This is a genomic window from Pseudaminobacter sp. Soil_N_29 (assembly GCF_057656055.1).
In genome coordinates, this window is sequence record NZ_JBDGLC010000001.1 from 112711 (window position 1) to 169081 (window position 56371).

50 protein-coding genes and 2 tRNA genes (2 of these 52 running past the window's edge) are annotated in these 56371 nt (G+C 63.5%); 25 read left to right on the forward strand and 27 right to left on the reverse strand.

All coding sequences use genetic code 11. The features are described 5' to 3' along the window. The 3 genes from AC3A4H_RS00515 to AC3A4H_RS00525 form a co-directional block, all read right to left on the reverse strand. Positions 1 to 1386, reverse strand: the 5' portion of a protein-coding gene (locus AC3A4H_RS00515; RefSeq protein WP_487764949.1) for a M16 family metallopeptidase. 123 nt of this gene lie to the left of the window's left edge; 1386 of the gene's 1509 nt are visible here — the first part of the coding sequence; it begins with the start codon at positions 1384 to 1386; its stop codon lies off the left edge, out of view. A 219-nt stretch (positions 1387 to 1605) separates the two neighbouring features. Then, positions 1606 to 2160, reverse strand: a complete 555-nt coding sequence (rsmD, locus tag AC3A4H_RS00520) for a 16S rRNA (guanine(966)-N(2))-methyltransferase RsmD (protein ID WP_487764950.1) — start codon at positions 2158 to 2160, stop codon at positions 1606 to 1608. Then, a complete protein-coding gene (locus AC3A4H_RS00525) occupies positions 2141 to 4255 on the reverse strand; it encodes a pseudouridine synthase (protein WP_487764951.1) in 2115 nt (704 codons plus the stop codon). The genes rsmD and AC3A4H_RS00525 overlap by 20 nt, the downstream gene beginning before the upstream one ends. 65 nt (positions 4256 to 4320) lie before the next feature. Between AC3A4H_RS00525 and AC3A4H_RS00530 the strand changes: the two genes are divergently transcribed. Then, positions 4321 to 4773, forward strand: coding sequence for a nucleoside deaminase (locus tag AC3A4H_RS00530; RefSeq protein ID WP_487764952.1), 453 nt, complete (start codon positions 4321 to 4323; stop codon positions 4771 to 4773). A 19-nt stretch (positions 4774 to 4792) separates the two neighbouring features. Here the strand turns inward: AC3A4H_RS00530 and AC3A4H_RS00535 are convergent, their stop codons facing one another. From AC3A4H_RS00535 to AC3A4H_RS00545, 3 genes are all read right to left on the reverse strand, one after another. Then, positions 4793 to 5461 (reverse strand): hypothetical protein, encoded by a 669-nt coding sequence (locus AC3A4H_RS00535; protein WP_487764953.1) that lies wholly within the window; start codon positions 5459 to 5461, stop codon positions 4793 to 4795. Between the two features lie 180 nt (positions 5462 to 5641). Beyond that, positions 5642 to 8563 carry an isoleucine--tRNA ligase gene (gene ileS / locus AC3A4H_RS00540; protein WP_487764954.1) on the reverse strand — a complete coding sequence of 974 codons (2922 nt, stop codon included), beginning with the start codon at positions 8561 to 8563 and terminating at the stop codon, positions 5642 to 5644. Between the two features lie 239 nt (positions 8564 to 8802). After that, positions 8803 to 9609: a MipA/OmpV family protein gene (locus AC3A4H_RS00545; protein ID WP_487764955.1), complete on the reverse strand. Its 807-nt coding sequence runs from the start codon at positions 9607 to 9609 to the stop codon at positions 8803 to 8805. Between the two features lie 193 nt (positions 9610 to 9802). Between AC3A4H_RS00545 and AC3A4H_RS00550 the strand changes: the two genes are divergently transcribed. Beyond that, positions 9803 to 10399, forward strand: a complete 597-nt coding sequence (locus AC3A4H_RS00550; protein ID WP_487764956.1) for an HdeD family acid-resistance protein — start codon at positions 9803 to 9805, stop codon at positions 10397 to 10399. 43 nt (positions 10400 to 10442) lie between these two features. Here the strand turns inward: AC3A4H_RS00550 and AC3A4H_RS00555 are convergent, their stop codons facing one another. From AC3A4H_RS00555 to AC3A4H_RS00580, 6 genes are all read right to left on the reverse strand, one after another. Continuing rightward, positions 10443 to 11441: a bifunctional riboflavin kinase/FAD synthetase gene (locus tag AC3A4H_RS00555; RefSeq protein ID WP_487764957.1), complete on the reverse strand. Its 999-nt coding sequence runs from the start codon at positions 11439 to 11441 to the stop codon at positions 10443 to 10445. Positions 11442 to 11449: 8 nt separating this feature from the next. Further along, positions 11450 to 12310, reverse strand: coding sequence for a TIGR01459 family HAD-type hydrolase (locus tag AC3A4H_RS00560; protein WP_487764958.1), 861 nt, complete (start codon positions 12308 to 12310; stop codon positions 11450 to 11452). 178 nt (positions 12311 to 12488) lie between these two features. Beyond that, positions 12489 to 14021: a DHA2 family efflux MFS transporter permease subunit gene (locus AC3A4H_RS00565; protein ID WP_487764959.1), complete on the reverse strand. Its 1533-nt coding sequence runs from the start codon at positions 14019 to 14021 to the stop codon at positions 12489 to 12491. A gap of 56 nt (positions 14022 to 14077) precedes the next feature. Continuing rightward, entirely contained in the window at positions 14078 to 15244 is a 1167-nt protein-coding gene (locus tag AC3A4H_RS00570; RefSeq protein ID WP_487764960.1) for an HlyD family secretion protein, read from the reverse strand. Next, on the reverse strand, positions 15241 to 15717 hold the full coding sequence (locus AC3A4H_RS00575) for a MarR family winged helix-turn-helix transcriptional regulator (protein ID WP_487764961.1): 477 nt from the start codon (positions 15715 to 15717) through the stop codon (positions 15241 to 15243). Before AC3A4H_RS00575 ends, AC3A4H_RS00570 begins: the two co-directional genes overlap by 4 nt. Before the next feature lie 233 nt (positions 15718 to 15950). Further along, positions 15951 to 16244, reverse strand: coding sequence for a hypothetical protein (locus tag AC3A4H_RS00580; RefSeq protein WP_487764962.1), 294 nt, complete (start codon positions 16242 to 16244; stop codon positions 15951 to 15953). Between the two features lie 304 nt (positions 16245 to 16548). On the opposite strand from AC3A4H_RS00580, the gene groES reads away from it, so the two are divergent. The 6 genes from groES to AC3A4H_RS00610 all read left to right on the forward strand — a co-directional run bounded on the left by groES (position 16549) and on the right by AC3A4H_RS00610 (position 22014). Beyond that, on the forward strand, positions 16549 to 16845 hold the full coding sequence (groES, locus tag AC3A4H_RS00585; protein ID WP_348778455.1) for a co-chaperone GroES: 297 nt from the start codon (positions 16549 to 16551) through the stop codon (positions 16843 to 16845). Between the two features lie 68 nt (positions 16846 to 16913). Next, on the forward strand, positions 16914 to 18563 hold the full coding sequence (gene groL / locus AC3A4H_RS00590) for a chaperonin GroEL (protein ID WP_348778454.1): 1650 nt from the start codon (positions 16914 to 16916) through the stop codon (positions 18561 to 18563). Positions 18564 to 18804: 241 nt separating this feature from the next. Next, a complete protein-coding gene (locus AC3A4H_RS00595) occupies positions 18805 to 18984 on the forward strand; it encodes a CsbD family protein (RefSeq protein WP_348778453.1) in 180 nt (59 codons plus the stop codon). A gap of 212 nt (positions 18985 to 19196) precedes the next feature. Continuing rightward, positions 19197 to 19961, forward strand: a complete 765-nt coding sequence (locus tag AC3A4H_RS00600; protein ID WP_487764963.1) for an NIPSNAP family protein — start codon at positions 19197 to 19199, stop codon at positions 19959 to 19961. Positions 19962 to 20061: 100 nt separating this feature from the next. Continuing rightward, positions 20062 to 21459, forward strand: coding sequence for a class II fumarate hydratase (gene fumC / locus AC3A4H_RS00605; protein WP_487764964.1), 1398 nt, complete (start codon positions 20062 to 20064; stop codon positions 21457 to 21459). Positions 21460 to 21630: 171 nt separating this feature from the next. Next, the gene (locus tag AC3A4H_RS00610; protein ID WP_487764965.1) at positions 21631 to 22014 is read left to right on the forward strand and encodes a DoxX family protein; all 384 of its coding nucleotides are present in this window, start codon (positions 21631 to 21633) and stop codon (positions 22012 to 22014) included. A 70-nt stretch (positions 22015 to 22084) separates the two neighbouring features. Here the strand turns inward: AC3A4H_RS00610 and ppx are convergent, their stop codons facing one another. After that, positions 22085 to 23623, reverse strand: a complete 1539-nt coding sequence (gene ppx / locus AC3A4H_RS00615) for an exopolyphosphatase (protein ID WP_487764966.1) — start codon at positions 23621 to 23623, stop codon at positions 22085 to 22087. An 8-nt stretch (positions 23624 to 23631) separates the two neighbouring features. Beyond that, positions 23632 to 25839 (reverse strand): RNA degradosome polyphosphate kinase, encoded by a 2208-nt coding sequence (locus tag AC3A4H_RS00620; protein ID WP_348778448.1) that lies wholly within the window; start codon positions 25837 to 25839, stop codon positions 23632 to 23634. Positions 25840 to 25995: 156 nt separating this feature from the next. Here AC3A4H_RS00620 and AC3A4H_RS00625 point away from each other — a divergent pair, with 156 nt between their 5' ends. Beyond that, positions 25996 to 26241: a zinc-finger domain-containing protein gene (locus AC3A4H_RS00625; RefSeq protein WP_348778447.1), complete on the forward strand. Its 246-nt coding sequence runs from the start codon at positions 25996 to 25998 to the stop codon at positions 26239 to 26241. A 28-nt stretch (positions 26242 to 26269) separates the two neighbouring features. Then, positions 26270 to 27484 (forward strand): FAD-dependent monooxygenase, encoded by a 1215-nt coding sequence (locus AC3A4H_RS00630; protein WP_487764967.1) that lies wholly within the window; start codon positions 26270 to 26272, stop codon positions 27482 to 27484. A gap of 116 nt (positions 27485 to 27600) precedes the next feature. Here the strand turns inward: AC3A4H_RS00630 and AC3A4H_RS00635 are convergent, their stop codons facing one another. From AC3A4H_RS00635 to AC3A4H_RS00650, 4 genes are read right to left on the reverse strand one after another with little or no spacing between them, the layout of a single operon-like run. Next, positions 27601 to 28404, reverse strand: a complete 804-nt coding sequence (locus AC3A4H_RS00635) for an amino acid ABC transporter ATP-binding protein (RefSeq protein WP_487764968.1) — start codon at positions 28402 to 28404, stop codon at positions 27601 to 27603. Positions 28405 to 28417: 13 nt separating this feature from the next. Then, complete coding sequence (locus AC3A4H_RS00640) at positions 28418 to 29575, reverse strand: amino acid ABC transporter permease (protein WP_487764969.1); 1158 nt, start codon at positions 29573 to 29575, stop codon at positions 28418 to 28420. A 2-nt stretch (positions 29576 to 29577) separates the two neighbouring features. Next, positions 29578 to 30768 (reverse strand): amino acid ABC transporter permease, encoded by a 1191-nt coding sequence (locus AC3A4H_RS00645; protein ID WP_487764970.1) that lies wholly within the window; start codon positions 30766 to 30768, stop codon positions 29578 to 29580. 59 nt (positions 30769 to 30827) lie between these two features. Then, positions 30828 to 31865 (reverse strand): amino acid ABC transporter substrate-binding protein, encoded by a 1038-nt coding sequence (locus tag AC3A4H_RS00650; RefSeq protein WP_348778442.1) that lies wholly within the window; start codon positions 31863 to 31865, stop codon positions 30828 to 30830. 364 nt (positions 31866 to 32229) lie between these two features. On the opposite strand from AC3A4H_RS00650, the gene AC3A4H_RS00655 reads away from it, so the two are divergent. The 5 genes from AC3A4H_RS00655 to AC3A4H_RS00675 all read left to right on the forward strand — a co-directional run bounded on the left by AC3A4H_RS00655 (position 32230) and on the right by AC3A4H_RS00675 (position 35264). Next, on the forward strand, positions 32230 to 33402 hold the full coding sequence (locus AC3A4H_RS00655) for a cystathionine beta-lyase (protein ID WP_487764971.1): 1173 nt from the start codon (positions 32230 to 32232) through the stop codon (positions 33400 to 33402). Between the two features lie 203 nt (positions 33403 to 33605). Continuing rightward, on the forward strand, positions 33606 to 34652 hold the full coding sequence (locus AC3A4H_RS00660) for a transporter substrate-binding domain-containing protein (RefSeq protein WP_487764972.1): 1047 nt from the start codon (positions 33606 to 33608) through the stop codon (positions 34650 to 34652). Positions 34653 to 34748: 96 nt separating this feature from the next. Beyond that, positions 34749 to 34825: transfer RNA gene (locus AC3A4H_RS00665), tRNA-Pro, on the forward strand. A 23-nt stretch (positions 34826 to 34848) separates the two neighbouring features. Then, on the forward strand, positions 34849 to 35154 hold the full coding sequence (locus AC3A4H_RS00670; RefSeq protein WP_487764973.1) for an ETC complex I subunit: 306 nt from the start codon (positions 34849 to 34851) through the stop codon (positions 35152 to 35154). Positions 35155 to 35187: 33 nt separating this feature from the next. After that, positions 35188 to 35264: transfer RNA gene (locus AC3A4H_RS00675), tRNA-Arg, on the forward strand. Between the two features lie 140 nt (positions 35265 to 35404). Here the strand turns inward: AC3A4H_RS00675 and AC3A4H_RS00680 are convergent. Both AC3A4H_RS00680 and AC3A4H_RS00685 read right to left on the reverse strand, forming a co-directional pair. Continuing rightward, on the reverse strand, positions 35405 to 35749 hold the full coding sequence (locus AC3A4H_RS00680; RefSeq protein WP_487764974.1) for a hypothetical protein: 345 nt from the start codon (positions 35747 to 35749) through the stop codon (positions 35405 to 35407). 96 nt (positions 35750 to 35845) lie between these two features. Continuing rightward, positions 35846 to 38533: an ATP-binding protein gene (locus tag AC3A4H_RS00685; RefSeq protein ID WP_487764975.1), complete on the reverse strand. Its 2688-nt coding sequence runs from the start codon at positions 38531 to 38533 to the stop codon at positions 35846 to 35848. Positions 38534 to 38935: 402 nt separating this feature from the next. Here AC3A4H_RS00685 and AC3A4H_RS00690 point away from each other — a divergent pair, with 402 nt between their 5' ends. From AC3A4H_RS00690 to AC3A4H_RS00700, 3 genes are all read left to right on the forward strand, one after another. Further along, entirely contained in the window at positions 38936 to 40009 is a 1074-nt protein-coding gene (locus AC3A4H_RS00690) for a type III polyketide synthase (RefSeq protein ID WP_487764976.1), read from the forward strand. Then, on the forward strand, positions 39946 to 40743 hold the full coding sequence (locus AC3A4H_RS00695; RefSeq protein WP_487764977.1) for a methyltransferase domain-containing protein: 798 nt from the start codon (positions 39946 to 39948) through the stop codon (positions 40741 to 40743). The genes AC3A4H_RS00690 and AC3A4H_RS00695 overlap by 64 nt, the downstream gene beginning before the upstream one ends. A 143-nt stretch (positions 40744 to 40886) precedes the next feature. Then, on the forward strand, positions 40887 to 42440 hold the full coding sequence (locus AC3A4H_RS00700; RefSeq protein ID WP_487764978.1) for a DHA2 family efflux MFS transporter permease subunit: 1554 nt from the start codon (positions 40887 to 40889) through the stop codon (positions 42438 to 42440). 48 nt (positions 42441 to 42488) lie between these two features. Here the strand turns inward: AC3A4H_RS00700 and recQ are convergent, their stop codons facing one another. Next, the gene (gene recQ / locus AC3A4H_RS00705; RefSeq protein WP_487764979.1) at positions 42489 to 44285 is read right to left on the reverse strand and encodes a DNA helicase RecQ; all 1797 of its coding nucleotides are present in this window, start codon (positions 44283 to 44285) and stop codon (positions 42489 to 42491) included. Positions 44286 to 44523: 238 nt separating this feature from the next. Here recQ and AC3A4H_RS00710 point away from each other — a divergent pair, with 238 nt between their 5' ends. Next, positions 44524 to 45900 carry a GGDEF domain-containing protein gene (locus AC3A4H_RS00710; protein WP_487764980.1) on the forward strand — a complete coding sequence of 459 codons (1377 nt, stop codon included), beginning with the start codon at positions 44524 to 44526 and terminating at the stop codon, positions 45898 to 45900. 30 nt (positions 45901 to 45930) lie between these two features. Here AC3A4H_RS00710 and AC3A4H_RS00715 read toward each other — a convergent pair whose 3' ends face one another. From AC3A4H_RS00715 to AC3A4H_RS00730, 4 genes are all read right to left on the reverse strand, one after another. Next, on the reverse strand, positions 45931 to 46692 hold the full coding sequence (locus AC3A4H_RS00715; protein WP_348778432.1) for a bestrophin-like domain: 762 nt from the start codon (positions 46690 to 46692) through the stop codon (positions 45931 to 45933). A 118-nt stretch (positions 46693 to 46810) separates the two neighbouring features. After that, entirely contained in the window at positions 46811 to 47512 is a 702-nt protein-coding gene (gene hdaA / locus AC3A4H_RS00720) for a DnaA regulatory inactivator HdaA (protein ID WP_487764981.1), read from the reverse strand. 12 nt (positions 47513 to 47524) lie between these two features. Continuing rightward, positions 47525 to 48700 carry an AI-2E family transporter gene (locus tag AC3A4H_RS00725; protein WP_487764982.1) on the reverse strand — a complete coding sequence of 392 codons (1176 nt, stop codon included), beginning with the start codon at positions 48698 to 48700 and terminating at the stop codon, positions 47525 to 47527. Beyond that, complete coding sequence (locus tag AC3A4H_RS00730; RefSeq protein ID WP_487764983.1) at positions 48672 to 49229, reverse strand: CDP-alcohol phosphatidyltransferase family protein; 558 nt, start codon at positions 49227 to 49229, stop codon at positions 48672 to 48674. Before AC3A4H_RS00730 ends, AC3A4H_RS00725 begins: the two co-directional genes overlap by 29 nt. Before the next feature lie 225 nt (positions 49230 to 49454). On the opposite strand from AC3A4H_RS00730, the gene purM reads away from it, so the two are divergent. Genes purM through AC3A4H_RS00745 form a run of 3 tightly spaced genes read left to right on the forward strand, consistent with a single transcriptional unit; the run spans position 49455 to position 51775 of the window. After that, on the forward strand, positions 49455 to 50522 hold the full coding sequence (gene purM, locus AC3A4H_RS00735; protein WP_487764984.1) for a phosphoribosylformylglycinamidine cyclo-ligase: 1068 nt from the start codon (positions 49455 to 49457) through the stop codon (positions 50520 to 50522). After that, a complete protein-coding gene (gene purN / locus AC3A4H_RS00740; protein WP_487764985.1) occupies positions 50519 to 51226 on the forward strand; it encodes a phosphoribosylglycinamide formyltransferase in 708 nt (235 codons plus the stop codon). The genes purM and purN overlap by 4 nt, the downstream gene beginning before the upstream one ends. Before the next feature lie 33 nt (positions 51227 to 51259). Next, a complete protein-coding gene (locus AC3A4H_RS00745; RefSeq protein WP_487764986.1) occupies positions 51260 to 51775 on the forward strand; it encodes a SixA phosphatase family protein in 516 nt (171 codons plus the stop codon). A 5-nt stretch (positions 51776 to 51780) separates the two neighbouring features. Here AC3A4H_RS00745 and AC3A4H_RS00750 read toward each other — a convergent pair whose 3' ends face one another. Then, on the reverse strand, positions 51781 to 53886 hold the full coding sequence (locus tag AC3A4H_RS00750; RefSeq protein WP_487764987.1) for a molybdopterin-containing oxidoreductase family protein: 2106 nt from the start codon (positions 53884 to 53886) through the stop codon (positions 51781 to 51783). Between the two features lie 107 nt (positions 53887 to 53993). Between AC3A4H_RS00750 and AC3A4H_RS00755 the strand changes: the two genes are divergently transcribed. The 3 genes from AC3A4H_RS00755 to AC3A4H_RS00765 all read left to right on the forward strand — a co-directional run bounded on the left by AC3A4H_RS00755 (position 53994) and on the right by AC3A4H_RS00765 (position 55298). Continuing rightward, positions 53994 to 54323 (forward strand): ArsR/SmtB family transcription factor, encoded by a 330-nt coding sequence (locus AC3A4H_RS00755; protein ID WP_487764988.1) that lies wholly within the window; start codon positions 53994 to 53996, stop codon positions 54321 to 54323. Then, positions 54320 to 54784: an SRPBCC family protein gene (locus AC3A4H_RS00760; RefSeq protein WP_487764989.1), complete on the forward strand. Its 465-nt coding sequence runs from the start codon at positions 54320 to 54322 to the stop codon at positions 54782 to 54784. Before AC3A4H_RS00755 ends, AC3A4H_RS00760 begins: the two co-directional genes overlap by 4 nt. A gap of 94 nt (positions 54785 to 54878) precedes the next feature. After that, on the forward strand, positions 54879 to 55298 hold the full coding sequence (locus tag AC3A4H_RS00765; RefSeq protein ID WP_487764990.1) for a GFA family protein: 420 nt from the start codon (positions 54879 to 54881) through the stop codon (positions 55296 to 55298). A gap of 5 nt (positions 55299 to 55303) precedes the next feature. Here the strand turns inward: AC3A4H_RS00765 and AC3A4H_RS00770 are convergent, their stop codons facing one another. Then, positions 55304 to 56371: the 3' portion of an ABC-F family ATP-binding cassette domain-containing protein gene (locus AC3A4H_RS00770; protein ID WP_487764991.1), read on the reverse strand. Its footprint extends 810 nt past the window's final position; 1068 of the gene's 1878 nt are visible here — the last part of the coding sequence; its start codon lies off the right edge, out of view; its stop codon occupies positions 55304 to 55306.

Below are 56371 nucleotides of genomic sequence, written 5' to 3' on the forward strand. Positions count from 1 at the left end.
CGTAGCGGGCTCGGCCTCTTCGCCGGAAGGCAGAAGATAGCTCGTCACCCCGATTTCGGGCCTCAGATACCTGGCCGCGACGGCCTGCACCTGCTCAGCCGTGACTGCACGGACCCTCTCGGGCCACTCCTGCACGTCCTTGACCGTCTTTCCCGTTGCAAGTGCTGCGCCGTAGATATTGGCCATGTTGGACTGCTTGTCGCGCGCAAAGATCATGCCACGCACATACCGGTCCTTGGCCTTCTGCAGCTCCTGCTCGCTCACACCTTCCTTGATGATGCGGGCGAGTTCGGCGTCGACCGCGCCTTCCACGGCTTGCAGGCCGCTCTCGTCGCGCGGCGAGCCGTAGAGCGTGAAGGACGTGTCGTCGAGCGAAGAGCCGTCGTAGAAAGCGCCAGCGTCAGAAGCGATGCCGCTCTTGACGATCAGCTGCTGGTAGAGACGGCTGCGCTGGCCGCCGCCCAGGATCTCTGACAGCAGGTCGAGCGCTTCTGCTTCACCGGGCTTGGCACGGGTATAGGACGGAACCACCCAGGCCCTGGAAAAACTCGGGACGGCGACACGCGCGTCGGTCAGCGTCACGGTGCGCTTGGTGTGCGGGGTCGGCTCGGTCGGGCGGATGCGCGGCGGCAGGTCCGGCCCGCGCGCCACCTTGCCGTAGGTCTTCTCGGCAAGCTCGCGCACCTTCTGCGGCTCGACGTCGCCAGCTACCACCAGCACCGCATTGTTGGGCGCGTAGTAGCGGTTGTAGAACTCGATCGCCTCGGGGCGGTTCAGCTGTTCCATCTCGTGCATCCAGCCGATAACCGGGATGCGGTAGGGATGGTTCTGGAACAGCGTAGCCTGGACCTCCTCGCCGAGCAGAGCCTCGGGGCTGCCCTCGATGCGCGAGCGGCGCTCCTCGAGGATGACGTCGCGCTCCGGCCCGATCACGTCGTCGGTGAGGATCAGGTTGCGCATGCGATCGGCCTCGAAACTCATCATGGTTTCGAGCGCATCCGGCGACACGGTCTGGTGGTAGGCGGTGTAGTCGTACGAGGTGAAGGCGTTCTCGCTGCCGCCGATCTCCGCGATCTTGGCCCCGAATTCGCCCGCCTTGTGGTTGGTCGTGCCCTTGAACATCAGGTGTTCGAAGAAATGTGCGATACCGGACTTGCCGGCCGGTTCGTCGGCGCTACCTATCTTGTACCAGACCATGTGGGTCACCACGGGTGCGCGGTGGTCTGGAATGACGACGACCTCCATGCCGTTGTCGAGCGTAAAGTTGGCGACGTCGGCGGAGGGTTCGGCGACGGCCGGAAGTGCAACTGCGGTGGCGACCAGCAGCGCAAGCGACGCGGCCCATGCCCGGCTGCGCGGCATCAGCCGCCCGGTTTCAAAAAACATCAACTGGGGCTCCTTGGCTTCTCGTTATTTTCGGCTTCTCGTTATTTTCACGAGCTTGCCGAGATATAGGTGCAAACACCCTATCCCGAAAAGTTAACAGATTGTCATCTGTCGTGAGAAAGAGGCCGATTCTAGACCAGAATCGGAAAAAACAGAGGCTGGTGAAAAAAGTTGAGCTTTTTGAGCCAGAAATTTCACATTTCTGTCCCTGAACAGGTTTCAGGCCCGCTCGATCAGGCGAATGATCGTTTCGCCGTAGCTACGTTCGTCGACGATCGAGAAGCCGGGGCCGGGATCGAAGGCGGCCGCTGCGCTTTCCTCCACGACGCATAGCGCATCCGCCGCAAGCCAGTCGCCCGCTAGGGCGGAGTGCAGCGCAGCCTCGCCGAGGCCCTTGCCATAAGGCGGATCGGCAAAAACCAGGTCGAAGGGCTGGACGGTGCCAGCCGCTCCCAGCTTGGCAGCATCTCGACGGAAGATCTTGGTGCGGCCGGTGAGGCCGAACGCCTCCACATTGGCGCGGATCAGCCCGCGCCCTTCCGCCGACTCCTCCACGAACATGCAGAATGAGGCTCCGCGCGACAAAGCCTCCAGCCCGAGCGCGCCGGTGCCGGCGAACAGGTCGAGCACCCGCGCGCCCTGCAGCCGGTCGGCGTAGCGATGCGCCAGCACGTTGAACAGCGCCTCGCGGGTGCGGTCCGTGGTCGGCCGAATTGAGTTGGTTCGCGGCGTGGCCAAAGGCCGGCCGCGAAACTCACCGCCGACGACCCGCATCGCCCTTGCCCCCGCGCGGCCCCGATGGACGGTCGTCGCCGCCGCGTGGTCCCCGGCCCTCGTCGCCTTCGCGGCGGGGCTTGCCGAAGCCCGACTTGCCGCCGCCGGCCTTGTCGAAGAAGGGCTTGCCGTGGTGCGGCTTGCCCGGTTTGCGGGCCGGCCCTTCCGACGTTTCGGCGCTCGACTTGCCCTTGCCGATGGGGCGAGCGCCCGGCGCCATCCACACATTGGCCTTCCGCACGCCCGGCGTCTCGAACGGCCGGCTTGCACGATCGCCACCCGGCTTTTCGCCGTGCTTGGACTTGAAACGCGGCTTGTCGCCATGGTCCGGCTTGAAGCCGCGTTCCGGCTTCGTTTGCAGCCGATCGCGCATGTCCCCGCGGTGGCGCAGTTCGTCGCGCCTGCGATTACGCTTGATCAGGCCGCCTTCGCCCACCTCAAGCGACCGCGGCTCACGCGGCGCCCGTGCCGGCGCGCCTGCATCGGCATCCCTGCCGAAATCACGGCTCACAGGCTTGTTGGAGAAGGGCTTGAGGATATCGGCGTCGAAATTCGCGCCTGCTTCCTCGATCAGCCTTTCGCCGAGCTGCTCGCGCAGCAGGCGCCCCTTTAGCTCCTGGATATGGCCCTCCGGCAGCTCTCCGAGCTGGAACGGCCCGAAGGAGATGCGGATCAGCCGCGCGACCTCAAGGCCGAGCGCGCCGAGGATGTTCTTGACCTCGCGGTTCTTGCCCTCGCGCAGTCCGACGGTGAGCCAGGCATTGGTGCCCTGCGTGCGCTCGAGCGAAGCCTCCACCGCGCCGTAGAAGACGCCGTCCACGGCAATGCCTTCCTTCAGCGCCTCAAGCTGCTTTTCGTCAACCTTGCCGTGCACGCGCACGCGGTAGCGCCGGAGCCAGCCTGTGGTCGGCAGTTCCAGCACGCGCGCGAGGCCGCCATCATTGGTCAGCAGCAGCAGGCCCTCGGTGTTGATGTCGAGGCGGCCGACCGTCATCAGGCGCGGCAGGTCGGCGGGCAGAATGTCGAAAACCGTCTTGCGGCCCTCAGGGTCGCGGTTGGTGGTCACCACCCCGGCGGGCTTGTGAAACAGGAACAGCCGCGTCCGCTCGGCCGGCGGGATGACCTCACCGTCCAGCTCGATCCGGTCCTGCGGCATGACGTTGAAGGCAGGCGAGGTCAGCACCTGGCCGTTTACCCGCACGCGCCCTGCCGCGATCAGTTCCTCGGCATCGCGGCGCGAGGCGATGCCCACGCGCGCCAGCCGCTTGGCGATACGCTCGCCCGGCGCTTCTTCCGCCGCGCCGCGGGCGCGATCGAACGGCCTGTGGCCGGCACCTGCCGGCTTGGGCCTCGGTTTTCCGCCTTCGGGTCTCGGACGTCCCTCGAAGCCGCCTTCGCGCGGGGCGCGCGGACGGTCGAACTGCCGCGCCGGCCGTTCGCCACTCTCAGCCTCGTTGCGATTCTCACGCGAAAAACCCTCGCCCCTTTCAGCTGCGCGCTCAAAGCGACCGGGCCGTGGGCCCTCGCGCTTCTCGAAGGGCCGCCCTTCAGGACGCGGCCGTTTCTGAAAGCCGGAACCACCTTCCTCGCGCGGCCTGTCGTCACGCCGAAACTCACGCCTCGGCCGCTCGGCATCGCCTTCGCGCGGCCGGTCGTCACGGCGAAAATCGCGCTTGGGGCGCTCGCCACCGGCAAAGGCATCGTCACGCCGCTTGGCAAAGGGACGGTCGGCGCCATCGCGCTCGCGCTTTACGAAAGGCTTGGCCCCTTCCTCGCGCGGCCTGTCGTCGCGCCGGAACTCGCGCCTCGGCCGCTCGGCATCGCCCTCGCGCGGCCTGTCGTCGCGGCGAAAATCGCGCTTGGGGCGCTCGCCACCGGCCGAGGCGTCGTCACGCCGCTTGGCGAAGGGACGGTCGGCGCCATCGCGCTCGCGCTTTACGAAAGGCTTCGAACCTTCAGCGCGCGGCTTGCCGCCAAAGCCTTGCTTGCCAGCGAATCCAGGTTTTCCGTCCTTGCGCGGCGCGCCATCGCGGCCTCGCGGACCACCCGGCTTGGGCCCGCCCTTGCGCGGGAATTTCTTTCGATCGTCGTCCATGTGGAATATGCCTTTCAGGGGCGGTAGATAACAGGAACACTTCACAGTTGCGAGGGGAATAAGGTTTGAAACGCCCTGATTTCATGGCGCTGGCACTTGCCGAGGCAAGGGCAGCAGCAGCACGCGGCGAAGTACCGGTGGGCGCGGTTCTGGCCGACGGCAACACAGTCGTCGCCACCGCCGGCAACCGCACCCGCGAGTTCAACGACCCGACTGCGCATGCCGAGATGCTGGCGATCCGCGAAGCCTCGCAAAAACTATCGGCGGAGCGCCTCACCGAACTTGATCTCTATGTGACGCTCGAGCCCTGCACCATGTGCGCCGGGGCCATATCCTTCGCGCGCATCCGGCGCCTTTATTTCGGCGCGGCGGACGAAAAGGGCGGCGCCGTGGTCAGTGGCGTACGCTTTTTTTCCTCTCCGACGTGTCATCATGTGCCGGAAGTCTATTCCGGCATCGCCGAATGCGACGCCGCATCGCTGCTCAAGAATTTCTTCCAGTCGCGCCGCGAGATTTGAACGCTAAACGCGCTCAGGCTTACCAGGGCAGAATGTTGCGCCAGCTGCCCTTGTTGGCTGCGGCCTTAAGGCGCCGCTCCTTCTTGTACTCGTCCTCGCCGATGTCCTCGGTCGGCGCGGTTTCGGCCGGCTTCCGATAGTCCAGCGGCGGCTCGCTGAGATATTTGCGCGACGTGGGGCTGCCCTGACGGTTTTCGGCCAAGCGCTTGTTGAACGCCTCGCGCTTGCTCTTTTCATCTTCGGCTTTGCCGATGCCCGACTCGAAGCTGCGCTGCGAGGCGCCGAGCGGCAAGGAGGGAGCAGAAGAAGGCGCGTTGACGTCGCCCTGGATCTCCGGACGCCAGCCGGGATTGTCACGGTTCTGCGTCGCTTCCGCGCGCAGCCGGGCCCGCTGCTGCTCCGGCGACTCCGGCCAGACGCTGTTTTCGGCCGTCACGATGCTGTTCTGCGGCGCCGGCAGGCTCAGCTTTTCGCCCGCCTTGGGCCGCACCAGTTCCGGGCGCGGCTTGTAATCTATGACAGCGCGCTTCTTCGGCGCGACAGAAAGAATACCCGTAACATCGCCGACAAGCTGTTCGCCGGCCGTCTTGTCCGTACCGTAGGTGGGAGAGCCGACGCAGCCAGAAACTGCCAGTCCGGAAACCAGCAACGCCAAAACAGACAGGCGCGCGTGCGTCTTTTCAGTCATGCCGGAAAATTTCACTGCAGTCCGCCTCTCGCTCTCGCCGGTTTCCGGGCGGGCGCCCGGACGTTCCCCATCGACCCTCTTCCGACGGGAATCCGGCGACAATTTGTCGACCGGTGTCCCGCGCTTTTAGCGCAAGCGGAAAGGAAGGGCAACGACCGTGCCGCCGCCCTTCCCGCACCTTCAAATGCGTCCGAGCGCTTCCAGTTCGCGCAGCGCCGCCGCATCCCGCGCCGAAACGTCCGGGAAGCGCGGGTCAGCGCCGATATCTGCGGTATAGCGCCAGGAGCGCGCGCATTTGCGCAGGCCCCTGCCCTCCGCCTTCTCCACCACCACGGCCACGCCCGGCACCTCGCGCAGCGTGAAGGCATCAGCCGGTGCTTCACCGCGCGTGACGACGAGGTCGCTGGTGATGCTGATCTCGGCCATGTCGACGTCGGCGAGAGCCGCCTCCAGAGCGGCATCGGCGATGTAGACGACCGGCACCGCCTCCAGCGAGGAGCCGATGGTCTTCCTTGCCCTTTCCAGCTCGAGAGCGCCGGTGACCACACTGCGCACATGGCGGATCTTGCGCCATTTTTCAGCCAGCGCATCGTTCTTCCATTCGGAAGGAACGGCGCGGAACTGCTCCAGATGCACCGACTCGGACGAGGGATAGCGATCGTTCCAGGCTTCCTCGGTGGTGAAGGGCAGCATGGGCGCCAGCCACGTCACCAGATAGTCGAACAGGTGGCGCACCACCTGCACGGCCGCCTTGCGCTTCACGCTGGAGGGCGCCTCGCAGTAGAGCGCGTCCTTGCGGATGTCGAAATAGAAGGCCGACAGCTCCACAACCATGAAGTCGAGCAGCGCACGGGTGATGCGCTTGAACTCGAAGGCGTCGTAGCCGGTGCGCACCACCTCGTCGAGCTCGGCCAGGCGGTGCAGCATCAACCGCTCCAGTTCCGGCATTTCGGCCAGCGGCACCACTTCGCCGTCGTCGTGGGCGAGCGTGCCGAGCATCCAGCGGATGGTGTTCCTGAGCTTGCGGTAGGCGTCGATATTAGTCTGCAGCACGTTCTTGCCGAGGCGCTGGTCTTCCCAATAGTCGGTCGTCACCACCCACAGGCGCAGGATGTCGGCACCCGACTGCTTGATGACGTCCTGCGGCACCACCGTGTTGCCGAGCGACTTCGACATCTTGCGGCCTTCCTCATCCATGGTGAAGCCATGGGTGACGACGGCGTTGTAGGGCGCGCGGCCGCGCGTGCCGCAGCTTTCCAGCAGCGAGGAATGGAACCAGCCGCGATGCTGGTCGGAGCCTTCCAGATAGACGTCGGCCGGCCATTTGAGATCGGGGCGATCCTCCAGCGTGAAGGTATGCGTCGAGCCCGAATCGAACCAGACGTCCAGGATGTCCATCACCTGCGTCCACGGCTCGTTGGCACGGCTGCCCAGGAAGCGCTCGCGCGCGCCCTCGGCGAACCAGGCGTCCGCGCCTTCCTTCTCGAAGGCTTCGAGGATGCGGGCGTTGACCTCTTCGTCCAGCAGCACATTGCCGTCGGCATCCACGAACACGGTGATCGGCACGCCCCAGGCGCGCTGGCGCGAAAGCACCCAGTCCGGGCGCTCCTCGATCATTGAGCGCAGGCGCGTCTGGCCGGCCGCCGGCACGAAGCGGGTGTCGTCGATGGCCTTCAGCGCGCGCGAGCGCAGCGTGGTGCCGTCGCCCAGTTCCTTGTCCATGTGGACGAACCACTGCGGCGTGTTGCGGAAGATGACCGGCTTCTTGGAACGCCAGCTATGCGGGTAGCTGTGCTTCAGCCGGCCGCGCGCGAACAGCATGTTGCGCTTGATGAGTTCGTCGATGACGGCCTTGTTGGCGTCGCCCTTCTTGCCGTTGTCGTCGATGACGCGCGCCGGCCCGCCCTCGCGATCCGGGCCGAAGCCCGGCGCGTCCTTGGTGAAGAAGCCTGCGTCATCGACGGTGAACGGCAGGCGCGTCTCGATGCCGCGCTTTTCGAGCGCGGCCGCCGCGTCCATCCAGGCGTCAAAGTCCTCGCGGCCATGGCCGGGCGCGGTGTGCACGAAGCCGGTGCCGGCGTCATCGGTTACATGATCGCCGGCGAGCATGGGCACCGGAAACTCGTAACCGCCGCCAAGGCCTTCCAGAGGATGGGAAAGGGTAAGGCTTTCAAGTGCTTCGGCTGAAACATTGCGAAGCCGATTCATAGTGATCTTGGCCTTGGCCGAGGCCTCCTCCGCCAGCGCATCGGCAAAGATCAGCTTTTCGCCGGGTCGCGGACCGAAATCGTTCTCGGCAGCCGTCACCTCGTAGAGGCCATAGCTGATGCGCGACGAATAGTTGACGGCACGGTTGCCGGGGATGGTCCAGGGCGTGGTCGTCCAGATGACGACATGGGTGCCCTCCAGCGCGGGCACGCCCTTCTCGACAGGGAATTTCACCCAGATGGTATCGGATTCGTAGTCCTGGTATTCGACCTCGGCCTCGGCCAGCGCGGTGCGCTCGACCACCGACCACATCACCGGCTTGGAGCCGCGATAGAGCTGGCCGGACTTGGCGAACTTCAGCAGCTCGCCGGCGATCCGGGCTTCGGCGTGGAAGGCCATGGTGGTGTAAGGGTTCTTGAAGTCGCCGATCACGCCGAGCCGCAGGAACTCCTCGGTCTGCACACCGATCCAGTGCGAGGCGAAATCGCGGCATTCCTGGCGGAACTCGTTGACTGGCACCTCGTCCTTGTTCTTGCCGGCGGCGCGGTACTTTTCCTCGATCTTCCACTCGATCGGCAGACCGTGACAGTCCCAGCCCGGCACATAGTTGCTATCGAAGCCGCGCATCTGGAACGAGCGGGTGATGACGTCCTTCAGCACCTTGTTCAGCGCGTGCCCGATATGGATGTTGCCGTTGGCATAGGGCGGGCCGTCGTGCAGCACGAATTTTTCGCGGCCGGCAGCACTTTCACGCAGGCGCTTGTAGAGGTCCATCTTCTGCCAGCGCGCCACGGTGTGCGGCTCCTTCTCCGGCAGGCCCGCGCGCATCGGAAAATCGGTCTGCGGCAGATAGAGGGTCTTGGAGTAATCGAGCTTTTCGGACGTATCGGTCATTGTCTTGCCATCGGATTGCCCGGCGAAAGCTGCCTCGGGCGTTCAATTGTCAAAATATCGGGGAACGGCCAGTCAGGCGCGTAGACAAAACTCCCGGACTTTCGGGCGGCATCAAGCCGTCCGGAAGGCCGGGCCCATAATTCGTATAGCAATCGCCAAGACGGGCACGAGGCATCTCATGGCCGCGCTTTTAAAGGACGCAAGCCGTGGAATAAAGCCCATAATGGAAAAGTGACCGCCTACATGCTGAAATCGAAGCGGTAGGTTGCCGAAATGCCGATCTGGAGCTGGTTGGGCGAGCCACGCTCCCGCACAAGGCTGGAGTCGCGCGCCGAGCCCATGAGCCGCGCGTATTCGCTAAAGAGGCTCGTGGTGATCTTGTCGGTCGTCCTCCAGGTCACGGCACCGCCGAAGCCCAGCGCACGCATGCCGCTTTCCGACTTGAACGGGCTCAGACCCGATGCAGCGGATTCCCTCGGGCTGACGCCGTAATAGGCATCGAGAAACCTGGCGGACGCAACCGACACCCTCGGACCACCGGAGACACGCACGGTCGGCGTGACATCCTCGAATGCGTCGACATGCACGTCGGCCACCACGCCGGTATGCGACCGGAGTCCGTGCCGCACCTCGCCGCGCACGCGCAGCCAGTCGGTCGGGTACACCTCGGCAAACACGCCGGCCTCGGCACCCCAGCGAACCGGATCGAGGCCCTTGAGTTCATCGGCATCGTCGCCATCGCGACCCCAGACGATCTTGCCCACCGGGCCGGCGCGCACCGCACCGGCATCGAACAGCGCAAACGATATGTTGTCATTGCGGGAGGTGAAGCGCGCCTGCGTGCCTGCCCTGCCGAGCGAAACCAGCGGCGAGGCGCCCATGAGCATGTATTTGGCACCTTCGTAATTGGGAGCCACGAAGCCGCTGGCACCCACAGTCAGATACCAGTCGCCGCTGAACCACCCCTCGGCTGCCGCATCGGCCGTGCCGGCCAGCAAGATTGCAGCCGCGCAGGCCACCGAAACCCGATCAAAAGACAATGTCATTTCCGCGTACTCTTTACACAAACGCTTGTGACAGCCGCTTTCGCCGGTGGTCGGTAAAATTTGAATTAACTGCGCCTGGCCGGAGCGCTCTTTCGCATATCGAACAAGCTGTTACTTCACTGGACGGGCCGCCCCAGCGCACTAGCTTCCTGCATGTAAGATCGGGCAGCGCCAACAGCCAATGGAGGCGGCGATGACTTTGCACTCTGAAATGCCTGATGCACTGAGGGAAGCGGTCAGCGAGACCAGGACCAAATGGGGCTGGTTTGTCGCCCTTGGTATACTTCTGCTGATCTTCGGCGGAATTGCGCTTGGAAACCTGTTTATCGCCACCGTCGCTTCAGTGTATTTGGTCGGAACCCTGATGCTCGTCGGCGGCATCGTGGAGATCATCCACTCCTTCGGTGTAAAGACCTGGGGCGGCTTCTTCTGGTGGCTGCTGAGCGGCCTGCTCTACGCCATCGCCGGGTTCCTGGCCTTCTACAACCCGCTGCTGGCTTCGGCGGTCCTGACCTTCCTGCTGGCGGTGAGCCTGATCGCCTCGGGCCTGTTGCGGCTGTGGATCGGCATCAGGAACCGCAGGGAGCGCGGCTGGGGCTGGATCGTTGCCGGCGGCGTTGTGTCGATCATCGCTGGCCTGATCATTGCCAGCGGCTGGCCGGTCAACAGCCTGTGGGTGCTGGGCCTGTTCCTGTCCATCGACCTGATCTTCCAGGGCTGGACATTCATCGCTTTCGGCCTTGCACTTCGCAGCATGATGCCCAGCCACATGCCCCCGGCGAGGGCATGACTGACAGCATCCGGCGAGGTGAGAACGCGAGCGTAGCGGCTTCCTACGCCGCGTCGTTCGCGAAGGTCAGCCGCCGGTCGAGCTCGGAAAGCGGCCTGACCCCGGCAAGCAATGCGCGGGCTTCCTGCTCGTCGCGCTTCATCTGCGCGACGAGCGCGTCAAGCCCGTCAAACTTCTCCTCGCCGCGCAGATAGCCGAACAGCGAGACCCGGCAGGTCTGGCCGTAGAGATCGCCCGAGTAGTCGAAGAGGAAAGTTTCCAGCAGGGGCGCTCCATTGTCGTCCACGGTCGGACGACGGCCGAAGCTGGCAACACCGTCATGCAGAGTGCCGTCGCCTCCGCGGAAGCGCACGGCATAGATACCGTGCTTCAGCGCGGTGCTTTCCGGCAGCGCCATGTTGGCAGTGGGAAACCCGAGTGTGCGGCCAAGCTGCTTGCCGCCGGTCACCTTTGCCTCGACGGTGAAGCGATAGCCCAGCAGGCCGGCCGCTTCCGCCACTTCGCCATCACATAGGAGTTCGCGTATGCGGCTTGAGGACACGATCTCCGCCCCCTCGTCGCGAAATGCGTCCACCAGCGTGACGCCAAAGCCAAGGCGCTCGCCGGCATCCATCAGGTAGGCCGGGCCGCCCTGGCGGTTCTTGCCGAAGTGGAAGTCGAAGCCGGTCACCGCGTGGCAGATGCCGAGCTTGTCGTGAAGTGTCTCGGCTACGAAGCGCTCGGCATCGAGGCTCGCGAATTCGCGTGTGAAGGGCTGCTCGACCACGGCGGCAAAGCCGAGCTCGGCCAGAATCTGAGCCTTCAACGGCGGCGGGGTCAAAAGAAACAGCGGCGTCTCGGGGCGGAACACCATGCGCGGATGCGGATCGAAAGTCAGCACCAGTGCCGGCACTCCGCGCCGCTGCGCCTCCTCCAGCGCCCGGTCCAGAACGGCCTGATGGCCGCGATGCACACCGTCGAAATTGCCAATAGCCACCACGCCGCCGCGCAGCGGCTCTGGCAATCTCTGGGTATCGCAAATGCGCTGGAAGGACTGGCTCATATGCTCTTCTACCGAAGCCTGGGAATGACCGCCAGCGGACGATGGCCGTGCTTTTCGAGGAAATCCGAAAGCCGCTCCAGATCGGGGTTGAGCGCATCGCCATAATCGCCGGCGTGGATGCCGCCGGACACATAGAGCACGTCCAGGCCATTGTCGGCCGCGCCCTTCACGTCAGTCATCATGCCGTCGCCGATGCCGAGCGCCTCTTCGGGGGCAACCTGGCGCCCCAGAACTTCACCGGCTGCGTCAAGCGCGGCGGCATAGATCGGGCGGTGCGGCTTGCCCGAAACAAGAGTTCGCCCGCCAAGCAGCGTATAATCACGTGCCAAGGCGCCGGCGCACCAGATCAGCCTGTCGCCGCGCTCGACCACGATGTCGGGATTGGCGCAGATGAAAGGCAGGTTGCGCGAACGCAGCCGCTGCAGCATCTCGGTATAGTCCTCGGGCGTCTCGACTTCGTCGTCGAACAAGCCGGTGCAAACCACGGCATCCGCCTCGAACTCCTCGACCAGTTCGCAATCGATGCCGTCATAGATGGTCTGATCGCGCTCGGGGCCGAGGTGGAAGATCTTGCGCGGCGCCGTGCGGATCAGGTCACGGGTGACATCGCCGGAGGTGACGATGCGATCCCATGCGTCCTCCGGCACCCCTATCGACGCCAGTTGCTCCACCACCCCGTCGCGCGGGCGCGGCGAATTGGTGATCAGCACAACGGCCAGCCCGTTCTCCCGAGCACGGCGCAAGGCCTCTCCAGCTTCGGGGAAAGGATCGATCCCGTTGTGCAGCACGCCCCAGACATCGCACAGCAGGGCGGCGTAGCGGTCGGTCAGGGCGTCCAGCGTTCCGATCGTTTCGGGCGACCCCGTCATGGCATTTCCTTCACTGTCGTCTTTCGTGGGATTGCTTGGGGCGAATGGCCCGGCGGCCCGGGATTAGCCCAAGCGCCGCAGCGTGTCACCACCTTTCGGTCGGGCCAGGCCCGGCCTGAGCCCCCGGCGAAAGGGAACACGGAACCGGCCGCCGCTGTTCAGGCGGCCCGTCGCGGCATCAATCCATATGGGCGGCGGGCGCGGCTGCCCCGACCGGCGCCACCCTCGGCTTTCGCAGAAGCAGGGCCAGAGGAATGGCGCAGAGCGAGACGATCATCATCAACTTGAAGTCGTTGACGTAAGAAATCATCATCGCCTGCTGCGTGACCAGCCGGTCGATCTGGGCCAGAGCAGCCAGGTTTCCAGACGCCGCGTCCGGCGACAGCGCCTGCAGGCTTTGATTGTAGGGAGTGATGTTGGCGATCAGCTCGGAATGGTTGATCTGCGTGTTCTGGGTCAGCATCACCGTCACCACCGAGATGCCGATGGAAGACCCGATATTGCGCACAAGGCTGAACAGGCTGGTGGCATCGGTGCGGTAGCGCGGGTCGAGCGTTGCGAAGGCAACCGTCGACAGCGGCACGAAAACCAGCCCCAGACCGAGCCCCTGCACAACGCCGGTAACGATGATCAGGTGGGAGTCCATCTGCGGCGAGAAGCCGGACATCGTGTAGAGCGACTGCGCCGTCAGCAACAGGCCGGTGACGACCAGAAGCCGAGCGTCGATGATACGCACAAGCCGCCCGACCATGAGCATCGAGATCATGGTGCCCACACCGCGCGGCGCCATGATCAGGCCAGTGGTGATGGTCGGATAGTTGAACAGCGTCGACAGCATCGGCGGCAGCAGCGCCAGGCTTGCCAGCAGGATGACGCCGATGACGAAGATGAACACCAGGCCGGTCGCGAAATTGCGGTCCTTGAAGATTTTCGGGTCGATGAAGGTGTTCTGCCCCGTCAGCAGATGCACGATGAAGACCCAGAAGCCGATGATCGCGAGGCCCAGTTCGATCCAGATCTCGACCGAGGAGAACCAGTCCACCTCGGCGCCGCGGTCGAGCATGAGCTGCAGCGCGCCAACGCCCAGGCTGAGCATGGCGAAGCCGAAGAAGTCGAAACCGCGCAGACGCTTGGCCACGGCCGGCAGATAGGCGGCGCATCCGAGGAAGGCGATGATGCCGACCGGCAGGTTGATGAAGAAAACCCAGCGCCAGTTGAAGCTTTCAGTCAGCCAGCCGCCCAGCGTCGGGCCGATGATGGGGCCGACCATGATGCCCGCGCCCCACAGCGCCATTGCCTGGCCGTGACGTTCCTTCGGGTTGATGTCGAGCAGAAAGGTCTGCGACAGCGGCACGATCGCGGCGCCGAACACACCCTGGAGCAGGCGGAAGGTCACCATGCTCTCCAGGCTCCATGCAACGCCACAAGCCATGGAGGTGATGGTGAAGCCCACGACAGAGGTGAGGAAAAGTTCCTTGCGCCCGAAACGGTCAGACAGCCAGCCGGTCACCGGCGTCATGATGGCGGCTGCAACGATGTAGGAGGTCAGCACCCAATTGATGGTGTCGGCCGACGCACCGAGGTCGCCCACCATCGAAGGCAGCGCGACGTTCGCGATCGTGGTGTCGAGCACCTGCATGACCGTCGCAAGCATGATCGACACCGTTATCAGTCCCCGGTGTGGGACCTCGGCGTGGGTTGTCGGGCTCATGGGTTAGGACCTGAAATGCGGACGCCATCTCGGAAGGCGCCCGCTGGATTTTCCTGTTACTTCACGTTGTCGGCTGCGACCGCGCTGGACAGCAGCCCCGGCAAGCCGCGGGCGACGCCGGTATCCACCGTCACGGTGGCGCTCATGCCGGTGCGCAGGGCGACATCCAGATGATCGGTGTCGACCTTCAGCCGCACCGGGATGCGCTGGGTAACCTTCACCCAGTTGCCGGTCGCGTTCTGCGCCGGCAGCAGCGAAAACTCCGCGCCCGTGCCTGCGCCGATCGCCTCGACCGTGGCCTTCAGCGGATGGTTGGGATAGGTGTCGAGCGTGACTTCAGCCTTCTGCCCCGGCTTCACATTGGTGAGCTGGGTCTCCTTGAAATTGGCGTCCACCCACAATTCGTCCGTCTCGACCAAGCTGAACAGCGGCGTGCCCACTCCGACGAACTGGCCCACCTTGAACGAAGAGGCCTGGGCAATCATGCCGTCGGCCGGGGCGCGCACGGTCGTCTGCTCCAGCGCGTAGGCTGCGTTGTCGCGCGTCGCCTGCGCGGCGAGCACGGTCGGGTGCTTGTCGGTTTCTATGTCGGGATTGCCACCGAGGGCGGCACGCGCGCTGGCGATACCCTGAACCGCGGCGGCATGCTGCTCTTGCGCCTTGGCCAGGTCGCGGCGCGCCTGATCCAGGTTCGATTTCGAGCTGAAGCCGCGGCTTTCGAGCTCCATGCTGCGATTGAACTGCGACTGGAGATAGGTCACGTCACCGGCGGTCACGCGCTCCTGCGCCACCGCTTGGCTGTAGGCGGCCCGCAGCTGCTCGACATTCAGCTTTGCCGCTGCCAACGCGGCGTCCGCCTGCGCCAGAGCGATGCGATACGGCTCCGGGTCGACGACGAAGAGAACGTCTCCCGCCTTGACCATCTGGTTGTCGGCCACGTTCACGCTAATCACGCGGCCAGCCTCCTGCGAGGCAATCGAAACCTTGGCCTGGCGCAGGTTGGCGTTGTCCGTTTCCTGGTAGCGTCCCCCGGTCACCCAGACGTAGCCGCCGCCAACGACCAGCGCCAAGGGCAGCGCGAGCATGAGGAACATGCGGCCTGCACGGCGCTTTCGCACCGGCTTTGCGGCCTGTTGATCAGCTTGGGCAACGGTCACCTTCGGCGAGAGCTTTTCCGCTTCGACCTCGGTGACATGGTCGTTGAGTTTCGAAACGGCATTCATCCTGTTGCACCCTTTAACAATGTCTGCTTGTGGTCCGGCGCTTCGGCGTCGGAAAGATTTTCAATGATCTTCGCAAGCCCACGGAGAACCCCCTGGCGCTCGCTGGGCGAAAGGCCGGTCAGTGCCTGCTCGAACACGTCCCCGGCCACTGCCCTGATCGCTCCAAATGCTTCGCGGCTTTTTTCGCTCGGAAAGATCATCCGCACGCGCCGATCGGCAGCATCCTGCCGCCGCTCAATCCAGCCGCCTTCCTCCATTCGGTCGAGCAGCCGCGACACGCTGATCGGCTCGACTTCGAGCAATTCAGCCAGGCGAGCCTGCGCGACCCCTTCATCCTTCACCACGCGCACCAGCAGCCGCCATTGCGCCGAGGAAAGTCCATATTCGCGACCCAGCTTCTCAAAGCGCCTGCGCATCAAACGCCCCGCGTCATGAATGAGAAAGCCGAGCCTTTCCGTACCTTCGAATTCCATGAGCGCGATATATTATAAGCATGCTTAGCATTCAACAGCCGTCTTGCGGGGATCGCAAAGATTTGACTCGCCAGCTCAAAGGGTAACGCCTCGATCCGCCGCCCTCTTTCCAGAGGCCCAACAGCAGCGCACATCAGCAGGCAACAGTTGCTCCGGCAGCACACGAGGCGCTGGCCCGGCGTTCCTCTCGAATCCTTGGTTTGCAAGCGTGGAACAGGTCCCGCCCTGGCAACTCAGCCTCCAGCTGGACGGAGCAGACTGATGCGCTCCCTCAAAGCACGCGACCGGACTGCACGCACCGGCAACTTGAAACGGCGCGCTATTTCGGACGGCCGCAGTTGCTCGGCCGCCAGCCGCCGCAGCTTGTTGATGTCCCTTTTGGTCCAGTACTTGTACTTGCCCCACCGCTTCATCTTGCTGGTGGGCACGCCGGCGCGCTCAGGGCAACGTCGCGACGACCCACTTTCCACAGCGAGAGAGATCGCAGCCTGCGCGGCAGGCAATTCGGTTTCGGTGTCCAGCGACATCGTTCAATCCAGCCCGAGAGGGCGCGCGCGAGGACCGCGCAACGCGAACTCAGGCCGGATGAACTGCCAACCGACCGTTACGGTCATAAAGGCCCACGTACATCTGAGTGGGATATTTATGCTGCAATTCACAGGTGTTAGCAATCGCCGCGTTTGGCCTTCGCCCGACCTGCGGCTTCTTGACTCCGAAACGGCCCCGGCTTATTTGATCCTCGCGTTAGCACTCCATCCCAACGAGTGCTAACGCTGGTCCGGGAAGCCCGGACGGAGGAATCGTTCAACATCCGCACCAAGGATAACCAAAATGGCAAAGTCGAATTTCCGCCCGCTTCATGACCGCGTGGTCGTTCGCCGGGTCGAGTCTGAAGAGAAGACTGCTGGCGGCATCATCATTCCGGACACCGCGAAGGAAAAGCCGCAGGAAGGCGAAATCGTTGCCGTCGGCTCGGGTGCTCGCGACGACTCCGGCAAGGTGGTTCCGCTGGAAGTCAAGGCCGGCGACCGCGTTCTGTTCGGCAAGTGGTCGGGCACCGAAGTCAAGCTCAATGGCGAAGACCTTCTGATCATGAAGGAATCCGACATCATGGGCATCATCGGCTGAATTCAGCAACCGCACCCATAGAATTTTGAATTTCGGGTCCGGAAACGGCCCGCTCCAGGAGCTTAGAAATGGCTGCTAAAGAAGTAAAGTTTTCCCGCGATGCCCGTGAGCGCATGCTGCGCGGCGTCAACATCCTTGCCGACGCGGTGAAGGTGACGCTTGGCCCGAAGGGCCGTAACGTTGTCATCGACAAGTCGTTCGGTGCCCCGCGCATCACCAAGGACGGCGTGTCGGTCGCCAAGGAAATCGAACTTGAGGACAAGTTCGAGAACATGGGCGCCCAGATGGTGCGCGAGGTCGCTTCGAAGACCAACGACATCGCCGGCGACGGCACCACGACCGCGACCGTTCTGGCCCAGTCCATCGTCCAGGAAGGCCACAAGGCGGTTGCCGCCGGCATGAACCCGATGGATCTGAAGCGCGGCATCGATCTGGCCGTTTCGGAAGTCGTGGCTCACCTCGTCAAGAGCTCGACCAAGATCAAGACCTCGGAAGAAGTCGCCCAGGTCGGCACCATCTCGGCCAACGGCGAGAAGGAAATCGGCGAGATGATCGCCGAGGCCATGCAGAAGGTCGGCAACGAGGGCGTCATCACGGTCGAGGAAGCCAAGACCGCCGAGACCGAACTCGAGGTCGTCGAAGGCATGCAGTTCGACCGCGGCTACCTGTCGCCTTACTTCGTGACCAATCCGGAAAAGATGGTCGCCGATCTGGAAGACGCCTACATCCTGCTGCACGAGAAGAAGCTCTCCAACCTGCAGGCCATGCTGCCGGTTCTGGAAGCTGTAGTGCAGACCTCCAAGCCGCTGCTCATCATCTCGGAAGACGTCGAAGGCGAGGCTCTGGCCACGCTGGTCGTCAACAAGCTGCGTGGCGGCCTGAAGATCGCCGCCGTCAAGGCTCCGGGCTTCGGCGACCGCCGCAAGGCCATGCTGGAAGACATCGCCATCCTCACCGGTGGCCAGGTCATCTCCGAAGACCTCGGCATCAAGCTCGAGAACGTCACGCTCAACATGCTGGGCCGTGCCAAGAAGGTGTCGATCTCCAAGGAGAACACCACCATCGTCGACGGCGCCGGCCAGAAGGCCGAGATCCAGGGCCGCGTTGCCCAGATCAAGCAGCAGATCGAAGAGACCACTTCGGACTACGACAAGGAGAAGCTGCAGGAACGCCTCGCCAAGCTGGCCGGCGGCGTTGCCGTGATCCGCGTCGGCGGTGCGACCGAGGTCGAGGTCAAGGAGCGCAAGGACCGCGTCGACGACGCCCTCAACGCGACCCGCGCGGCCGTCGAGGAAGGCATCGTTCCGGGTGGTGGCGTTGCGCTGCTGCGCTCCTCGCTCGCCATCAAGGCGGAAGGCGAGAATGCCGACCAGGCCGCTGGCATCAACATCGTGCGTCGCGCTCTGCAGGCTCCGGCCCGCCAGATCGCCTCGAACGCTGGTGACGAAGCCTCGATCGTGGCTGGCAAGATCCTCGAGAACAAGTCGGCTACCTTCGGCTACAACGCCCAGACCGGCGAATATGGCGACATGATCGCGTTCGGCATCGTCGACCCGGTCAAGGTTGTCCGCACCGCTCTGCAGGACGCCGCTTCGGTCGCTGGCCTGCTGGTCACCACCGAGGCCATGATCGCCGAAGCCCCGAAGAAGGACTCCGGCGCCGGCATGCCCGGCATGCCCGGCGGCGGCATGGGCGGCATGGGCGGCATGGATTTCTAAGGAAATCCATAAAGCACGCCCATTGCATCCAAAGATGCTCAAGCCCGCAAGCGGGCTTGAGTGGCGGCATGGATTTCTAAGGAAATCCATAAAGCATCAGGCTTACGGAAAGGGCGCCCTTGCGGCGCCCTTTTTGTTTGCGCAGCGCCGATTCGCCCCTGCCCCACGCGAAGCAATCTCGCAACTTTTTGCGTTGAAGGCCGTTAGCCGACGCCAACGAAAAAACTCGGGAGATACGGACATGGTGAACAAGGACCAGATCAAAGGCGTCGCAAAGCAGGCCAAGGGCGCTGTCGAGGAAGCCGCCGGGAAGCTCACCGGCAACAAGCGCACCGAGGCTGAGGGCAAGGTCGACAAGGTGGCCGGCAAGATCCAGAAGGGCTATGGCGACGCCAAGGAAAAGGTCAAGCGCACGCATTGAGCGTCTTGTTCTGGTAGCGGCGGGAGAAAGGCGGGCTTCAAGGCGCGCCTTTCTTCCTTTGGTCGCCTGGTCCTCACACGCCGCGATGGTCCGCCCAGGCTGGCGAGGCGCACTTCGGTGCTGATGCCGGCGGGGCAAGCTCCTGACAACACCGGATTGACAGAACCGGGCAACGGTTCCGTTATGAAACAGGAAAGCCTGCCGAGAGGGTCATGACCGAGAAACTTGTGATACGGAGACCCCCGGAGCGATCTAGGTCGTTCTCGCCCGTGGTCGAGCTAAGGCGATACACGCTCCACAACGGTCGCCGCGAGGACCTTATCCGCATCTTCGACGGCTATTTCATCGAAAGCCAGGAAGAGGCCGGCATGGATGTGATCGGCCAGTTCCGCGACCTCGACTGGCCGGACTGCTTCGTCTGGCTGCGCGGGTTCGATGACATGGTCTCGCGCAAGGCGGCGCTGGAGGCTTTCTACGGCGGTCCGGTTTGGGCGGCGCACAAGGATGCCGCCAATGCTACCATGATCGACTACAGCGACGTGCTGCTGCTGAAGCCGGCATGGGCGGGGTCCGCGTTCGATCTTGCCGGAAGCGTGCGCGACGAATTGGGCAAACTTGCTTCCTTCACGGTCTTGTCAGCCGTGATCTTCCACATCGCGCCGGAAACCGAGTCAGAGTTCGTGGCACTCATGGCGGAAGAAGCCGCACCGCTTCTCACCCAGCATGGCGGCCCGCCGATAGCTGCCTTCGTGACCGAACACGCCGAAAACACCTTCCCTCGCCTGCCGGTGCGGGACGAAGAGAACGTATTCGTCTTCTTTCAGCGCTTTGCCGACGCCCTGGCCCATGCCCGCCACGAAGCCGCCCTCGAAGCCGACCCCGTCTGGACGCAAGACCTCCTTCCGCGGCTGAAAAGGCATTTCACCCGGCCTTCGGAACGGCTTCGGCTGGCGCCCACGGCCCGTTCCCTGCTTTGAACCGATTAGGTTCGGCGTGCTTCCCACTCTGCACTTGAAGCCTATTGTGCAAAGCGGTAGGCCGTTGCCAGCGTTATAAAAATTTCCCGGAGGCGGCCTCATGAGCGCTCAAACAACCAGAACTGAAACCGATACTTTCGGGCCCATCGAAGTCGCGACCGACCGCTATTGGGGCGCGCAGGCGCAGCGTTCGCTTGGCAACTTCAAGATCGGCTGGGAGAAGCAGCCGCTGTCGATCGTGCGGGCGCTGGGCATCGTCAAGCGGGCAGCCGCCGAAGCCAACATGGCGCTCGGCAGGCTTGACCCTGCCATCGGCGACGCCGTCGTCAAGGCTGCGCAGGAAGTCATCGACGGCAAGCTCAACGATCACTTCCCGCTGGTTGTCTGGCAGACCGGCTCCGGCACCCAGTCCAACATGAATACCAACGAGGTGATCTCGAACCGCGCCATCGAGATGCTGGGCGGGGTTATGGGCTCGAAGAAGCCGGTCCACCCCAACGACCACGTCAATATGAGCCAGTCGTCGAACGACACCTATCCGACGGCCATGCACATTGCCTGCGCGGAACGGATCATCCATGACCTGCTGCCGGCGCTGAAGCACCTGCACGCGTCGCTGGATGCAAAGGCCAAAGCCTTCGACCACATCGTCAAGATCGGCCGCACCCACACGCAGGATGCCACCCCGCTGACGCTTGGGCAGGAATTCTCCGGCTATGCCGCGCAGGTCGCCTCCTCCATCAAGCGCATCGAGATGACGCTGCCCGGCCTGTGCGAGCTGGCGCAGGGCGGTACCGCGGTGGGCACCGGCCTCAACGCGCCGGTCGGCTTCGCCGAGAAGGTCGCCGAGCGCATCGCCGACATCACCGGCATCGACTTTGTGACGGCGCCGAACAAGTTCGAGGCGCTGGCGGCCCATGATTCCATGGTGTTCAGCCACGGCGCCATCAACGCCGCCGCCGCTGCGCTGTTCAAGATCGCCAACGACATCCGCTTCCTCGGCTCGGGCCCGCGCTCGGGGCTGGGCGAACTGTCGCTGCCGGAAAACGAGCCCGGCTCTTCGATCATGCCCGGCAAGGTCAACCCGACCCAGTGCGAGGCGCTGACGCAGGTCTGCGTGCAGGTGTTCGGCAACCATGCCTCGATCACCTTCGCCGGCAGCCAGGGCCATTTCGAGCTCAACGTCTACAACCCGTTGATGGCCTACAATTTCCTGCAGTCGGTCCAGCTGCTGGCCGACGCGGCGATCTCGTTTACCGACAACTGCGTGGTCGGCATCGAGGCGCGCGAGGACAACATCAAGGCCGCGCTCGAGCGCTCGCTGATGCTGGTCACGGCTCTTGCGCCGACCATTGGCTATGACAATGCCGCCAAGATCGCCAAGACCGCGCACAAGAACGGCACGACGCTGCGCGAGGAAGCGGTGGGTGGCGGCTATATCAGCGAAGCGGACTTCGACCGCCTGGTGCGGCCGGAGGACATGACCCGTCCGGGCTGACCGCTCGCCTGATCCCTCGGGACGACCAATCCGCACTCCGGCGGGCAGCTGTGCACGCCGGAGTGCGATTAGGTGTGAATCGGTATACAATGCGTTCGGAAGTTTCGATCTCGTCTTGAAACCAGTTCCGCGTTACTCCGCGTCATCGAACATCGTCTCAGGGGAAGAAACATGCCCAACAGTGCCATCGTACTCCTCGGCCGCATTTTGCTGTCGATCATCTTTATCCTCGCCGGCTACGGCAAGCTGACCGGCATCGCCGGTACCGCACAGTATTTCGCCAGCTACGGCCTGCCCGTGCCGACTGCCACGGCCGTGATCGTCGGCCTGATCGAGCTCCTCGGCGGCCTTGCCGTTCTCATTGGCGTTCAGACCCGCATTGCTGCCTATGTGCTGGCACTGTTCTGCGTTGCCTCGGCCTTGGTCGCGCACATGAACTGGGCCGACGCCGGGCAGCTCATCAATTTCCAGAAGAACCTGGCCATGGCCGGCGGCCTCCTGGTCCTTGCCGCGTTTGGCCCGGGTGCCTATTCGGTCGATGGCCGGCGCGCCTAACCGAAAGCAAGCACACGCTTCAGCAAAAAGGCCCGGTTCGACCGGGCCTTTTTCGTTGGACGACCTGGCGTCACTTCCCAGCCACGAAGGCCGGCTCGCCTTCCACGGCCATAACGAGCTTGCGCCCTATCAGCTTGCCAAGTTGCCCGAGCCGCCCTGCCGGGCGCTCTCCGAGCAAGTCGCCGAACTCCGTCGGGATCACCAGCGCCAGCACCCCATCGTCGCGTTCTTCCCAACGCAGTTTGGGGATAACCCCCGGCATCGAGGCCGAGAGGAGATAGACGACCCGGAACAGCGCGCCCAGCAGCCGGGCCCGCTCCAGATAACGAGGCGTGGCCAGCGACCTGAGTTCGGCGGCGCCGGCATCGTTGGAAATGCCTTCATGGCGATAGAGGCTGGCCAGCGCCAGATAGGCACGGCCAGGATGGTCGACGCCGATGAATGAGGCATGCGCGATGATGTTGAGCGACTGCGTGCCCCGATACTCCGGGTGCGCGCGCCAGCCGATGTCTGCCAGCAGGCAGGCCGCCTGGCGATAGCGGGCTTCGTCCTCAGTCTCGTCGACGCCGAAAGCAGCGAAGGACTGGCCGGTCCAGCGCGCCAGCTCATGCGCATGGGTGACCGAACGGGCGCGCAGCACCGCCAGTTCCTCCGACGCGGAAATGAGGGGGTCGAGCTTCTGTTCGCGCGGCGACAGCAGCGAGTAGAGGAAGCCCTCGCGCACGCCATGGGCCGAAACCACGACCTTGGACGGCTTCATCTTGGCGATGATCTCGAGCAGAACGGCCGCGCCGTATGGCAGGAGCGCGCGCCGGTTCTTGGACACGCCTTCGATGCCCTTCATCTTGTCGACATCGCCCTTGGCGACCTGGCGCAGGAAGGGCAGGCAGCTTTCGATGCTCATTTCATAATGATGCATGACGCTGAGCGGATAGTTCGTCATGTTCATATGCAGCCGGGCAAGGTTACGCCACGTGCCCCCCACTGCGTAGAACACCCTGCCCTGCCCCCGCCTCAAGAGCCTGGCCCGGGTCATCTCCTCGCGGGCAATACGTGCCGCAGCGGCAAGCGAGTTCCTGGCCATGTCCTGCAGGCGGAGGCCACCCAGTGGCAGCGTTATGCCGTCGCCGATATTTTCGCCTTCGACCTCGACCAATTCGAGACTGCCACCGCCAAGGTCGCCCACAATGCCGTCGGCCGGGTGGAAGCTCGACAATACGCCGAGGGCCGAATAGTGGGCTTCCTCGCGGCCGCTCAGAACGCGGATCTCAGTGCGCAGGATCTTCTCGGCGCGGTGGATGAAGTCCAGGCCGTTTTCCGCCTCTCGCGCCGCGGCAGTGGCAATCACATAAAGGTCGCCGGCGCCGGCCTGGTCCGAGAGTGCGCGAAATCGCCCGAATTCCTCTATGGCGCGGGTAACCGCCTCGGGGTCGAGCTTTCCTGTCGCAACAATGCCGCGCCCCAGCCCGGCGAGCATCTTCTCGTTGAACAGGATGGTGGGCGAGCGGGCGATGCCCTCATAGACCACCAGGCGAATCGAGTTCGATCCGATATCTATGACGGAAATCGGTCGGCGATCCTGCAATCGCCCCTGGGATCGTGCGATCATCAGGAGGGTTAGCCCTGGATAGCTAGGGTTTTCTTGCGGCGCTTGAACTGCGCGATGCGCTTGGGCGCATGCGACTTCAAGGCGTCGCCCCGTCCTGACAGGCTAGGATTGGTCATGAAGTATTCCTGCGCGTTGAACGGTTCTTCGCCCTCGTCCGGCACGATGCGCCGCGAGGTACCGTCTGCCAATACTTCGAAACTTTGCTGGTTGTCCATGATATTTCCCAGCATGATCTGGCCCAGCACCTGCTCGTGCACGGTCGGATTCAGGATGGGAACGATCGTTTCGACACGGCGATCGAGGTTGCGCGGCATCAGATCGGCCGAGCCGATATAGACGATGGCATCGTCGGATGGCAGGCCGTGGCCATTGCCGAAGCAATAGATGCGGCTGTGCTCGAGGAAGCGGCCGACGATCGATTTCACCCGGATGTTCTCCGACAGGCCGGGCACCTGCGGTCTCAGGCAGCAGATGCCGCGCACCACGAGGTCGATTTCCACGCCGGCAAGGCTGGCATCGTAGAGCGCGTCGATGATGATGGGGTCGACCAGCGAGTTCATCTTCATCCAGATCTGCGCCGGGCGGCCAGCCTTGGCATGCGCGACCTCGTCGGTAATGTGCTTGAGAATGCGGCTCCTGAGCGTCAGCGGCGACATCGCCAGCAGCATCTCTTCGGTCGGCTGCGCGTAGCCGGTGATGAAGTTGAAAAGCTGCGCCACATCCCGGGCGATATGCGGGTCGGTGGTGAAGAAGGAAAGGTCGGTGTAGATGCGCGCCGTGACCGGGTGGTAATTGCCGGTACCCAGATGCACGTAGTTGCGCAGCCGGCCCTCCTCCCGGCGGACCACCAGCGACATTTTCGCATGTGTTTTCAATTCGATGAAGCCGAACACCACCTGCACGCCGGCGCGCTCCAGGTCGCGCGACCAGCGGATGTTCGCCTCCTCGTCGAAACGCGCCTTCAACTCCACCAGCGCCGTGACAGACTTGCCCGCTTCCGCGGCGTCGATCAGCGCGCGAACGATGGGGCTGTCGTTTGAGGTCCTGTACAGCGTCTGCTTGATCGCCACCACATCGGGATCGGCCGCTGCCTGGCGCAGGAACTGCACCACCACGTCGAACGATTCGTAAGGATGGTGGACGATGAAATCCTTCTCTCGGATTGCGGCGAAGCAGTCGCCGCCATGGTCGCGCACGCGCTCGGGGAAGCGCGGGTTGAAGGGCGGGAACTTCAAGTCGTCGCGCGGAAGCGCCACGATCTCCGATATCTGGCTGAGTGCCAGCGGCCCCGTCAGCACGCTGATGCGCGAGGGCGACACACCAAGCTCGGTGGCCACGAACTCGCGCAGTTCGTCCGGCATCTGGTTGTCGAATTCGATGCGGATCACCTGGCCGCGCCGGCGCCGCTTCAGGGCCGTCTCAAAGAGCTGGACCAGGTCCTCCGCTTCCTCCTCCACCTCGATATCGCTGTCGCGAATGATGCGGAACGTGCCCGCGCCCTTGACCTCATAGCCGGGGAACAGCTTTCCGATGAACAGGTTGACGGTGGCTTCCAGAGGAATGAAGCGCACGCAGCTCTTGCGTGACGGCAGCCGGATATAGCGCTTCAGCGCCGGAGGAAGCCGCAGCAATGCCGTCATTTCCTCGCCGCTGTCGCGCTGGCGAAGCTGCAAGGCGATGGAGAAGCCAAGATTGGGGATGAAAGGGAACGGATGCGCCGGGTCGATCGACAGGGGCGTCAGAACCGGGAAAATCTGCTCCAGGAAGTGTTCTTCCAGCCAGGCCTTCTCGTCCTTGTTCAACGCGTTGCCCGCGACGCTTTCGATACCCTCCTTTTTCAGGAGCTCCGCCAGGCTGGACAAGCTCTTCTGCTGATCCTCCTGCAGGCGCTCCACCTCCACCAATATCTGTTCGAGCTGCTGCTCGGGCGTGCGGCCGTCGGGGCTGCGGACAGCTATCCCCTGCCGGACCTGACCGGCGAGGCCCGCCACACGCACCATGAAGAACTCGTCGAGATTGGCGGCGGAAATCGACAGGAAGCGCACTCGCTCCAGCAGCGGATGCCGCTGGTTCTGCGATTCTTCCAGCACTCGGCGATTGAACTGAAGCCAGGAGAACTCACGATTGACAAATCGGTCCGGGTTGCCGGAAGAAACGTCGCCGTCGGCAGTGCTTACGGTAGTGAATTCGGTCTGGACCGGCCTGAGTTCGTTCATTTCCCTCTTTATCCTTTTACGGCGCTTCGCCGCTTGTTGCGCCTAGCTTACCTCCTGACAGGGATTTGCGACAGTTTGATTTCGCACGGCTTGCAAAGCGATTGGCGAAGCACCAAACCCCTGCTATGAGCAGGCTGCAAGTGACAGGAGAAAGCCATGGCCGGCGGTTCCATTCCCCATTTCCAGAATGACGCGGGTCACGCCGTGATCGAGATCGGCGTGAAGGAATTCATGTGCGTGGGCGCCACCCCGCCCTTCGACCATCCGCACGTGTTCCTCGACATGGGCGCCGATTCGGAGAAGGTCTGCCCCTATTGCTCGACGCTCTATCGTTTTAACGCCAGCCTGAAGGCCAACGAGACGCGCCCGGAAAACTGCCTCTATAAGATCCAGGCCGCCTGACAGGCGTTTTCGCGCGGCGGCCGGTCCAATGGACATCTCGCGCTCCCGTCAGATTATCGTCGCAGGAGCCGGCATAGCCGGCCTCGCAGCGGCCCTCGCATTTGCCCGGCGCGGCTTTTCGGTCGAGATCTTCGAGCGCTCCGAAAGCCTCGTAGAGGTCGGCGCGGGCCTGCAGCTATCCCCTAACGCCACCCGTATTCTGGATCGATTGGGCGTTCTGGAGTTGCTCCTGCCGAAAGCGGTGCACCCTCAGAGCGTGATTCTGCGCGACGCAAGGACGCTTACCGAACTCGCCCGTGTGCCTTTGGGTGCCAGCGCCGAACAGCGTTGGCGTGCGCCCTATCTGGTCCTCCACCGGGCGGATCTGCAGGCCGCACTGCTGGAGGCCGTATCGCGTCTGCCTGCGATCAGGCTGACCAAGGGCGCCGAACTGTGCGGGTTTAGCGGCGATGGCTCTGGTATCTCCGCCAGTTTCCAAGCGCCTGGCGGCACTACCGCAGACACTAACGGCCTGCTTCTTGTCGGCGCAGACGGCGTCTGGTCCTCGGTGCGAGGCCTGGTCGGTGGAGGCGGCAGCCAGTTCCATGGCGAACTGGCCTGGCGCACGGTGATCCAAAGCGACAGCGAGGCGGGGCGCGCATTCGCCTCATTCGCTTCCGACGACGCGGTCAATGCGTTCCTGCATTCGGGCTTTCACCTCATTGCCTATCCGGTGCGCGGCGGCGCAGCGTTCAATCTCGTCGCCTTCACGCCCGGCAAGGAGCTTGCCGAGGGCTGGGCGGACAGGGCCGATGTCGCCATGCTGAGGCGGGCGATGCGCCACACCGCCCCTGCCCTGGCGCGACTGGCCGAAGATGCGGGCCCGTGGACCGCATGGCCGATCCACACCGTGCCGGCGAAAACCCGCTGGATCGCGTCGGGCGTCGCGCTCATCGGCGACGCCGCGCATGCAATGACGCCCTTTGCGGCACAGGGCGCGGCCATGGCCATCGAGGACGCCGATACGCTTGCCGCCTTCGTGGCGGACAGGTCGGGTGAGCTCGATCCCGCCCTCGCGGCATGGGAAGCTTCGCGGCGGCCGCGCGTGGCGGCTGTGGCCCGGCGCGGCGCCTTCAACCATTTCGCCTGGCAGGCCTGGGGGCCGGTCGCGCTGGCCCGCAACCTCGTGCTGAAGACCCTGCCGCCAGAGAAGCTCGCGGCCGACCTAGACTGGCTCTACGGCTGGGAACCCACATCGGGCTGAGCCTTTCCGGTTTCCACAAGCCCGCGCCCTCTTCCATGCCTCGCTGGAGGTCAGTCGCGCTGACAAAAAAGCCCGGCTGGATTCCAGCCGGGCTCTATTCGTGCGGCACTGACGGATCAATGCAGGATCTGCGACAGGAACAGTTTTGTCCGCTCGTGCTGCGGGTGGTCGAAGAACTCGCCCGGCGTGTTCTGTTCGACGATCTGGCCCTGATCCATGAAGATGACCCGGTTGGCGACCTTGCGCGCAAAGCCCATCTCGTGCGTCACGCACAGCATGGTCATGCCTTCTTCGGCCAGGCCAACCATGGTTTCCAGCACTTCCTTGATCATTTCGGGGTCGAGCGCCGAGGTCGGCTCATCGAACAGCATGATGCGCGGGTTCATGCACAGCGAGCGCGCAATCGCCACGCGCTGCTGCTGGCCGCCCGAAAGCTGGCCCGGATATTTGTGAGCCTGTTCGGGGATCTTCACCCGCTTGAGGAAATGCATGGCCACTTCCTCGGCCTGCTTCTTCGGCATCTTGCGCACCCAGATCGGCGCGAGCGTGCAGTTCTCCAGGATCGTCAGGTGCGGGAACAGGTTGAAGTGCTGGAACACCATGCCGACCTCGCGGCGCACTTCGTCGATCTTCTTGAGATCGTTGGTAAGTTCCTTGCCATCAACGATGATCTTGCCCTTCTGGTGCTCCTCCAGCCGGTTGATGCAGCGGATCATGGTCGACTTGCCCGAGCCGGACGGCCCGCAGACGACGATACGCTCGCCGCGCATCACGCGCAGGTTGATGTCCTTCAGCACATGGAATTCGCCATACCACTTGTGCATGCCCACGATGTCGATGGCCACATCCGTTTCCGAGATGTGCATTTTGGCGGCGTCGACCCGGATCTCTTCGGCTCTGACTGCGTTTTCTGTGGCCATAGGCCGAACCCCTTTATCGTTTGTGACCGGTTGCAAGCCGGCGTTCCATATAGATCGAATAGCGTGACATGCCAAAACAGAACAGCCAGAAAATGAACCCCGCGAATACCAACCCACTGATCGGCGTTTGAGGCGAGGCCCAGTTGGCGTCCGAGAAGTTCTGGCGCACGATGCCGAGCAGATCGAACATGCCTATGATAGTCACCAGGCTCGTATCCTTGAAGAGCCCGATGAAGGTGTTGACGATACCCGGGATTACCAGCCGCAGCGACTGCGGCAGTATCACCAGGTTCATCGTCTGCCAGTAACTGAGGCCTATCGACGCCGCTCCCTCATACTGCCCCCTGGGGATCGCCTGCAGACCACCCCTGACCACTTCGGCCATATAGGCGGAGGCAAACAGCACCACGCCGATCAAGGCGCGCAGGAACTTGTCGAAGGTCATGCCGGCCGGCAGGAAAAGCGGGAACATGACGCTGGCCATGAACAGCACCGTCACCAGCGGCACGCCGCGGATCGTCTCGATGAAGATCACACTCGCAAGCTTGATGACCGGCAGCTTGGAGCGCCGCCCCAGCGCCAGCAGGATGCCGACGGGCAGCGATACCGCGATGCCTACGATCGAAAGTACCAGCGTGATCGTCAACCCGCCCCAGCGCGCGGTTTCGACGAAGGGGAGACCGAACACACCGCCCACGAGCAGGAAGAAGGCAATGAAGGGAAAGGCTGCGAAAAGAAGGATGGCGTTGAGCCGCTTGTAGGGCGCGCCCGGCACCAGCAAGGGCCCCAGCAGCCCGACGAAGATTGCGCCGGTGAGCAGCACGCGCCAGCGCTGGTCGATCGGATATTGCCCGAACATGAATTGCAGGAACTTCGCACGCACGAAGGCCCAGCACGCACCCGACCAGCCATCGGGCTGGATGCCGCCCTGCGAGACCGTGGCGCAGAAGGTGCGGTCCGTTCCGAACCATTGCGCCTCCAGAAACGCCCACCGGAACAAGGGCGGCAGTATGAGCGCCAGAAGGGCGAGGCCCAGGAAGGTGAGAATCGTATCGGGCACCGAAGCGAAGAGATTTTTGCGCAGCCAGGCCATGGCGCCCTGCTCGTTGACCGGCGGGCGCTCGTCCGCGTCCAATTGCTGGCGCACATAGACGAGATCGGATTTGTACATGGCTATCTCTCCACCAGCGCCACCCTGGCGTTGAACCAGTTCATGAAACCGGACATCAGCAGGCTGAGGCCGAGATAGACGACCATCCAGATCGCGACGATCTCGATCGAATGACCGCTCTGGTTGAGGATCGTGCCGCCGATATGCACCAGGTCGGGGTAGCCGATGGCGATTGCCAGCGACGAGTTCTTTGTAAGGTTCAGATACTGGCTGGTGAGCGGCGGAATGATGATGCGCAGCGCCTGCGGCACCACGACAAGGCGCAAGGTCTGCCCCCGGCGCAGCCCGAGCGCATAGGCCGCCTCGGTCTGCCCCTTGTTGACGCCCAATATGCCAGCCCGCACGATCTCGGCGATGAAGGCCGCGGTATAGAACGACAGCGCGAGATAGAGCGACAGGAACTCCGGCCTTATCTGCGAGCCGCCGAGCAGATTGAAGGTGGATTTCTGCGGAAACTCGAAGCTTACGGGAAAGCCCGCGGCCACGAATGCCAGGAGCGGCAGCCCGACCAACAGGATGGCCGAGGTCCAGAACACCGGAAACCGCTCTCCCGTTTCGGCCTGACGCTGCCGCGCACGACGGGCAACGAACCAGCAAAGCCCCACTGCCACCAGCAAGGCGACCGGAATGAGCCAAGCCCCTTCGCCCCAGATAGCCCCCGGAAAGAAAAAGCCGCGATTGTTGAGATAGGCGCCGAAGGGAAGCGCGATGCTCTCACGCGGCTGCGGCAGCGCCGAAAGCACGCCCAGATACCAGAAGAAGATAACCAGCAAGGGCGGGATGTTGCGGAAGATTTCGACGTAAACCGTGGATATCTTTCGGATCAGCCAATTGTCGGAAAGGCGCCCGATGCCGATTAGGAAGCCGATAGCCGAGGCGGTGACGATGCCCATGACCGCCACCACGCCCGTGTTGACCAGCCCCACGAGCAGGGCCCGCCAGTAGGTGTCGTTGGACGAATAGCGGATCAGCGTTTCGCTGATGTCGAAGCCGGCGCGGCCATTGAGGAAGTCGAAGCCCGAGGAAATATTGGCGCGCCTCAGGTTTTCGATTGTATTGCCGACGATCCAATAGGCGAAGCCTACCAGAGCCACAAACAGTAAGAGCTGGTAAATCAGCCCACGGATTTTCGGGTCGTTCAGGTAGGAAGCGCCCGAATTTCCGCTTTCGCGAATCGTGCCCTGCAAAGCCATGTAGTCTCCCTTTGCACGGAGACGGGAGGCGCCCGGCGCCCCCCGGAACCGAAGATCACTCAGCGGATGGGCATAGAGTACTGCAATCCACCCTTAGTCCACAGCGCGTTAAGACCGCGCGCGATCTTCAGCGGGCTCCCGGCACCGATGTTACGGTCGAAAATCTCGCCGTAGTTGCCGACACCCTTGATGATGTTCACGACCCAGTCGTTCTCCAGGCCGAGATCGGCGCCCAGCTTGCTGCCCTCTTCGGTACCCAGCACGCGCTGGATGTCCGGATTGGTCGAGTTCTTCATCTCGTCGACATTGGCCTGGGTGATCCCGAGCTCTTCCGAGAGCACCAACGCGTTCAGCGTCCACTTGACGACATCGAACCACTTGTCGTCGCCCTGGCGCACGGCCGGGGCCAGCGGCTCCTTGGAGATGATCTCCGGCAGGACGATGTGATCGTCCGGCGACGCCAGCGTCAGGCGGATGGCATAGAGGCCGGACTGGTCGGTAGTATAGGCGTCGCAACGCCCCGAATCATAGGCCGCGTTGGTCTCTTCCAGCTTTTCGAACACAACCGGATTGTATTCGAGGTTGTTGGCCTTGAAGAAGTCGGCAAGGTTGAGCTCGGTGGTGGTGCCGCTTTGCACGCAGACCGAAGCGCCGGAAAGCTGAAGCGCCGAATTGACGCCCGGAAGCTTCTTGGCGTTGATCATGAAGCCCTGGCCGTCATAGTAGTTCACGCCCACGAAGTTGAGGCCGAGCGCGGTGTCGCGGCTGAGCGTCCAGGTGGTGTTGCGGGCCAGAAGGTCGATTTCGCCCGACTGCAGGGCGGTAAAGCGCTCCTTGGCGTTGGTGGGGGTAAACTTCACCTTGGTGGGATCGCCGAAAACGGCTGCGGCCACGGCGCGACAGAAATCGACGTCGAAACCTTTCCATTCGCCCTTGTCGTCAGGCGCGGAGAAACCGGCGAGAGCGGTGTTGACGCCGCACTGCACGAAGCCCTTGGCCTTCACGTCACTCAGCGTGTCTGCGGATGCGGCTGAAGCTGCGAGAGCGGCAACCCCGAATGCGGCAGCGCTCAGAATGAATTTCACGGTGTTTTTCATTACCCACTGACCCCTTGTCTGTTGTTGTTCGGGAATAACCCCCGTTGTCCCGCAAAAGCGGCAGCACCGTTCCGGCCCGTTTCCGGAACGCAGATCGCAGCGATGGTTGCGTTGCTGTCCTCCCATTAGCGAAAATCATCGAAAGCGATTATCACCATCACGTCAAGGCGAAATGGTCTCCCTGCACGCAAATCGGGGGATGATGCGCAGTTCGGCAAATGTTCCGCGCCGCAGCGGCTTTCCGGGTTCCATAGGGACTGCGCTGCCGCCGCAGCCTCGCTGGAGTACAAGAAGCCCGGACCTGTGCAGTTGCGCCGGCAGAAATGCCGTCTTATGCCAAGGCGTCTGATCAGAGCAGGATGCCATGGCAAAGCGAGATTTCACCAATACGGGTATCCATACCCAACTGGCTCATACCGGAAACGACCCGCGCGACTTCTACGGCTTCGTCAATCCGCCGGTGGTGCATGCCTCCACCGTGCTGTTCCCCGACGCCGCGACAATGGCCGCGCGCGCCCAGAAATACACCTACGGCACACGCGGCACGCCGACGACGGACGCGCTGGCAGCCGCGATCGACAGCCTGGAAGGGTCCGCCGGCACCATCATCGTGCCCTCGGGACTGGCGGCCGTGACCGTTCCACTCCTCGCCTTCCTTTCCGCCGGCGACCATGCGCTGATCGTCGATTCCGTCTATATGCCCACGCGCCACTTCGCCAACACCATGCTGACGCGGCTGGGCGTGGAGATCGAATACTACGACCCGCATGTGGGTGCGGGTATTTCCGCCTTGATGAAGCCGAACACGAAAGTCGTGTTTACCGAATCCCCCGCATCCAACACCTTCGAGATCCAGGACATCCCGGCCATCGTCAAGGCCGCCCATGCCGGAGGCGCGGTGGTGATGATGGACAACACCTGGGCGACCCCGCTTTACTTCAAGCCGCTGGACCATGGCGTGGACGTGTCGATCCACGCGGCAACCAAATATCCGGCCGGCCACTCGGACATCTTGCTGGGCACCGTTTCTGCCAACGAAGCGTGCTGGGAACGGCTGCATGAAGGCTTCCTGGCACTTGGCTGCTGCCCGGCGCCCGACGACGTCTACCAGGTGCTGCGCGGCCTGCGCACCATGGGCGTCCGGCTCGAGCGGCACGAACAGAGCGCATTGGAGATCGCGCGCTGGCTGGAGACGCAGCCCGGCGTGGCGCAGGTTCTGCACCCGGGCCTGGAGAGCCACCCCGGCCACGAAATCTGGAAACGCGATTTCTCGGGCTCGAGCGGCATTTTCTCCGTCGTGCTGGCTGGCGGCGGCCAGAAGCAGGCGCACGCCTTCCTCGACGCGCTGGAGATCTTCGGCCTCGGCTATTCGTGGGGCGGCTATGAAAGCCTAGCCGTGCACGTCTTCCTCGGCGACCGTACCATCGCCAAGGGGCCCTACGAAGGCCCGCTCCTTCGGCTGCAAATCGGGCTGGAAAATATCGAGGACCTCAAGGCCGACATCCAGCGCGGGCTGGCAGCCGCAAACGCGGCTTAGCCGGCGCGCATACCTCCCCGCCGCGGGCACTGCTCCAAGCAACCCGCGGCGCCGCCGCGGCATGGGGTTCTCCGGTCAAGACAATCGTAAGATTTGTCTGCAACGGTCGCCTCACACGGATAATTATCGGCGACTTCGGCATGTGGACTCTGGCACCTCGCTCTCAATCGATGGCCGGCTTGGTCATTTTTTTGGCTTTGGCGATGCTCCTCTTCACTGGAGGGACGCGCGCCGAGGAAAACCAGGTTCAGCCTCGGACCGTAACTGTCGGGGTCTATCTCAGCCCGCCATTCGTGTTCCGCCAAGGCGAAAGCTATTCCGGCATGGCGATAGAGCTTTGGGAAAGGGTCGCCGGCAAGCTCAAGGTCGCCTCCGAATATCGACCGTTTCAGAACTACGGCGAGTTGGTTGAGGCCGTTTCGAGCGGTGCCGTCGATGTCGCGGTCACCAATCTGAGCATCACGGAAAACCGCGCCAATCTTGTCGATTTCAGCCACCCCTGGTTCGATGCCGGGCTTCGCCTGATGGTGCCATCCAACGATGGGACAAGCTTTGGGGAGGTGCTGGGCAAGCTGGGAGACGCAGGCCATCTCCGGACCTATGCCTGGATCGTGATCTGCATAATGCTGGCCACGCTGCTCATGACCCTGTTCGACAGGCGGTTCGACGCGGATTTTCCAAGGCGGTGGCGCGAAGGCCTGGCCGAGAGCTTCTACCATGTGATGTCGATCGCCACATCGGGAAAGACCACGCGCAAGAACCTGTTCGGCTGGATTGGCCGGACATGGCAGGCCGTATGGATGGTGTGTGGCATAGCGGTCATCGCCTATTTCACGTCATCGGTGGCCAGCGTGATGACGGCCGTTCAACTCACCAACGAGATCAACGGACTGACGGATCTGCGCGGCAAGATCGTCGGGGTTCGGGCCGGCAGCGTATCCGAGGCCTACATGAAGTCGTTGTTCATCGCCACGGCGGCGTACGATCACATCGAGGACGCAGCGACGGCCCTGGTCAACGCCGAGGTGGACGCAGTCGTCGCCGACAGCCCGGTGCTGGAATATTTCACCTTCACAAACCCCGAGATGAACCTCAAGGTGATCGGCAACATCTTCCAGCCAGACAAGTACGGCTTTGCATTCACCGCGGGAAGCCCGCTGAGGCGACCTGCATCGATCGCCGTGCTTGCGGCGCAGGAAAGCGGCGATCTGGAAGCGCTCCGGGCGCGTTACTTCGGCTTTGCGCCCTGATCACCGGATTTTTGCCGCGCGTGGCGTCGTTGCACCGTTTTTCCCACAATGGGGGCTTGCTTCGTAAGGCCTTGAACTCTATAGCCCCCAAGGGTCCGGAGTGTAGCGCAGCCTGGTAGCGCACCTGATTTGGGATCAGGGGGTCGCAGGTTCGAATCCTGCCACTCCGACCATCGCAAGCATGGATGAGGAAAGAATGTCCGCGCGCATTTTCAGCCCCGCCAAGACGGCGATGCAGTCGGGTAAGGCCAAGACCGGTCATTGGGTGCTCGAATTCGACCCCGCACTGCCGCGCAGGATCGATCCGCTCATGGGCTACACCAGTTCGCGCGACATGAAGAGCCAGATTCGCCTGTCCTTCGGCACCAAGGAAGAGGCGATCGCCTACGCCGAGAAGCACGGAATCGACTACCGCGTGCAGGAACCCAAGGAAACCGCGCGCCGCCAGATTTCCTATGCGGACAATTTCCGCTATGACCGCAGGACGCCCTGGACGCACTGAGCCAAACCTCAGGCGCTCTGGCCGCCAGAGTGTGGTCCCGTAGCTCAGCTGGATAGAGCACCGGCCTTCTAAGCCGATGGTCGCAGGTTCGAATCCTGCCGGGATCGCCAACTCGATTTGGCAGACTGATTCATTACCGATACTAAGGCCGGTTTGCCCCCCACGCCCCCCATGTGCGGAAGAGCGGGACATCAGGGATCGTTAGGTCTCGATTCTCACGTCCAGATACGGCCGTGGCACAGGTCCGCACTCAGTCAACCAGATCGGCCGTCCAGACTGGATCGTTTACAAGGATCGCTTCGCCGTTGCGCAGGATCTCGAAATCGACAGAGGGCTCGCCTGCGGCATGGGGCACGGATATCATCATGCGCTGGCCGGGGCCGAGCGTTGAGACGAACCGGATCGGCTGCTCCTCGTCCCCGGAAGCCAGGGTCGCGACGACCCGATAGCCGTCTTGCTCGACCGTGTAATGGACGGCACCCTTGAAACGGCCGACATGAATGCTGTGCCCGCTTTCCGGCATCAGTTCCGACGCGGCAGTGGTGCCTGTTGCTGCGAGCAGGGCGATTGCAATTGCAGGAAAACGTCCGGTCATCGCCATTTCTCCTTAGGATCAGAGCGTGCGACTATAATTACGGTACAACTTCTCGCAGCCATGGGTACGACCACCCATTTTTTGGCAGCCAGCTTCCTAGTTTTGGCTGTTGGCTTTCCTGGAGCGGCTCGACAGCAGCCACGGCTCGCCACGCAGGCGCAGCAGGACTTCCATCCGGTTGGCGGCGTTGAATTTGCCGAGCACAGCTGAAACCTGGTGTTCGATCGTGCGCGGCGAGCGCGACAGGCGCCGCGCGACCTCCTTGTTGCTCTTGCCCTCGGCGATAAGGGCGAGCACCTGTTGTTCTTGCTGGGTCAAGCCGAGCGGGTGGTGGCGGGCAGCCTTGTATGGACCCCGGCGCGCCTTCGGCAACTGATTTGCGACGCCCAGGCGCTGCGCCAGCTTTCGCGCCAGCACCGCGGCAGGACGCGCCTCGATCGTCTCGAGCGTTGTCACGGCGCGAGCCAATGCTGGCCCGGCGTCACCTCCTCGAACCTGCATCAGTGCGAGTGCCGCTTCATAAGGAAGACCGAGGCTTGTCCATTCCGCCGCGGCTGCAGACGGATCGCCGCGAAGCTCGGCGGATCGCGGCGAGGGAACTCCCGTTCCGGGCGCGGGAAGCGGCCCCGCCATGCCGCATCGCCGCCACCAGGTCGCCAGTTCGCCGATATCCGGGGGACGGAAGTTGCCGAGGTCCATGGCGGCGAGAGCCGCCAATTGCTCATGGCTGGCGCTGAGGTCTTCGGCAAGCCAGGCCGCTTCGGCCAGGGCTAGGCGGACCGGTATGATGCGCTGTGGCTCGCCGGTCGGCAACGCCTCCTGGAGCGCCTGCTGCAGGAGAGTTGAACCGCTTGGTTCGCCCAGCCGCGCACGAACTCTGCCAAGCACGGTCAGCGCCGGCAGGTGCATTACAACGGGCAAGCGCTCCAGGCTCATGACGCCCTGAGCGATCGTCTCGGCCTCGCGAAAACGGCCTTGCTCCATACGAAGCTCAGCTTGTCGGCCAAGCAGGTATTGCGCCGCCGAATCGAGGTCGTACCTGGCACAGAAGGCGATGCCTTCGGCCAGCAGGCGTTCGGCGAGGGCGAAGTCCTTCAACACCACAGCGTGCTCGGCGAAGTTGGTGTAGGCTCGCGATGCGTGGTCATGAAACCCGTGCTCGAGCGACAGCGAGAGGCTTTCTTCCAGCAGTTCGCGACCGCCCTCGCGGTTGGCGAACAGGAGCGCGGTGCCGACATTGTTCAGGGCGTGGACACGCGTTTCGACTTCGCCCAGTTGGTCGGCCAACGCGATCGCGCGCAAACCCCAGTCGATCGCTTCGTCGAATCGATAGTGCAGCATGTTGAGCTGCGAGCGCGTGCTGTAGGCCATTGCCAGTTCCGGCCCGGGGGGCAGGCTTTCCACTTCACGCACGGCTTCGTCAGCGAAATGTTCCGCTTGCTCGCCCTCGCCGCGACGCCAGTGCAGCCTCGAAAGCCAGCGCAGATTGCGACCTACCTTGTCAATGCATCCGAGTTCCCGCCAGATCGCTATGGCGCGATGCCGTGCCTCGATGATCGAGTCGTAGACGAGCAGCGCCAGTCCGGCCTCGTAGGCCCAGTCTTCATAGAGCTGCGCGGCAAGTGCCGGCGGAGCGTGGGCAACATATCCGAGCGCCGTCTCCAGATGCGAGGCGGCTTCGCGATGCGCTCCCAGACGCGAAGCTCGTGCCGCGGCTTGCGGTGCAAGTTTGAGAACACGCGCTCCGTCACCGGCGCCAGCGGCGTGGTGAACCCTGCGTGAAAGCTGCGCGTTCGCCTGCGCCGCCGGAAGCTCGGATATCGCCGCCTCCACCTTTGCATGAAGTGAACGCTGAAGGCTCGGCGACAGCCGATCAAGTGTCGCCTGTCTGGCAAGTTCATGGCGGAACGTCAGGGCGCCCTGGCTGTCTCGCCGCAGCAATCGGCGGGCCACGCACTGGTCCACCAGGATTTCGGCCTCGCTACCCAGAAGGGCGCGGATCAGCCACGGTTCCACGCTTCCGGGGGCGATGCTCATCATTTCCAGAACCTCGCGCTCGCCGGCGGTCAGGCGTGATAGCCGCGACCATACCGCGTCGCGTATGGAATCGGGAATTTGCCCCGGCTCAACCTCGCTGCTTGCCAGAAGCTCGGAGACAAAGAAGGGATTGCCCTCTGTGACGCGGTAGAGATCGGCGCTTGCGCGGCCCGCCTGCTGCGCCAGCACGGCAACTGCTTCAGGAGAAAGCGGTTCGAGCCTTATGCGGGTTAATGATGCCGATGGGAGATCGCCGAGCACGTGCGTCAGGGGATGATCGGGGCCGATTTCGTCGCTGCGCGCGGTGAGGACCAGCATTGTACGAAGTACAGAAACACGACGACCGAGGTACTTTACGAGGTCGAGCGTCGCGTTGTCGGCCCAATGCACATCCTCGAAGACGAGCACCGTCGCACCTTCGGCACGCTGAAGCGCGTTTAACAGCGCAGGAAAAAGCCGCTCAGGCGCGGCCGTCTGATCTAGCAGTGCCACTATTTGCACGTCGAGTGATCGCGCCATGTCCTGCAGGGGACCGAGCGGTCGGGGTGTGTGAAGCGCCTCGCACCAGCCCCATAACACCTGGCAGCCTTCGCCGGCACGTTCCGCGAATTCTTGCAAGAGCGAGGTCTTGCCTATGCCAGCTTCCCCCTCGAGCAGCACAGTGCCGCCGCGGCCCGCCGCAGAACTCCGCGCGGATGCCAGCAAAGCTTCAAGTGGATCCTCTCGCTCCAGCAGCATTGTCAGCATACTCCCCGAGCTCATCGAGAGTATCACAACAAATCCACCCTTGCAGTTCGCCTTTCAGGGAGTTGAGGAACATTTGGCAATATTGGCCCGATCTTGATGTTTTCCGCCAAATGGCACCGCGCGTCTTTTTGCTGCTCCCGCTTCAGGCTTCGAACCGCCGGCACCCGCCCCCTCGGCCGGCTTCGCGCCTCGAAACCTGCAACGAACGGCAGATCACAGCCTCTCGAGCCACGCTGAGTGTTTTCCGACCGGCGCGGGGCTACCACGCCGACGCGAGCCTTCACACAGTGTTGACCCCGGTCGCACCGCGCGGCCGTTGTAATTCGGGCTCGGCGAGCGTTCTCTCTGCGAGGTACCCATGCTCGCGGTGGTCAACGCCGCGCGCCGCCGGAAAGCTTGCCGATGCAAACTGCCTACATAAATCGCGTCGCCACGGCAGTGCCACCCTACGACATTCACGAACCCTTCCGCCGCTTCGCGCAGTCAATGCTTCATGATGACCGGCGCAACTCGCTGCTGTTCCAGCGCATGGCTGACAAGTGTGGGATAGAGCATCGATACTCCTGTCTTGCGCCGAGCAATCTGCCGGAAGGCGACTGCGTCGATGCCGAAGGCTTCTACCTGCGTGGTGATTTTCCCGACACCACAGCGCGAATGCTGAAGTTCGAGAAAGACGCGCCGGTCCTGGCCCAAAAGGCCGTCGACACCTTGCAGCTCGGACCGGAACGAGACCGCATCACGCATCTCGTGGTGACATGTTGTACCGGTTTCTCTGCGCCCGGCCTCGATTTCGAACTCATCGAGCGCTGCGGACTTCCAAGCACGGTCGAGCGCACCATGGTCGGATTTATGGGCTGCCATGCGGCCATAAACGCGCTCAAGCTGGCCCGTCACATCGTTCGCTCGGAAGCCTCCGCCCGAGTGCTTGTCGTCAACCTTGAACTATGCACCCTCCATCTGAAGGACACGACCGACCTTGAGCAGATGCTCCTGTTTCTTCTGTTCGGCGACGGCTGCGCAGCATGTGTCGTGAGCTCGGAACCGGCTGGCGTGGCACTCGACAGCTTCCACGCGCTGCTGGTGCCCAGCACCCGCGAGTTGATTACCTGGAGTATCCGGGATTCCGGTTTCGACATGACACTGTCGGGGCGTGTTCCTGGCGCAATCCATGATGGCTTGCAGGAGCACGGGCGCGAGGTACTTGCTGGAGCGGCCGCCACATCGATCGATCTGTGGGCCGTGCACCCCGGAGGCCGCACCGTGCTCGACGCGGTCGAGCGTGCTTTCGAACTCGGGCCAGCGGCGCTGGCGGCGTCGCGCGAGATTTTGAGACGCTATGGCAACATGTCGTCCGCGACCGTCATGTTTGTGATCGAGAGGCTGTTGGGCTCGGGCGTGCGCGGTCGCACCGGTTGCGCGATGTCGTTCGGACCGGGACTGATCGCGGAAACCCTGCTGTTCCACACTGCGCCATGATCGCAACCGAAACCACGCAAGCGGCTGGGCGCGATCTGTCTCAGCGCAGCGCCGAAACCGAATGGCTCGATCGCGCCGATACGAGCCCCGAGGAACTGGCGCTGGTGATACGCGATATCGCCAGCTTCAACAGGGCGATGCTCGGACATTGGCCGGTGATCGCCTGGTTGCGTCGCGCTACCAAAAACGCGACGGCGAAAACCCCGCTGACCCTCCTGGATGTCGGCTGCGGCGACGGCGATCTGCTGCGGACCATCCGGCGCTGGGCACGCAAGCGCGGCCTGACGATCAGGCTGATCGGGATCGATCGCAGCCGCGAAGTCATCCGCATTGCACGAGCCGCAACCGACGAGGCCGACGAGATCGACTATCGCGTGACGGACATTTTTGACTACGTGCCGACCGCACCCATCGACTTCGTCGTCAGCAGCCTGCTCACCCACCATATGTCGGACGATCTGATCGTGAGATTCCTGCGATGGACGGAGGCGACGGCACGCAAAGGCTGGCTGACCTACGATCTCCAACGTCACCCCGTGCCGTTCCACTTCATCGGCCTCATGGGCAAGCTGACGCGGCTGCATCCGATAGCGATTGATGACGGCCTCATTTCGGTGACGCGTTCGCTGACGCGAGCCGAATGGCTGGCGCGATTGGACGAAGCCAACATTGCGCGCGATGCGGTGCAGTTGCGGTGGTTCCTGTTCCGTTTTGTCATCGGACGGCGGCGATGACCTGAGACTGCCGTCATCTGCGGCGGGCCGGCCGATAGCGCAATGGCTTGCGGATGGCATCACGACGTGTCCCGAGAATTCCTCAACGTCTTCACGCCGATAGGAACGGTCGGCGTTCCCGATAGGGAGCGGAAGGCTTCGCGATGATGATGCGTACCGAATTGCCTCTCACAGACGCCAGGACATGGATCGGCTTCTGCCTGATGTGCCTTGGCATGTTCATGGCAATTCTCGACATCCAGGTCGTGGCGACGTCCTTGCCAGCGATTCAGAAGGCTCTCGCAATTGATCCCGAGTTGATGAGCTGGATCCAGACCGCATATCTGATCGCCGAGATCATCGCCATTCCACTGACCGGCTGGCTTACCCGCACGCTGACGATGCGCTGGCTATTCACCGCCGCCATTGCGCTTTTCACACTTGCGTCCATCGGCTGCGCTGCAAGCAACAGTTTCTGGACGCTTGTTTCGTTTCGCGTGGTGCAGGGATTCGCCGGCGGAACGCTGATCCCGGCAGTGTTCGCCGCGGTATTCATCTTGTTCCCATCGCGAGATCAAGGGGTTGCGACGACATTGGCCGGCATCATGGCCGTGCTCGCACCAACGGTCGGGCCCGTCGTTGGCGGCTGGATCACGCAAACCTACTCCTGGCACTGGCTTTTTCTCATCAACGTCGTTCCGGGGCTGATTGCCAGTTCGGCCACGCCCTCTCTGTTGCCTCGGCACAAGACGAAGTTCGGCGAGAGCAAGGCATTGGATGGCTTGTCGTTGGTTTTGATGGCGGTTGCGCTCGCAAGCCTCATGATCGGACTGAAACAATCGCCACACGAAGGGTGGCTTTCTCCGACCTGCATTGGCCTGTTTTCCCTTTGCGTCCTCAGTGGCGGCCTCTTTGTCTGGAGAACCTTGCGGGCCAGCCATCCGATTGTGCAGCTATCGTTCTTCAGGGACCGCTCGTTTGCAATCGGGTGCATGTTGAGTTTCTTCCTGGGTGTCGGCCTGTTCGGCTCCGTGTATCTCATGCCGGTCTTTCTCGCGTTCGTGCGGGGACACGATGCCCTGGAAATCGGCTTGACCATGTTGGTGACCGGTGCTGCGCAACTCGCCACGGCACCCCTCGCCGTCGCGCTGGAGCGACGTCTCGATCCACGATTGCTGACCGCTTTTGGCTTCGGACTGTTTGCGCTTGGACTGGGACTAAGCACATTCGAGACGCGCAACACAGACTTCAGTGAAATGTTCTGGCCGCAGATCCTGCGCGGCGTCGCAATCATGTTTTGTCTGTTGCCGCCGACCCGCCTGGCGTTGGGGCGGCTGCCCGAGCCGGACGTGCCGGATGCAAGCGGTCTCTTCAATCTGATGCGAAACCTGGGCGGCGCGATTGGCATCGCGCTCATCGACACAATCCTCTACGGACGGACCAGCGGTCACGCGGACGCCCTTCTGTCCCGGCTCCTGGCTGGGGATAGCAGCGCCGCCGAGGCAATCGGACTAGACCCCGCATTGTTGGCGGCCGCACTATCCGGTCCGATAACGCCCGACGCCGAAGCCTTCGTGCGGCCATTGATCGAAAAGGCGGCGTTCGTCTGGAGCGTCAACGATGCATGGACGATGCTGGCAGCGTTCGCATCGCTGGGCGTCTTGCTGGTGCCATTCGCCTGGAGCCAGCAATCAGCAGCGACGATGAAGCCTAACTGATGGGGCGACGCAAGCTCGGGGATAACTCGTGGGTCACCCGCCGCCTCGTCACGCGTGCTCGGCGATCACGGCGAGGAAAGCTGGGCCGTAGCGGTCGAGCTTGGCTTCGCCGACACCGGGCACGTTCGCCATCTCGGAACGGGACGTTGGTCGCGCCGCCGCCAGCTCGATCAGGGTCCTGTCGTGGAAAATCACATAGGGTGGCACGTTCTGCGCGCGCGCCATTTCCGTACGCTTGCGCCGCAGTGCCTGGAACAGGTCATGGTCCGCATCGGGGACGGGGGATTGCGCCGTGCTGCGCGCGACCTTGCCGCGTTTGGCGCGCGTGGGCGCCGGCACGCGCAGCATCAGCGTCGGCTTGTCGCGCAGGAAGTCGCGGCCGGCGGGCGCGATCGACAGGCCGCCATGGCCGGCGAGGTCGACGTCGATGAGCCGTAGGGCGATCAGCTGGCGCAGGATCGCCCGCCATGTGCGGTTGTCGTGCTCGGTGCCGATGCCGAAAGTGGAGATGCGGTCATGGCCGAACTGGGCGATGCGCTCGTTTTCCACGCCCAGCAGCACGTCGACAATATAGGCTTGCCCGAAACGCTCGCCGGTGCGGTAGATGCACGACAGTGCCTTTTGCGCCGCGATGGTGCCGTCAAACAATTTTGGCGGCTCCGCGCAGGTGTCGCAATTGCCGCACGGTTCGCAATGGTCGCCGAAATAGGACAGCAGAACCTGTCGGCGGCACCCCGCCGTCTCGGCCAGTCCCAGCAGCGCATCGAGTTTGTGCCGCTCCATGCGCTTGCGCTGGTCTGGCGCCTCCGATTCCTCGATGAAGCGGCTGCGCAGCGCGATGTCCTCGTAGCCGTAGAGCATCAGCGTATCGGACGGCAGGCCGTCGCGCCCGGCCCGACCGGTCTCCTGGTAATAGGCCTCGATGCTGCCCGGCAGGTCGAAATGGGCGACGAAGCGCACGTCCGGCTTGTCGATGCCCATGCCGAAGGCGACGGTGGCGACCATGATGACCGCCTCGCCATGCTGGAACCGCATCTGGTTAGCCTCGCGCGCCGCCTTGTCCATGCCGGCGTGATAGGCGAGCGCGTCGTAGCCGAGGCCCTGAAGCCAGGCGGCGGTTTCCTCGGTCCTGCGTTTCGACAGGCAATAGACGATACCGCTCTCGCCCTCGTAGCGCTTGAGAAACTCCTTGAGCTGCGCGCGCGGATTGTCCTTTTCCTCGATGGCGTAGCGAATGTTGGGCCGGTCGAAACCGGCGATGAAGGCGTCGGTCTCGGCAATGGCGAGATGCGACAGGATTTCTGCGCGCGTCGGCTCGTCCGCCGTGGCAGTGAGCGCCATGCGCGGGGTGCCGGCAAAGCGCGCCACGACCGCGTCGAGCTGACGATAGGAAGGACGGAAATCGTGCCCCCATTGCGACAGGCAGTGCGCCTCGTCGATGGCGATCAGCGACAGCTTCACACCATCCAGCAACTCCAGCACGTCCGGCCGCAGCAGCGTTTCGGGTGCGACATAGAGGAGGTCGAGCGCGCCGGCGCGGATATCGCGCCAGAGGATGCGGCGCTCGTCGGGCGAAAGGTCGGAGTTGAGCCCCGCCGCCCGCACCCCAGCTTGGCGCAGCGCCGTCACCTGATCGGCCATCAGCGCCAGCAACGGCGAAACGACGAGCCCCATGCCGGGACGAACGATCGCGGGAACCTGGTAGCAGAGCGACTTGCCGCCGCCCGTCGGCATCAGCACGAAGGCGTTGTTGCCGGCAATTACATGCTCGACGATGCGCGCCTGCGGTCCCCTGAACGCATCATAGCCAAAGACTGTCTTGAGGATTTCGAGGGCGGTGGTCATCGGTGGCAGCACGGAGAATCATGGAAAGCCCTTCATAGCAGCCCACTCGCTGTCACCGGGGATTTATCTCCCCATGGGCGTCGCGGGCGGCGTTCGGAGCGCTGCCGCCGCTCCTTGGGTGCGGCTGCGCGTCGAACAGAATCGTTGTTCCCAACATGCCTGTCCACGCGGCGTACTGCCCTCTTGCGCTTGGTGCTTCCGGAGCTTAGCGGAGGCGACGGATATGCAGGAGTGCATCATGACTCCCAATTGTGGGATTGGACTGACCTTTTGGAAAACGACCGATCTTGCCGCCCGGTCCGAGGCGCGCGAACTGTTGTCGCTCGTCATCGACGCGCACGCAGAGGATCTGGTGGATCTCTTCTACAGCGCCTTCCTGGAAGATAGCGAGGCGTCCGCTTTCCTCAGCCATTCCGTGGTTCAGGAGCGCCTGAGCAATTCGTTGAGGAACTGGCTGCTGGATCTGCTGAACGTCGATCCCGAAGACGGGCTGGAAGCGTTCGACGAGCGCCAGAAGCAGATCGGCGAGATTCACGCCAGGATCAAGATCCCCATCCATCTGGTCATGGCCGGGGCGAGCATGCTCAAGAGCGGCGTCAGCGAACGTCTGCTGAAGCTGAACGCGGAGCAGAGGACCGTGACCACGGCGCTGATGCTGCTCAGCGAAATCGTGGACTATGCCATCCGCCGCATGAGCCAGGCCTATGTGAGCGGCACCACCAGGCGCGCCCAGGTGGATGAGGCGTATCGACTGGCGTCGCTGGGCCAGGATGTGAGCATCGAGCGCGAAAGCCAGCGCGCCGCACTCATGGAGTGGAGCCAATCAGTTCTTTTCAGCCTGTTCGGCGCTGCCAAGGGAGCACCGTTGGAGCGGATCTCGCAGTCTGCCTTCGGGCTGTGGCTGCGGCACCGGGCCGGCATGATGTTCCAGGGCTCGCCTTCGCTGGAGAGCATAGAGGACGCTGTCCAGCAGATCGACAGCGTGCTCCTGCCCAAGATCGACGAGGCAAGGTCGAGCAACGACGAACGGCTGCAGCAGGCGGTCGGCCGGCTGCAGAAGACCATAGACGAGATCAAATATCTTCTGGGCGACATGTTCCAGAGCGTCGCGGGCATGGAGAACGCGCGCGATCCGCTGACCAAGGCGCTTAACCGGCGCTTCATGCCTTCGATCCTCAGCCGCGAAATCTCGCTCGCCAATTCATCGGCCACGCCATTGACGCTACTGATGATCGACGTCGATCACTTCAAGCAGATCAACGACAAATGGGGGCATCCCGCCGGGGACGTCGTCCTGCGCCAGATCGCAGAAGTGATCATGGACAATGTGAGGCTCAGCGACTTCGTGTTCCGCTATGGCGGCGAGGAGTTTCTGGTGGCGCTTGTCGAGACGCCCGAGACCAGAGGCGTGGAGATCGCCGAACGTATCCGCACCCAGTTCCTGGCACATCAGCTTCAGCTGCCCGACGGAAACGTGCTGACCTCGACCGTATCCATTGGCGTGGCGACGCATCGCGGGCACCCGGACTACGCCTATCTGGTCGACATCGCCGACAAGGCGCTTTATCGGGCCAAGGCCGGCGGTCGCAATCGGATCGAGGTCGGAGGCGAATAGCCGGTCGAAAGCCGTTCCGCCTCCTGCGCGTCAGCTGGGCAGCGTGAAGCTGACAGATTCGAATTCGATGCGTGTCGGCCCCGCATAGGGGTGGGCATGCACCGCCAATATCCAAAGGCTCACCACCGCCGCAATGGCAAAGATGCTCAACGCATTGCGGCCCGCCCTGGGGCGATCGGCGTGAACCGACGCTATCGTGACCATGGACAGAAAGGTCAGGAACAGCACCAGGTACCATTTGTAGTCGCTGACCGAACTGCTGCCGATGGCCAGGCGCTTGTTTCGGGCATCCTGCAGTTCGTCGAAATCCTGTGTCATCTTGGCGATCAGCGAGCCCGGCGCGCCGTTTTTGGCAATTTGGATGATGGCAACTCGAATTTTCTGCAGCGCATCGTCCACCTCGGGCGAAGGCGAGCGGTTGGATGACATCCGCCACTCATATTGCTCCACCGCAGATTTGTAGGCCTTCAGCGCCTGCATCATCGCCGGCGCGTCGAGAGCGTCGGCGCTTGCCATGCCCCCCAGCCGCCTGACGCAGGAGCGCTCCTCGCTCGCGGCCTGCTCGGCCTGTGCCTTGAACGACCAGATGTCGGCCGCTGCAAAGCCAAGCGCCAGCGCCCAGGCCGTGGCAACGGTGCTGACAAAAGTCGCGACGGGGATGGTTTCGGGGACCTTTGCCGCCCGCCTTCGGAAATATTCCAGCAGTCCGAGCGAAATGATGAAGCACAACAACCCGAAGGCGGAAAACGCACCCAGCAAAGCCGCGGCGGACCAGGAAAAAAAGTCGTGCAATAAAGTCCCTCCCGAAGATCTACGGTCCTGTTTCCTGCCCGATTCAGGGTGTGTCGTCCAGCCTGAGTTCCTTGGTGCAATCGACCGGTCGGCGGCCGCCTTGACCGGTCACATCGCCCTAGATTTCGAACTCGGCCTGCCCTTCGTCGGCGGCGTTGATCACTTCGGCCGCCAGAGCCCTGGTTATGCGGGTCTTCTGTTCGAGCGCGGCGCGGTCGAGGCGATCGACGACCTGGATTGCGGTCGAAAGCGAGCGCTCGATGCGGCGGACGAGATATTGCACCACGGCCGGATCGACCTCGATCTGGCGGTCGGCGAAAAGCTTGGTGATGACGCCGGCCAGCAGCAGGTCATCAGGTTCATAAATCTCGACGGTCGCGGCCGCCTTCAGCCGCGAGGCAAGGTCCGGCAAGGTCACGCCCCAGCCGCCGGCAAAACGCCGTGCCGTCAGAAGAAGGGTGGTGCCTGTGGCGCGTATCTGATTGATCAGATGAAACAGGCCCGTCTCATCCAGCGGCCCCTGGTCGGCATCGTCGATCAGCACAGGCCGCGAGCCATCCACTGCAGCCACATGGGGCTCGATGTCAGTCGCATCGAGTGAAATCGCGCCCGAAATTTCGCGCCACACGGTGGCCAGGTGCGACTTGCCCGAGCCCGCCGGCCCTGCCAGCACCACCACAGGTGACGGCCAGTCGGGCCATCGGTCGACAAGCGCCACCGCCTGCGCGTTGGCCTGCGACACGACAAGGTCGTCGCGCGAATAGCCCGTGGCATGGCCGAGGTCGAGGGGAAGCTGGCGCGGTTTTTCCGGTTCGCTCATGGTCTTGGCAATTTATCGATCGGTCGTGCTGTCGCCGTCCTGGGCGGGGTCGGTCGCCTTGGCTTGCGTCACCTCGGCGTGGCCCCTGTAGAGCGGCGACTCCAGATAGCGGCTAATCCCGAAACGTACCAGTACCGCGATCGCCGCAGCCGCTGGCACGGCGATCAACAGCCCGACAAAACCGAACAGCGCGCCGAAGGCGAACAGCGCAAACATAAGCCAGACCGGGTGCAGGCCCACGCTCTTGCCGACAAGACGCGGCTGCAGGATGTTACCCTCGATGAACTGGCCGACAAAGAATACACAAGCCACTGCCACCACCATGAGCCAGTCCGGCCAGAACTGGACGAAGGCAAGCCCCACGGACAGCACGAGCCCGACCAGCGATCCCACATAGGGAATGAAGCTGATGAGCCCGGAAAACAGACCGATCAGCACGCCGAACTTCAGGCCGGTCAACGTGAGCCCGACCGCGTACATGATCCCAAGCACCAGACAGAGCGTGCCCTGCCCGCGCACGAAGCCGGCTGTGGCGGTGTTGATGTCGGTGGCGAGCTGCCGCACCGTGTCGACATGATCGCGCGGAATCCAGCTGTCCACGGTTGCGATCATCCTGTCCCAGTCGAGCAGCATGTAGAACGCCACCACCGGGGTAACCACGAACAGGCTGGCGATGGAGAACAGCGCCACGCCGGAGCTCCAGATCGACTGGAAAACCGTGGTGATAAACCCGAATCCCGTGGTGAGCAGCGAATTGAGCCCCTCGCGCAGACTGTTGGGATTTACGCCGAATCGCTGCTCGATCCATTGCGGATCGAAACTGGTGATCAGCCCTTGCAGTTGGGAAAGATACTCCGGCAGCTTGGCGATGAAGTCGGCGAGCTGAGTGGCGAGGATCGGAATGAGAATGACCAGGGCCAGCGTCAGAACGATGACGAAGGCGACGAGAATAAGGATGGTCGCCATGACCCGCGAGAGGCCGAGCCGCTGGAGCCTGTCGGCCACCGGATCGAGAAAATAGGCCAGCACCATGCCCGCCACGAAGGGCAGCAGGATGCCGCTGAACAGGTAGATGAAGAGGGCCAGCACGACGGCGGCGACGATCCAGAAGCGGACCTGCCGACGGAACACTGCGGCCGCCGCTTCCTCCTGCGTCACTTCAACCGTTTGGAGTCTCGCTTTTGCCATAGCCGTTCATGTGCCTGAGCCAGCCCACGAGATAGGCTGCCGCCGAAGTGACGGTCAAGAGCCCAGAGAGCAATATGAGCACGAGCCGGACGGGGCCGTATTGGGTCTGGAACGCCAGCTCGGCAAGTGCCACTGCGGCGAGCACGATCTGCACCGCGGTGTTGGCCTTCGAGACCAGGAGCGGCTTCATCGCCACCGGGTTGCCCATTACTGTCGACAACACGACCGCGCACACGATGAGCCCATCGCGCGAGACCACCGCAATGACCAGCCAGAGCGGCAGTTCCCCCATGAGACCCAGCATGACGAAAACGCTGACCAGCAGGAGCTTGTCGGCCATAGGGTCGAGATAGGAGCCCAGGGCCGAGCGCTGGTTGAAATGTCGGGCCACGAAGCCATCGATAGCGTCCGATGCGCCAGCGACGATAAAGCCGGCGAATGCCCAATCCGTACGGCGCAAGAGCAAGGCGTAGATCACGCCCGGCACCAGCAAGAGCCGCAGAATCGTGATCACGTTCGGAACCGTCACGACGCCATAGTCTCCCTCACTTCGATCCCGATACATGGTCGAGAGCATCGCCGGCTGCAAGATGCCACACGCGGACAGGATTCCCGCCACGTTTTTCCGCCGCAAATGTGTGGCTGTGTGGCCGCTGTCCTTGCGAGGCCGGATGGTTCATGCGAAGAGCCCGGCCATGTCATGTTATGCTAGTCGCGGCACGCGGCCCCATCAGCATTGTCCAGAGGAACGGCCATGAGCGAGCAGAAGAACGGGCTCACATATGCACAGGCGGGCGTCGACATCGATGCCGGAAACCTGATGGTCGAGAAGATAAAGCCGCTGGTGCGCTCCACCCGCAGGCCAGGCGCGGACGGCGAGATCGGCGGCTTCGGCGGACTGTTCGACCTGAAGGCAGCCGGTTTCACCGATCCCGTGCTGGTCGCCGCCAATGACGGCGTCGGCACCAAGCTGAAGATCGCAATCGAGGCCGGCAAGCACGACACGATCGGCGTCGACCTGGTCGCCATGTGCGTCAACGACCTGGTCGTGCAGGGCGCGGAGCCGCTTTTCTTCCTCGACTACTTCGCCACAGGCAAGCTCGACCCCGACCAGGGCGCGGCAATCGTCAGCGGCATTGCCGAGGGCTGCCGCCAGGCCGGCTGCGCGCTGATCGGCGGCGAAACGGCAGAAATGCCCGGCATGTACCAGGACAAGGACTATGACCTTGCCGGATTTGCGGTGGGTGCGGCCGAACGCGGCCAGCTTCTGCCCACCGACGACATCGTGGAAGGCGATGTGCTGCTCGGCCTTTCCTCTTCCGGCGTCCACTCCAACGGCTTCTCACTGGTGCGGCGCATCGTAGCGGCAAGCGGGCTGGCCTGGACCGACCCCTCGCCCTTCTCCGAAGAAGGCGAGACGCTCGCCGAGGCGCTGCTGGAGCCGACCCGCATCTATGTGAAGTCGGTGCTGCGCGCCATCCGCAACACGCACGGCATCAAGGCGCTGGCGCACATCACCGGCGGCGGCTTCCCCGACAACATTCCGCGCGTGCTGCCGGCCGATTTCTCGGCCGAGCTTGACCTCGACGCCATCGACGTGCCGCCGGTATTCTCCTGGCTTGCCAGGACGGGCGGCGTCGCCCCGGACGAGATGATGCGCACCTTCAACTGCGGCATCGGCATGATCATGGTCGTGGCCTCCGGACAGGCCGCCCAGGTGGCGGCGGTGCTGCAGGAAGCCGGCGAGAAGGTCGAGCCCATCGGCCGCATCGTGCCGCGCCGCGACACCGGCGTCATCTATCGCGGGAACATCTCCCTATGACCCAGCACCGGAAGCGCACAGTCATCCTGATCTCCGGGCGCGGCTCCAACATGGCCGCGCTGATAGAGGCAGCCGAAGACAGTGCCTTTCCGGCGGAAATCGTCGGCGTGATCTCGGACAAGGCCGATGCCGGCGGTCTGCAGCTAGCGGCCGCCAAGGGCATCGCCACGCGCATCGTCTCTCGCGGTGACTTCGCGAGCCGGCAGGCGCATGACGACGCCATAGACGCGGAACTGGCAGGTTTCGGCGCCGAAATCGTCTGTCTTGCCGGCTATATGCGGATTTTGACGCCCGCCTTTGTCGAAAGGTGGCAGGGAAGGATGATCAACATCCACCCTGCGCTGCTGCCTTCCTTCAAGGGGCTCGACACCCATGCACGCGCGCTTGCCGCCGGCCAGCGCATCCATGGCTGCACGGTGCATTTCGTGACGCCCGAGATGGACGACGGCCCGATCATAGCCCAATCTGCGGTGCCGGTGCTGATCGGCGACGACGAGCAGGCGCTCTCGGCCCGCGTGCTGAAGGCCGAACACGAGCTGTATCCCATGGCGCTTCGGCTGGTGGCCGAGGAGAAGGCGCGCATGGAAGACGGCAGAACCGTATTCTCCAACTTCGAGGCAGCGGACCAGGGCGGAACGCTGACCTCCCCCGGCCCGGCAGACAAGCCGATCGATCTTGAGGCGCTGGCCCGCATCACACCATAGGACAGCCGGCGCCCACCGACGCGGAGCCATCGCATGACGAAGGAACTGCTTCTTCTGCGCCACACCAAGTCCAGTTGGGACGAACCAGGCGTTTCCGACTTCGACCGCCCGCTTGCGCCGCGAGGCCGCAAGGATGCGCCGCGCATCGGCCGCGCCCTCGCAGAGCTCAAATGGCGTCCGCAGATGGCGCTGGTTTCGCCCTCGGCCCGCACGCGAGAAACCTGGAAGCTCGTGAAGGCCGAGACCAAGCATCTACCCAAGCCGACATTTTCCGAAGCGCTCTATGAAACGCCTGCGGAGCAACTTTTGGCCAAGCTGCGCCACGTGCCGGAAAAGGTCGATTCCCTCATGCTGCTCGGACACAACCCGGGACTGCAGGACTTGGCACTGCGCCTCGCAGGCCAGGGGTCCGACGAGGCAATCCTGCAGAAGCTGCGCAAGAAACTTCCGACCGGCGGGTTGGCCAGGCTGGAATTCGATGGTTCGTGGAACGAGCTCGGACAGGGCGAGGCGCGCCTCACCCATCTGCTGCGGCCGAAGGAACTCTGACGAAGTCAGGCAGCCCGCACCCAGACCTTGTTGTCGTGCACCGCTGCGCCGCCATAGGGTGCCGGCGCGTCCGAGCCGGTCAGCACATTGATGCCCTCGCCGCGCTCGTGCGCGTGGTTCGGCCAGACGCCCTCGGCGATCACCACGCCGCGCTTGATGCCGTCGAACAGCCGGGCGTGCAGCACCACCTCGCCGCGATGGTTGCCGACCTCGACGCGGTCCCCGGTCGCCACGCCAAGCGTCGCAGCGTCGTCGGGGTGGATCAGCAGTTCCGGCCGCCCTTCCTTCTCGCGCGACACCGGCGTTTCGGCGAAGGTCGAGTTGAGGAAATTGCGCGCGGGCGAGGTCGCCAGTCGGAACGGATGCTCCGCATCCGCCACCTCGATCAGGTCGACGTGATCCGGGAACTCCGGCAACTGGTTCACCGGGCCGAATATGCCCATGCTCTTGGGCGGCTTGTTGGGCGCAATGCCGCCGTTCCATTGCGGCTTGAAGCGGAACTTGCCGTCGGAGTGCCCGAAGCCATTCAGGAAATGCGCATCCTCGAACTCGGGTTGCATGTCCACCCAGCGGCTTTCCCTCAGGCTGTCGAAATCGCCCAGCCCGCGCTTGGAGAGCATATGGTCGATATGCTGGCGCTCGGTAAGGCCGAAGCCCGGCAGATGCGCCACGCCCAGCCGCTTCGCCAGTTCCTCGATGACATAGTGGTTGGTGCGCGGCCCCACCGGCGGGTCAATGAGCTTGGGGCCGAGCGTGATGTGCTGGTTGCCGCCGCCCTTGTAGATGTCGTCATGCTCGAGGAACATGGTGGCCGGCAGCACGACATCGGCGAGCCTGGCCGTATCGGTCATGAACTGCTCGTGCACGCAGGTGAAAAGGTCCTCGCGCATAAACCCTTGCACGACCAGCCGCTGCTCGGGCGCGACGTTCGCCGGGTTGGTGTTCTGGATCAGCAGCGCCGTGACCGGCGGCCCGCCATAGAGTGCGTCCTCCGCCCCTGTCAGCACCGGCCCGATGCGGGAATGGTCGAGATAGCGGACATTCGGGTCGCGCAGCTTCGTGCCTTCCAGAAGCTCGCCATTGAGCTTGTAGATGCCCGAATTGGAGTGAAACGCGCCACCGCCCTCATATTGCCAGGCGCCGGTGACCGCCGGGATCGACAGCGCCGCATGCATGTTGACCGAGCCGTTGCGCTGGCGTGAAAAGCCGTAGCCGAGACGGAAGAAGGTTTTCTTCGTCGTGCCGACCAGTCGTGCGAAGGCCTCGATCTCCTCGACCGACAATCCGGTGATCGCGGCCGCCCATTCAGGGGTGCGCGTGGCGAGATGCGCCTCGAGCCCCTTCGGGTCGTCGGTGTATTTTTCGAGATAGTCGCGGTCGGCAAGCCCGTCGCGGAACAGCACATGCATCACCGCGCAGGCCAGCGCGCCATCGGTGCCCGGCTTCAGCACCAGGCCCATGTCGGCCTGCTTCATGGTGGCGTTTTCGTAGATGTCTATGACGACGATCTTGGCGCCGCGCTCCTTGCGGGCCTTCACCGCATGGGTCATGACATTGACCTGCGTGACGACCGCATTGGTGCCCCAGATCACCACGCAGTCCGACTTGGCGATCTCGCGCGGGTCCGAGCCGCGCAGCGCGCCGGTGCCCAGAACATAGCCGGTCCAGGCAAGGTTGGTGCAGATCGAGCCGAAGAAGCCGGAATATTTCTTGGCGTGGCGCAGGCGTTCGATGCCGTCCCGCTGCACCAAGCCCATAGTGCCGGCATAGAAGTAAGGCCAGACCGTCTCGGAACCGTATTTTTCTTCCGCCGCGATGAACTTTTCGGCGACGAGGTCGAGTGCGGCTTCCCAACTCGCTTCCTTCCACTGCCCCTGCCCCTTGGCGCCGGCGCGCACCAGCGGCTTCAGCAGCCTGTCGGGATGATGGATGCGGTCTGCATAGCGCGCCACCTTGGCGCAGATCACGCCAGCCGTATAGCTGTTGTCCTTGGCGCCGTGGATGCGCCCGATGCGATCCGGCGCCAGAAGCTCGACGTTCAGCGCGCAGGTGGACGGGCAGTCATGCGGGCAGGCCGAGTGGCCAATTCGGATCGGGGCGTGCTGGTTCATGGCGCCTGTTTATGCCTATTTGCCGGCGCGGAATAGAGCCACCAATCTGGTTTGGCTGCAACCAATTAGTGTTGACTAATCGATAAGCGTACACTAATTTGTCTTCCATGATCGAGACCGCACCCATCACGACCGTCATGCGCGCACTGGCCGATCCCACGCGCCGGGCCGTGTTCGAACGCATCGTGTCCACCGACGAGATCACCGTTGCCGAGCTCACCCGCGGCAGCGGCGTTACCCAGGGCGCAATCTCGCAGCATCTGAAGTCGCTCAAGCACGCCGGGCTGGTGGTCGAACGCCCCGAAGGCCGCAACGTCTACTATCGCGCCGAACCCGCAGGACTGGCGCCGCTGTTCGACTGGATGAGCCATTACGGCATGTTCTGGCGCGATCGCTTCGCCGACCTGAGAACCCTGCTCAAGGAAATCGACCCATGACCGATACCATGCACAAATCCGACACGCGGGACATCGTGGTGCAGGAGGTGTTTCCGCACGCGCCGGAGACGATCTGGAACACCTTGACCAGCGGCGCGCTTATCGCGCGTTGGTTGATGGAGCCGGTCGGCTTCGAGCCCGTGGTGGGCAGCCGCTTCACCTTCCACACCACGCCGGCCGGCCAATGGGACGGCACCATTCATTGCGAGGTGCTGGAGGCAGCACCGAACCGGCGTTTCGCCTATTCCTGGAAGGGCGGGCACGACAGCAATGACGGCTACGGATCGTTGCTCGACACAGTCGTGACCTGGGCTCTCGAACCCACAGAAGCCGGAACGCGCGTAACGCTCACCCATGCAGGCTTCGAGATGCCGCGCAACGAGACCGCCTTCCGCAACATGAGTGGCGGCTGGAACAAGGTGGTGCCGCGGCTGCGCGCCATCACCGACGATCTGAACTGATCAACAACGCGGGCGGAGTATTTGTCCAGCGACCGGGCGGGAACCGCTCGGCGAGGGATGTCTTACGCCCCGCCCTGACCGGAGGAGAACAGACATGACGAAAGCCTATACCGGCGGCTGCGCCTGCGGCGCGATCCGCTACGAGGTGGCGGCCGAGCCCATCATGACCAATGACTGCCACTGCCGGCAGTGCCAGAGGGACAGCGGCACTGGGCACGGCTCCTACCTTGCCTTCCCACGTAAAGCCGCCACACTGCATGGCGAAGCTCGGAGCTTCGACTTTACCGGGGACCAAGGCGTGGTGAAGAGCCGCGCCTTCTGCCAGACCTGCGGCACGCCCGTCTACATGCTGTTTCCCGACGTGCCGGACATCTTCGTGGTCAGGGCCGGCACACTGGACGAGCCGGAGCGCTATCGACCGCAGATGGTGCTCTGGACGGAGACGGCACAGGACTGGGACCGGATCGACCCGGCGCTACCGGCTTTCGCCCGCATGCCTCCGGCGGCGGGGTAAGCCCCCTACTCCGCCATCCCTTCCTCATATTCAGCCGACAACTCCAGCCATTTGTCCTCATGCATGGACAATGAGGAGGTAAGTTGTGCGCGTTCCTTGGCGAGCTGGGTGGCCGCTGTCGGGTCCTTTTCGTAGAGGGTCGGGTTGGCCAGTTGATCCTCGATCGCGTCGATGCGCTTGCGGATGCGGTCCATCAGCGCCTCGGTGGCGCGGATTTCCTTGGCCACCGGCTCCATTGCCGCGCGGCGGGCGGCCGCCTCGCGGCGACGGTCGGCCTTGGAGGTCTCTTTCGCCTCGCGCTTTTCGCGGCGATCCACGGATACCCCGGTGACCATGGTGCGATAGTCCTCGAGGTCGCCGTCATACGGCTTCACCGTGCCGTCCTTGACCAGCCACAGCCGGTCGGCGGTCGCCTCCAGCAGGTGCCGGTCGTGGCTGATGATGATCACCGCGCCGGGGAAATCGTTCAGCGCCATGATCAGCGCCTCGCGGCTATCGATGTCGAGGTGGTTGGTCGGCTCGTCGAGGATGAACAGGTTGGGCCCGTCGAAGGCTGCAAGCCCCATCAGCAGGCGCGCCTTCTCGCCGCCGGAGAGGTCCTTGGCCGGCGTGTTCATCTTCTCGGTCGAAAGGCCGAACTGGGCGACGCGCGCCCTCACCTTTGCCTCCGGCGCGTCCGGCATCAGCCGGCGCACATGCTCGTAGGCGTTTTCCTCCGGCCGCAGGTCGTCGAGCTGGTGCTGCGCGAAGATCGCAACCTTGAGGCCGGGCGCAATCGTCACCGTGCCCGTCTCGGCCTTCAGGCGGCCGGCCAGCAGCTTGGCGAAGGTCGACTTGCCGTTGCCGTTCGCACCCAGAAGCGCGATGCGATCGTCACTGTCGATGCGAAGCGTCATCTTGCGCAGGATCGGGCTGCCCGGCTGGTAGCCGACATCGATGCCGTCCAGCGCCACGATGGGCGAGGCCACGGTCTTCACCGGCTCGGGGAAGCTGAACGGCCGCACGTGGTCCTCGACCAGAGCCGCGATCGGCTTCATCCGCTCCAGCGCCTTGATGCGCGACTGCGCCTGCCG

What these genes read in the sequence shown, in the direction of transcription:
- AC3A4H_RS00645 (WP_487764970.1), bottom strand. Translation starts at nt 30,768, where the DNA reads ATGGCTTTGCAGGGCACGATTCGCGAAAGCGGAAATTCGGGCGCTTCC.
- purM (WP_487764984.1), top strand. Translation starts at nt 49,455, where the DNA reads ATGAGCGAGCAGAAGAACGGGCTCACATATGCACAGGCGGGCGTCGAC.
- AC3A4H_RS00595 (WP_348778453.1), top strand. Translation starts at nt 18,805, where the DNA reads ATGGTGAACAAGGACCAGATCAAAGGCGTCGCAAAGCAGGCCAAGGGC.
- AC3A4H_RS00760 (WP_487764989.1), top strand. Translation starts at nt 54,320, where the DNA reads ATGACCGATACCATGCACAAATCCGACACGCGGGACATCGTGGTGCAG.
- rsmD (WP_487764950.1), bottom strand. Translation starts at nt 2,160, where the DNA reads ATGCGGGTCGTCGGCGGTGAGTTTCGCGGCCGGCCTTTGGCCACGCCG.
- AC3A4H_RS00650 (WP_348778442.1), bottom strand. Translation starts at nt 31,865, where the DNA reads ATGAAAAACACCGTGAAATTCATTCTGAGCGCTGCCGCATTCGGGGTT.
- AC3A4H_RS00600 (WP_487764963.1), top strand. Translation starts at nt 19,197, where the DNA reads ATGACCGAGAAACTTGTGATACGGAGACCCCCGGAGCGATCTAGGTCG.
- ppx (WP_487764966.1), bottom strand. Translation starts at nt 23,623, where the DNA reads ATGATCGCACGATCCCAGGGGCGATTGCAGGATCGCCGACCGATTTCC.
- AC3A4H_RS00660 (WP_487764972.1), top strand. Translation starts at nt 33,606, where the DNA reads ATGCTCCTCTTCACTGGAGGGACGCGCGCCGAGGAAAACCAGGTTCAG.
- AC3A4H_RS00545 (WP_487764955.1), bottom strand. Translation starts at nt 9,609, where the DNA reads ATGACATTGTCTTTTGATCGGGTTTCGGTGGCCTGCGCGGCTGCAATC.
- AC3A4H_RS00750 (WP_487764987.1), bottom strand. Translation starts at nt 53,886, where the DNA reads ATGAACCAGCACGCCCCGATCCGAATTGGCCACTCGGCCTGCCCGCAT.
- AC3A4H_RS00565 (WP_487764959.1), bottom strand. Translation starts at nt 14,021, where the DNA reads ATGAGCCCGACAACCCACGCCGAGGTCCCACACCGGGGACTGATAACG.
- AC3A4H_RS00625 (WP_348778447.1), top strand. Translation starts at nt 25,996, where the DNA reads ATGGCCGGCGGTTCCATTCCCCATTTCCAGAATGACGCGGGTCACGCC.
- AC3A4H_RS00700 (WP_487764978.1), top strand. Translation starts at nt 40,887, where the DNA reads ATGATGATGCGTACCGAATTGCCTCTCACAGACGCCAGGACATGGATC.
- AC3A4H_RS00755 (WP_487764988.1), top strand. Translation starts at nt 53,994, where the DNA reads ATGATCGAGACCGCACCCATCACGACCGTCATGCGCGCACTGGCCGAT.
- AC3A4H_RS00725 (WP_487764982.1), bottom strand. Translation starts at nt 48,700, where the DNA reads ATGGCAAAAGCGAGACTCCAAACGGTTGAAGTGACGCAGGAGGAAGCG.
- AC3A4H_RS00670 (WP_487764973.1), top strand. Translation starts at nt 34,849, where the DNA reads ATGTCCGCGCGCATTTTCAGCCCCGCCAAGACGGCGATGCAGTCGGGT.
- AC3A4H_RS00610 (WP_487764965.1), top strand. Translation starts at nt 21,631, where the DNA reads ATGCCCAACAGTGCCATCGTACTCCTCGGCCGCATTTTGCTGTCGATC.
- AC3A4H_RS00630 (WP_487764967.1), top strand. Translation starts at nt 26,270, where the DNA reads ATGGACATCTCGCGCTCCCGTCAGATTATCGTCGCAGGAGCCGGCATA.
- AC3A4H_RS00580 (WP_487764962.1), bottom strand. Translation starts at nt 16,244, where the DNA reads ATGTCGCTGGACACCGAAACCGAATTGCCTGCCGCGCAGGCTGCGATC.
- AC3A4H_RS00745 (WP_487764986.1), top strand. Translation starts at nt 51,260, where the DNA reads ATGACGAAGGAACTGCTTCTTCTGCGCCACACCAAGTCCAGTTGGGAC.
- AC3A4H_RS00685 (WP_487764975.1), bottom strand. Translation starts at nt 38,533, where the DNA reads ATGCTGACAATGCTGCTGGAGCGAGAGGATCCACTTGAAGCTTTGCTG.
- AC3A4H_RS00640 (WP_487764969.1), bottom strand. Translation starts at nt 29,575, where the DNA reads ATGTACAAATCCGATCTCGTCTATGTGCGCCAGCAATTGGACGCGGAC.
- AC3A4H_RS00555 (WP_487764957.1), bottom strand. Translation starts at nt 11,441, where the DNA reads ATGAGCCAGTCCTTCCAGCGCATTTGCGATACCCAGAGATTGCCAGAG.
- groES (WP_348778455.1), top strand. Translation starts at nt 16,549, where the DNA reads ATGGCAAAGTCGAATTTCCGCCCGCTTCATGACCGCGTGGTCGTTCGC.
- ileS (WP_487764954.1), bottom strand. Translation starts at nt 8,563, where the DNA reads ATGACCGATACGTCCGAAAAGCTCGATTACTCCAAGACCCTCTATCTG.
- AC3A4H_RS00570 (WP_487764960.1), bottom strand. Translation starts at nt 15,244, where the DNA reads ATGAATGCCGTTTCGAAACTCAACGACCATGTCACCGAGGTCGAAGCG.
- AC3A4H_RS00620 (WP_348778448.1), bottom strand. Translation starts at nt 25,839, where the DNA reads ATGAACGAACTCAGGCCGGTCCAGACCGAATTCACTACCGTAAGCACT.
- fumC (WP_487764964.1), top strand. Translation starts at nt 20,062, where the DNA reads ATGAGCGCTCAAACAACCAGAACTGAAACCGATACTTTCGGGCCCATC.
- AC3A4H_RS00680 (WP_487764974.1), bottom strand. Translation starts at nt 35,749, where the DNA reads ATGACCGGACGTTTTCCTGCAATTGCAATCGCCCTGCTCGCAGCAACA.
- AC3A4H_RS00635 (WP_487764968.1), bottom strand. Translation starts at nt 28,404, where the DNA reads ATGGCCACAGAAAACGCAGTCAGAGCCGAAGAGATCCGGGTCGACGCC.
- recQ (WP_487764979.1), bottom strand. Translation starts at nt 44,285, where the DNA reads ATGACCACCGCCCTCGAAATCCTCAAGACAGTCTTTGGCTATGATGCG.
- AC3A4H_RS00535 (WP_487764953.1), bottom strand. Translation starts at nt 5,461, where the DNA reads ATGACTGAAAAGACGCACGCGCGCCTGTCTGTTTTGGCGTTGCTGGTT.
- AC3A4H_RS00575 (WP_487764961.1), bottom strand. Translation starts at nt 15,717, where the DNA reads ATGGAATTCGAAGGTACGGAAAGGCTCGGCTTTCTCATTCATGACGCG.
- hdaA (WP_487764981.1), bottom strand. Translation starts at nt 47,512, where the DNA reads ATGAGCGAACCGGAAAAACCGCGCCAGCTTCCCCTCGACCTCGGCCAT.
- AC3A4H_RS00765 (WP_487764990.1), top strand. Translation starts at nt 54,879, where the DNA reads ATGACGAAAGCCTATACCGGCGGCTGCGCCTGCGGCGCGATCCGCTAC.
- AC3A4H_RS00550 (WP_487764956.1), top strand. Translation starts at nt 9,803, where the DNA reads ATGACTTTGCACTCTGAAATGCCTGATGCACTGAGGGAAGCGGTCAGC.
- groL (WP_348778454.1), top strand. Translation starts at nt 16,914, where the DNA reads ATGGCTGCTAAAGAAGTAAAGTTTTCCCGCGATGCCCGTGAGCGCATG.
- AC3A4H_RS00560 (WP_487764958.1), bottom strand. Translation starts at nt 12,310, where the DNA reads ATGACGGGGTCGCCCGAAACGATCGGAACGCTGGACGCCCTGACCGAC.
- AC3A4H_RS00525 (WP_487764951.1), bottom strand. Translation starts at nt 4,255, where the DNA reads ATGGACGACGATCGAAAGAAATTCCCGCGCAAGGGCGGGCCCAAGCCG.
- AC3A4H_RS00690 (WP_487764976.1), top strand. Translation starts at nt 38,936, where the DNA reads ATGCAAACTGCCTACATAAATCGCGTCGCCACGGCAGTGCCACCCTAC.
- purN (WP_487764985.1), top strand. Translation starts at nt 50,519, where the DNA reads ATGACCCAGCACCGGAAGCGCACAGTCATCCTGATCTCCGGGCGCGGC.
- AC3A4H_RS00710 (WP_487764980.1), top strand. Translation starts at nt 44,524, where the DNA reads ATGACTCCCAATTGTGGGATTGGACTGACCTTTTGGAAAACGACCGAT.
- AC3A4H_RS00655 (WP_487764971.1), top strand. Translation starts at nt 32,230, where the DNA reads ATGGCAAAGCGAGATTTCACCAATACGGGTATCCATACCCAACTGGCT.